The sequence below is a fragment of the Brevundimonas sp. NPDC092305 genome (assembly GCF_044755415.1).
Classification (GTDB): Bacteria; Pseudomonadota; Alphaproteobacteria; order Caulobacterales; family Caulobacteraceae; genus Brevundimonas.
This window is the reverse complement of the sequence record NZ_JBIVQY010000001.1, coordinates 1,845,686-1,900,681: the sequence shown is the minus strand read 5'-3', so window position 1 is coordinate 1,900,681 and position 54,996 is coordinate 1,845,686. Positions and strand designations below refer to the sequence as shown.

General features: G+C 67.1%; 60 protein-coding genes (1 of these 60 running past the window's edge). 35 read left to right on the top strand and 25 right to left on the bottom strand.

From position 1 onward, the window contains the following. From ppdK to ACIQC9_RS09420, 3 genes are all read left to right on the top strand, one after another. Positions 1-1,052: the 3' end of a pyruvate, phosphate dikinase gene (gene ppdK / locus ACIQC9_RS09430; RefSeq protein ID WP_400614834.1), read on the top strand. Its footprint begins 1,639 nt before the window's first position; the window shows 1,052 of its 2,691 coding nt (coding positions 1,640-2,691); the start codon falls outside the window, past its left edge; its stop codon occupies positions 1,050-1,052. A gap of 2 nt (positions 1,053-1,054) precedes the next feature. After that, positions 1,055-1,951, top strand: a complete 897-nt coding sequence (locus ACIQC9_RS09425; RefSeq protein ID WP_400614831.1) for a 2-dehydropantoate 2-reductase — start codon at positions 1,055-1,057, stop codon at positions 1,949-1,951. 154 nt (positions 1,952-2,105) lie between these two features. Then, positions 2,106-2,633, top strand: coding sequence for a porin family protein (locus tag ACIQC9_RS09420; protein WP_400614828.1), 528 nt, complete (start codon positions 2,106-2,108; stop codon positions 2,631-2,633). 69 nt (positions 2,634-2,702) lie between these two features. Here ACIQC9_RS09420 and ACIQC9_RS09415 read toward each other — a convergent pair whose 3' ends face one another. Beyond that, positions 2,703-2,966, bottom strand: coding sequence for a hypothetical protein (locus ACIQC9_RS09415; RefSeq protein WP_400614826.1), 264 nt, complete (start codon positions 2,964-2,966; stop codon positions 2,703-2,705). A 221-nt stretch (positions 2,967-3,187) separates the two neighbouring features. Here ACIQC9_RS09415 and ACIQC9_RS09410 point away from each other — a divergent pair, with 221 nt between their 5' ends. Further along, positions 3,188-3,595, top strand: coding sequence for a hypothetical protein (locus ACIQC9_RS09410; RefSeq protein WP_400614823.1), 408 nt, complete (start codon positions 3,188-3,190; stop codon positions 3,593-3,595). Here the strand turns inward: ACIQC9_RS09410 and ychF are convergent. From ychF to ACIQC9_RS09355, 11 genes are all read right to left on the bottom strand, one after another. Continuing rightward, positions 3,588-4,682, bottom strand: a complete 1,095-nt coding sequence (gene ychF, locus ACIQC9_RS09405) for a redox-regulated ATPase YchF (RefSeq protein WP_400614820.1) — start codon at positions 4,680-4,682, stop codon at positions 3,588-3,590. The two genes, ACIQC9_RS09410 and ychF, sit on opposite strands and share 8 nt — an antisense overlap. Before the next feature lie 55 nt (positions 4,683-4,737). Continuing rightward, positions 4,738-5,193 carry a copper chaperone PCu(A)C gene (locus ACIQC9_RS09400; protein WP_400614817.1) on the bottom strand — a complete coding sequence of 152 codons (456 nt, stop codon included), beginning with the start codon at positions 5,191-5,193 and terminating at the stop codon, positions 4,738-4,740. A 29-nt stretch (positions 5,194-5,222) separates the two neighbouring features. Then, a complete protein-coding gene (locus ACIQC9_RS09395) occupies positions 5,223-5,678 on the bottom strand; it encodes a copper chaperone PCu(A)C (RefSeq protein ID WP_400614815.1) in 456 nt (151 codons plus the stop codon). Beyond that, complete coding sequence (locus tag ACIQC9_RS09390) at positions 5,675-7,018, bottom strand: PepSY-associated TM helix domain-containing protein (RefSeq protein ID WP_400614812.1); 1,344 nt, start codon at positions 7,016-7,018, stop codon at positions 5,675-5,677. The genes ACIQC9_RS09395 and ACIQC9_RS09390 overlap by 4 nt, the downstream gene beginning before the upstream one ends. Positions 7,019-7,065: 47 nt before the next feature. Next, a complete protein-coding gene (locus ACIQC9_RS09385; RefSeq protein WP_400614809.1) occupies positions 7,066-9,114 on the bottom strand; it encodes a TonB-dependent receptor family protein in 2,049 nt (682 codons plus the stop codon). A 59-nt stretch (positions 9,115-9,173) separates the two neighbouring features. Next, positions 9,174-9,563, bottom strand: a complete 390-nt coding sequence (locus tag ACIQC9_RS09380) for a hypothetical protein (RefSeq protein ID WP_400614807.1) — start codon at positions 9,561-9,563, stop codon at positions 9,174-9,176. 41 nt (positions 9,564-9,604) lie between these two features. Continuing rightward, positions 9,605-10,225, bottom strand: coding sequence for an aminoacyl-tRNA hydrolase (pth, locus tag ACIQC9_RS09375; protein WP_400614805.1), 621 nt, complete (start codon positions 10,223-10,225; stop codon positions 9,605-9,607). Positions 10,226-10,302: 77 nt separating this feature from the next. After that, a complete protein-coding gene (locus ACIQC9_RS09370; RefSeq protein WP_400614803.1) occupies positions 10,303-11,010 on the bottom strand; it encodes a 50S ribosomal protein L25/general stress protein Ctc in 708 nt (235 codons plus the stop codon). Between the two features lie 127 nt (positions 11,011-11,137). After that, positions 11,138-12,193 carry a hypothetical protein gene (locus tag ACIQC9_RS09365; protein WP_400614800.1) on the bottom strand — a complete coding sequence of 352 codons (1,056 nt, stop codon included), beginning with the start codon at positions 12,191-12,193 and terminating at the stop codon, positions 11,138-11,140. A 111-nt stretch (positions 12,194-12,304) separates the two neighbouring features. Beyond that, the gene (locus tag ACIQC9_RS09360; protein ID WP_400614797.1) at positions 12,305-13,492 is read right to left on the bottom strand and encodes a hypothetical protein; all 1,188 of its coding nucleotides are present in this window, start codon (positions 13,490-13,492) and stop codon (positions 12,305-12,307) included. Positions 13,493-13,570: 78 nt separating this feature from the next. Next, positions 13,571-14,506 (bottom strand): ribose-phosphate pyrophosphokinase, encoded by a 936-nt coding sequence (locus ACIQC9_RS09355; protein ID WP_400614795.1) that lies wholly within the window; start codon positions 14,504-14,506, stop codon positions 13,571-13,573. A 196-nt stretch (positions 14,507-14,702) separates the two neighbouring features. On the opposite strand from ACIQC9_RS09355, the gene ACIQC9_RS09350 reads away from it, so the two are divergent. Both ACIQC9_RS09350 and recN read left to right on the top strand, forming a co-directional pair. Next, positions 14,703-15,548, top strand: coding sequence for an outer membrane protein assembly factor BamD (locus ACIQC9_RS09350; protein WP_400614792.1), 846 nt, complete (start codon positions 14,703-14,705; stop codon positions 15,546-15,548). Positions 15,549-15,638: 90 nt separating this feature from the next. Then, positions 15,639-17,339 (top strand): DNA repair protein RecN, encoded by a 1,701-nt coding sequence (gene recN / locus ACIQC9_RS09345; protein ID WP_400614790.1) that lies wholly within the window; start codon positions 15,639-15,641, stop codon positions 17,337-17,339. Here the strand turns inward: recN and ACIQC9_RS09340 are convergent. From ACIQC9_RS09340 to ACIQC9_RS09325, 4 genes are all read right to left on the bottom strand, one after another. Continuing rightward, on the bottom strand, positions 17,336-18,241 hold the full coding sequence (locus tag ACIQC9_RS09340; protein WP_400614787.1) for a cobalamin biosynthesis protein CbiG: 906 nt from the start codon (positions 18,239-18,241) through the stop codon (positions 17,336-17,338). The genes recN and ACIQC9_RS09340 overlap by 4 nt on opposite strands. Positions 18,242-18,312: 71 nt before the next feature. Continuing rightward, positions 18,313-18,828 carry a hypothetical protein gene (locus ACIQC9_RS09335; protein ID WP_400614785.1) on the bottom strand — a complete coding sequence of 172 codons (516 nt, stop codon included), beginning with the start codon at positions 18,826-18,828 and terminating at the stop codon, positions 18,313-18,315. A gap of 3 nt (positions 18,829-18,831) precedes the next feature. After that, the gene (gene xth, locus ACIQC9_RS09330; protein WP_400614782.1) at positions 18,832-19,629 is read right to left on the bottom strand and encodes an exodeoxyribonuclease III; all 798 of its coding nucleotides are present in this window, start codon (positions 19,627-19,629) and stop codon (positions 18,832-18,834) included. Positions 19,630-19,733: 104 nt separating this feature from the next. Next, positions 19,734-20,729 (bottom strand): hypothetical protein, encoded by a 996-nt coding sequence (locus ACIQC9_RS09325; protein WP_400614779.1) that lies wholly within the window; start codon positions 20,727-20,729, stop codon positions 19,734-19,736. 129 nt (positions 20,730-20,858) lie between these two features. Between ACIQC9_RS09325 and ACIQC9_RS09320 the strand changes: the two genes are divergently transcribed. From ACIQC9_RS09320 to ACIQC9_RS09295, 6 genes are read left to right on the top strand one after another with little or no spacing between them, the layout of a single operon-like run. Next, positions 20,859-21,938 (top strand): MBL fold metallo-hydrolase, encoded by a 1,080-nt coding sequence (locus tag ACIQC9_RS09320; RefSeq protein ID WP_400614777.1) that lies wholly within the window; start codon positions 20,859-20,861, stop codon positions 21,936-21,938. After that, a complete protein-coding gene (locus ACIQC9_RS09315; RefSeq protein ID WP_400614775.1) occupies positions 21,935-22,708 on the top strand; it encodes an enoyl-CoA hydratase in 774 nt (257 codons plus the stop codon). Before ACIQC9_RS09320 ends, ACIQC9_RS09315 begins: the two co-directional genes overlap by 4 nt. A 43-nt stretch (positions 22,709-22,751) precedes the next feature. Then, a complete protein-coding gene (locus ACIQC9_RS09310) occupies positions 22,752-23,231 on the top strand; it encodes a GNAT family N-acetyltransferase (protein ID WP_400614773.1) in 480 nt (159 codons plus the stop codon). A 38-nt stretch (positions 23,232-23,269) separates the two neighbouring features. Next, positions 23,270-23,836 (top strand): DUF1285 domain-containing protein, encoded by a 567-nt coding sequence (locus tag ACIQC9_RS09305; RefSeq protein ID WP_400614771.1) that lies wholly within the window; start codon positions 23,270-23,272, stop codon positions 23,834-23,836. Next, positions 23,833-24,492: a CoA pyrophosphatase gene (locus ACIQC9_RS09300; RefSeq protein ID WP_400614769.1), complete on the top strand. Its 660-nt coding sequence runs from the start codon at positions 23,833-23,835 to the stop codon at positions 24,490-24,492. Before ACIQC9_RS09305 ends, ACIQC9_RS09300 begins: the two co-directional genes overlap by 4 nt. Further along, positions 24,489-25,706: a CCA tRNA nucleotidyltransferase gene (locus ACIQC9_RS09295; protein ID WP_400614767.1), complete on the top strand. Its 1,218-nt coding sequence runs from the start codon at positions 24,489-24,491 to the stop codon at positions 25,704-25,706. The genes ACIQC9_RS09300 and ACIQC9_RS09295 overlap by 4 nt, the downstream gene beginning before the upstream one ends. On the opposite strand, the gene ACIQC9_RS09290 is transcribed toward ACIQC9_RS09295, so the two are convergent. Beyond that, complete coding sequence (locus ACIQC9_RS09290; protein WP_400614765.1) at positions 25,687-26,637, bottom strand: endonuclease/exonuclease/phosphatase family protein; 951 nt, start codon at positions 26,635-26,637, stop codon at positions 25,687-25,689. The genes ACIQC9_RS09295 and ACIQC9_RS09290 overlap by 20 nt on opposite strands. Before the next feature lie 30 nt (positions 26,638-26,667). On the opposite strand from ACIQC9_RS09290, the gene ACIQC9_RS09285 reads away from it, so the two are divergent. The 18 genes from ACIQC9_RS09285 (at position 26,668) to ACIQC9_RS09200 (ending at position 41,376) form a co-directional block, all read left to right on the top strand. After that, entirely contained in the window at positions 26,668-27,129 is a 462-nt protein-coding gene (locus tag ACIQC9_RS09285) for a DUF4112 domain-containing protein (RefSeq protein WP_400614763.1), read from the top strand. Positions 27,130-27,185: 56 nt separating this feature from the next. Continuing rightward, entirely contained in the window at positions 27,186-27,743 is a 558-nt protein-coding gene (locus tag ACIQC9_RS09280; protein ID WP_400614761.1) for a sigma-70 family RNA polymerase sigma factor, read from the top strand. Next, complete coding sequence (locus tag ACIQC9_RS09275; RefSeq protein ID WP_400614759.1) at positions 27,740-28,453, top strand: anti-sigma factor domain-containing protein; 714 nt, start codon at positions 27,740-27,742, stop codon at positions 28,451-28,453. The genes ACIQC9_RS09280 and ACIQC9_RS09275 overlap by 4 nt, the downstream gene beginning before the upstream one ends. Positions 28,454-28,596: 143 nt before the next feature. Next, entirely contained in the window at positions 28,597-30,099 is a 1,503-nt protein-coding gene (locus ACIQC9_RS09270; RefSeq protein WP_400614757.1) for a DUF2793 domain-containing protein, read from the top strand. A gap of 5 nt (positions 30,100-30,104) precedes the next feature. Then, complete coding sequence (locus ACIQC9_RS09265) at positions 30,105-30,260, top strand: hypothetical protein (RefSeq protein ID WP_400614755.1); 156 nt, start codon at positions 30,105-30,107, stop codon at positions 30,258-30,260. Further along, entirely contained in the window at positions 30,257-30,508 is a 252-nt protein-coding gene (locus ACIQC9_RS09260; protein ID WP_400614753.1) for a hypothetical protein, read from the top strand. Before ACIQC9_RS09265 ends, ACIQC9_RS09260 begins: the two co-directional genes overlap by 4 nt. Then, positions 30,508-30,903 carry a M15 family metallopeptidase gene (locus ACIQC9_RS09255; protein WP_400614750.1) on the top strand — a complete coding sequence of 132 codons (396 nt, stop codon included), beginning with the start codon at positions 30,508-30,510 and terminating at the stop codon, positions 30,901-30,903. The genes ACIQC9_RS09260 and ACIQC9_RS09255 overlap by 1 nt, the downstream gene beginning before the upstream one ends. Positions 30,904-31,142: 239 nt before the next feature. Continuing rightward, positions 31,143-31,862, top strand: coding sequence for a flagellin (locus tag ACIQC9_RS09250; protein WP_400614748.1), 720 nt, complete (start codon positions 31,143-31,145; stop codon positions 31,860-31,862). Between the two features lie 105 nt (positions 31,863-31,967). Next, complete coding sequence (locus ACIQC9_RS09245) at positions 31,968-32,729, top strand: flagellin (protein WP_400614745.1); 762 nt, start codon at positions 31,968-31,970, stop codon at positions 32,727-32,729. Positions 32,730-33,032: 303 nt separating this feature from the next. Continuing rightward, positions 33,033-33,728 (top strand): flagellin, encoded by a 696-nt coding sequence (locus ACIQC9_RS09240; RefSeq protein ID WP_400614742.1) that lies wholly within the window; start codon positions 33,033-33,035, stop codon positions 33,726-33,728. Between the two features lie 108 nt (positions 33,729-33,836). Then, positions 33,837-34,541 carry a flagellin gene (locus ACIQC9_RS09235; RefSeq protein WP_400614739.1) on the top strand — a complete coding sequence of 235 codons (705 nt, stop codon included), beginning with the start codon at positions 33,837-33,839 and terminating at the stop codon, positions 34,539-34,541. An 84-nt stretch (positions 34,542-34,625) separates the two neighbouring features. After that, positions 34,626-34,910, top strand: coding sequence for a hypothetical protein (locus ACIQC9_RS09230; protein WP_400614736.1), 285 nt, complete (start codon positions 34,626-34,628; stop codon positions 34,908-34,910). A gap of 132 nt (positions 34,911-35,042) precedes the next feature. Further along, positions 35,043-35,870 (top strand): flagellin, encoded by an 828-nt coding sequence (locus ACIQC9_RS09225; RefSeq protein WP_400614734.1) that lies wholly within the window; start codon positions 35,043-35,045, stop codon positions 35,868-35,870. 67 nt (positions 35,871-35,937) lie between these two features. Continuing rightward, positions 35,938-38,655 carry a transcriptional regulator gene (locus tag ACIQC9_RS09220; protein ID WP_400614732.1) on the top strand — a complete coding sequence of 906 codons (2,718 nt, stop codon included), beginning with the start codon at positions 35,938-35,940 and terminating at the stop codon, positions 38,653-38,655. Between the two features lie 76 nt (positions 38,656-38,731). Continuing rightward, entirely contained in the window at positions 38,732-39,403 is a 672-nt protein-coding gene (locus ACIQC9_RS09215; protein WP_400614730.1) for a hypothetical protein, read from the top strand. Beyond that, a complete protein-coding gene (locus tag ACIQC9_RS09210; RefSeq protein ID WP_400614728.1) occupies positions 39,403-39,837 on the top strand; it encodes a hypothetical protein in 435 nt (144 codons plus the stop codon). Before ACIQC9_RS09215 ends, ACIQC9_RS09210 begins: the two co-directional genes overlap by 1 nt. Before the next feature lie 98 nt (positions 39,838-39,935). Then, on the top strand, positions 39,936-40,409 hold the full coding sequence (ssb, locus tag ACIQC9_RS09205) for a single-stranded DNA-binding protein (protein ID WP_400614726.1): 474 nt from the start codon (positions 39,936-39,938) through the stop codon (positions 40,407-40,409). 61 nt (positions 40,410-40,470) lie between these two features. After that, the gene (locus ACIQC9_RS09200; RefSeq protein ID WP_400614724.1) at positions 40,471-41,376 is read left to right on the top strand and encodes a DMT family transporter; all 906 of its coding nucleotides are present in this window, start codon (positions 40,471-40,473) and stop codon (positions 41,374-41,376) included. 54 nt (positions 41,377-41,430) lie between these two features. Here the strand turns inward: ACIQC9_RS09200 and ACIQC9_RS09195 are convergent, their stop codons facing one another. Next, a complete protein-coding gene (locus ACIQC9_RS09195; RefSeq protein WP_400614721.1) occupies positions 41,431-41,997 on the bottom strand; it encodes a DUF3035 domain-containing protein in 567 nt (188 codons plus the stop codon). Between the two features lie 58 nt (positions 41,998-42,055). Then, positions 42,056-42,562 carry a signal peptidase II gene (gene lspA, locus ACIQC9_RS09190; protein ID WP_400614719.1) on the bottom strand — a complete coding sequence of 169 codons (507 nt, stop codon included), beginning with the start codon at positions 42,560-42,562 and terminating at the stop codon, positions 42,056-42,058. 166 nt (positions 42,563-42,728) lie between these two features. On the opposite strand from lspA, the gene ACIQC9_RS09185 reads away from it, so the two are divergent. Further along, a complete protein-coding gene (locus ACIQC9_RS09185) occupies positions 42,729-43,985 on the top strand; it encodes a cation:proton antiporter (RefSeq protein ID WP_400614717.1) in 1,257 nt (418 codons plus the stop codon). A 22-nt stretch (positions 43,986-44,007) separates the two neighbouring features. Here the strand turns inward: ACIQC9_RS09185 and ACIQC9_RS09180 are convergent, their stop codons facing one another. Then, on the bottom strand, positions 44,008-44,826 hold the full coding sequence (locus tag ACIQC9_RS09180) for a PhoH family protein (protein WP_400615450.1): 819 nt from the start codon (positions 44,824-44,826) through the stop codon (positions 44,008-44,010). A 285-nt stretch (positions 44,827-45,111) separates the two neighbouring features. Between ACIQC9_RS09180 and ACIQC9_RS09175 the strand changes: the two genes are divergently transcribed. Further along, positions 45,112-45,633: a gamma carbonic anhydrase family protein gene (locus ACIQC9_RS09175; RefSeq protein ID WP_400614715.1), complete on the top strand. Its 522-nt coding sequence runs from the start codon at positions 45,112-45,114 to the stop codon at positions 45,631-45,633. Positions 45,634-45,639: 6 nt separating this feature from the next. Here ACIQC9_RS09175 and ACIQC9_RS09170 read toward each other — a convergent pair whose 3' ends face one another. After that, the gene (locus tag ACIQC9_RS09170) at positions 45,640-46,179 is read right to left on the bottom strand and encodes a PAS domain-containing protein (protein ID WP_400614713.1); all 540 of its coding nucleotides are present in this window, start codon (positions 46,177-46,179) and stop codon (positions 45,640-45,642) included. A 138-nt stretch (positions 46,180-46,317) separates the two neighbouring features. Here ACIQC9_RS09170 and ACIQC9_RS09165 point away from each other — a divergent pair, with 138 nt between their 5' ends. Then, positions 46,318-47,253, top strand: a complete 936-nt coding sequence (locus ACIQC9_RS09165; protein ID WP_400614711.1) for a hypothetical protein — start codon at positions 46,318-46,320, stop codon at positions 47,251-47,253. A gap of 129 nt (positions 47,254-47,382) precedes the next feature. On the opposite strand, the gene ACIQC9_RS09160 is transcribed toward ACIQC9_RS09165, so the two are convergent. The 4 genes from ACIQC9_RS09160 to hfaA form a co-directional block, all read right to left on the bottom strand. After that, positions 47,383-50,247: a M16 family metallopeptidase gene (locus ACIQC9_RS09160; protein WP_400614708.1), complete on the bottom strand. Its 2,865-nt coding sequence runs from the start codon at positions 50,245-50,247 to the stop codon at positions 47,383-47,385. A 126-nt stretch (positions 50,248-50,373) separates the two neighbouring features. Continuing rightward, positions 50,374-51,597, bottom strand: coding sequence for a holdfast anchor protein HfaD (hfaD, locus tag ACIQC9_RS09155; protein ID WP_400614706.1), 1,224 nt, complete (start codon positions 51,595-51,597; stop codon positions 50,374-50,376). Continuing rightward, the gene (gene hfaB / locus ACIQC9_RS09150; RefSeq protein WP_400614703.1) at positions 51,557-52,573 is read right to left on the bottom strand and encodes a holdfast anchoring protein HfaB; all 1,017 of its coding nucleotides are present in this window, start codon (positions 52,571-52,573) and stop codon (positions 51,557-51,559) included. The genes hfaD and hfaB overlap by 41 nt, the downstream gene beginning before the upstream one ends. Continuing rightward, positions 52,570-53,010, bottom strand: coding sequence for a holdfast anchoring protein HfaA (gene hfaA, locus ACIQC9_RS09145; protein ID WP_400614701.1), 441 nt, complete (start codon positions 53,008-53,010; stop codon positions 52,570-52,572). The genes hfaB and hfaA overlap by 4 nt, the downstream gene beginning before the upstream one ends. A 166-nt stretch (positions 53,011-53,176) precedes the next feature. On the opposite strand from hfaA, the gene ACIQC9_RS09140 reads away from it, so the two are divergent. Then, entirely contained in the window at positions 53,177-53,839 is a 663-nt protein-coding gene (locus ACIQC9_RS09140; RefSeq protein ID WP_400614698.1) for a rhomboid family intramembrane serine protease, read from the top strand. Positions 53,840-53,887: 48 nt separating this feature from the next. Beyond that, complete coding sequence (locus ACIQC9_RS09135; protein ID WP_400614696.1) at positions 53,888-54,316, top strand: CBS domain-containing protein; 429 nt, start codon at positions 53,888-53,890, stop codon at positions 54,314-54,316. Positions 54,317-54,996: the final 680 nt, after the last annotated feature.

Below are 54,996 nucleotides of genomic sequence, written 5' to 3'. Positions count from 1 at the left end.
TGGGCGTGCGGGCCAATGCAGAGACGCCCCGGGACGCCGAGACGGCGCGCGGATACGGCGCCGAGGGCATCGGCCTGTGCCGGACCGAGCATATGTTCTTCGACGACACCCGGATCGCCGCGGTGCGCGAGATGATCCTTGCGGACGACGAAGCGGGGCGTCGGGCGGCGCTGGGCAAGATCGCGCCGTTCCAGAAGGCGGACTTCGTTGACCTGTTCAACATCATGGCCGGCCTGCCGGTGACGATCCGGTTGCTGGACCCGCCCTTGCACGAGTTCATCCCCCATACCGAGGCCGAGATGGACGCGCTGGCGGCGAGCTCGGGTCTGGACGCCGCCAAGCTGAAGCGGCGGGCGCGGGAGCTGCACGAGACCAACCCGATGCTGGGGCACCGGGGATGCCGGCTGGGCGTGGCCTATCCCGAAATCTACGAGATGCAGGTGCGCGCCATTCTGGAGGCCGCGCTGGAGGTGAAGACGACCTCTGGCGTCGCACCGATCCCCGAGATCATGCACCCGCTCGTCGCCCTCGGGCTGGAGATGAAATACCTGCGCGAACTCACCGACCGCACGGCGGAGGCCGTGTTCTCGGATGCAGGCGACCGGGTCGAGTATCTGGTCGGCACCATGATCGAGCTGCCGCGCGCGGCGCTGCGGGCAGCCGATTTGGCCGAGCATGCGCAATTCTTCAGCTTCGGCACCAACGACCTGACCCAGACCACCTTCGGGATCAGCCGCGATGACTCCGGCCGATTCCTGCAGGCCTATATGGACAAGGGAATCTTCGAGACCGATCCGTTCGTGCGGCTGGATCAGGACGGCGTGGGCGACCTGATCCGCATTGCGGCCGAGCGCGGCAAGTCGGTGCGGCCGGACGTGAAGATGGGCATCTGCGGCGAGCACGGCGGCGATCCGTCGTCGATCGCCTTCTGTGAAGAGGCCGGGCTGGATTACGTGTCCTGCTCGCCTTATCGGGTGCCGATCGCCCGGCTGGCGGCGGCGCAGGCTGCGCTGCATGCGAGGGCCGGGACCGAACGCGAGAAGGATCGCTGAGCATGGGCGTGTCGGTCGCGGTGGTCGGTCCGGGGGCGATCGGCGGGACGGTGGCGGCGTGGATTGCGCACAGTCCGCTGGTCGACAGCCTGACGCTGTGCGCGCGCACGCCGCTGGACCGGCTGGTGGTCGAGACCCCCGACGGCGCGATCGTCGAGGCTCAGCCGCGCGTCGTGACGGATCCGTCGCAGGTGACCGAACCAGTCGACTGGGTGCTGGTCGCGACCAAGGCCTATGATGTCGATGGCGCCGCGCGCTGGCTGAAGCCACTGGTGGGACCGGACACGAGGGTGGCGGTGCTGCAGAACGGCGTCGAACATGTCGAGCGGTTCGCACCCTTCGTCGATCCTGCGCGGATCGTGCCCGCGGTGGTGGATGTGCCGGCCGAGCGGTCGGCGCCCGGCCGGATCGCGCATCGCCGCAACGGGACGATCGTCACGCCCGTCGGGCCGGACGGCGACGCCTTCGCCGTCCTGTTCGCGGATAGCCCGATCGAGGCCTCGACAACCGACGACTTCCTGACGGTCGCCTGGACCAAGTTATCGCTAAACTGCGCCGGCGCGGCGAATGCCCTGACCGGAGAGCCGGGCGGGGTGGTGCGCGCCGACGGCATGTCGGACCTGATGCGCGAGATGGTGCGTGAGTGCGTGGCCGTGGGTCGTGCAGTCGGGGCGAAACTTGGCGACGAAATTCCGGACTGGGTTATCGAGCGCGCCATGACCTCGCCGGCGGACTCGGTCAACTCGCTGCTGGCCGACCGGTTGGCGGGTAGGCCGATGGAATGGGACGCGCGCAACGGGGTAATCGTCCGCCTCGGCCAACGGCATGGCGTGCCTACGCCGGTGAATGCGATGGCGGTGACGCTGCTGTCCGCCGTTGGCTGGAGCGTGCGAAGCTAGAGTGTTCGCGTAACGCTGTATGTGCTTCCGGGCGCACAGTTAAAAGCAAGTAATCAGAATGCCTTGGAACGGCCTTCATGGCTAACCATTTCAGCTCCCCACCAGGTGGGGCTGGTGACCGCAGCAGTTGCTGCATCCAAAGGTTAAAGAAACAATGCGTAACATTCTTCTCTCCGTCGCCGCCTTGACTGTCATTGCTGCTCCCGCAGCGGCTCAAAGCGTTACATCTCCTCAACTGACCGGTTCGGTTGGTTACACTCACTTCGACAGCGATGAGGGTGACCTTGGCGCGATCTCGGGCCGCCTGAACGCCCGCTTCAACCAGTACTTCGGCGTTGAAGGCGAAGCTTCGGTCGGCGTGAAGGACGAGACCCTCGACATCGCCGGCACGGACGTGCGCATCGAGCACAAGTACGACGCCGCCGTGTATGGCGTCGCGACCCTGCCGATCAACCCGAACTTCGAAGTGTTCGGACGCGTCGGCTACGGCACGACCAAGATCGAAGCCTCGGCCGCCGGCATTAGCGAAGACGACAACGCCGAGAGCTGGAACTACGGCGTCGGCGCCAACTACTTCTTCGACGCCCGCAACGGCATCCGCGCCGACTTCACGCGCCGCGATTTCACCGATGACCGTGGCGAAGCCAATACCTACGGCCTCGGCTACGTGCGTCGCTTCTAAACGAAGCCCGCTGAAAACGACGAAGGCCCGCGGCGCAAACCGCGGGCCTTTTTCGTTATCGGGAAGGGATCAGGCGACGCCGGGTTGAAGGGCCCAGCGCATCGAACCTTCGCCGAACGGGCGGAAGAAGAGGTCGCGGTAGCGTTCAAACACCTCGACGATGCGATTGGCCAGATCCTGGGCGACAGTCTCGCCGCGCTGGCGCTTCATGGCGGCCACGCACTGGACGACGTCCTTCTGATGCGCCGAGCCGCCGAAACGCATGAGCACCGCGGCGATGTCTTGCGCCAGCGGATCGAGTTGAACACCCCAAGGGTTGGTCATCTGCGTCATTCGAACGCTCACTAATCTCACGCCCCGCAACAAGTCGTGACAAAGGATCGGCTTTTATGCAAGCGCGGCCGTACGACAGGAGGGCGAATCTTTGTGCACCCGCAACCGTCTTCGGGCGTTCCTTGTGGATGATGCGCCTGTCGATCCTTTCCGTCCTCGCTCTTGGTCTGACCGCTTGCAGTCAGCCTGCGACTAACGACCCGACTGACCCGGCGGCTGCCGTGACGACCTCGGAAGCCGATGCGCCGCCGCCGCCGCCCGCGCCGGGGATCGGGTCGGTCATGCCGGGCACGGGGCCGCAAAGCTTCGTCGGTCGATGGGCGGCCGACGTGTCGTGGTGCGTGAACACCACCGGGCCGGAACAGCCGATCGAGATCACGCCGGTAAGCTTCAAGGGCTACGAGAACAGCTGCACCATCGCCGAGATCGATCAGGCGGCGGACGGCTATGTCGCGACGCTGAGGTGCGAGAGCGAAGGGACGCGGGCCATCGAGCGCCTGAAAATGTCCGCGGCCGGTCAGGCCTTGCGGCTGATCTGGCTGGATCGGGACAACGCTATGGTCAACCTGACCAAATGCACGACCCTGACTGACACGACGCCGACGGGGCCGTCGCTCAAGATCAACTGAACAGGAAGTTCATCACGTCGCCGTCCTTGACGACGTAGCTCTTGCCTTCGGCCCGCAGCTTGCCGGCCTCGCGCGCCTTGGACTCGCCGCGCAGGGCGACATAGTCGTCGTAAGCGATGGTCTCCGCGCGGATGAAGCCCTTCTCGAAATCCGTGTGGATGACGCCTGCGGCCTGGGGCGCGGTGTCGCCCACGTGGATGGTCCAGGCACGCGCTTCCTTGGGGCCGACGGTGAAGTAGGACTGCAGGCCCAGCAGACTGTAGGCCTCGCGGATCAGGCGGTTCAGGCCCGGCTCCGCCAGACCGAGACTTTCGAGAAACTCCATCTGCTCGGCCTCGTCGAGGACGGCGAGCTCGGAGTCGATCTTGGCGGAGATGACGACCGTATTGGCGCCGTCCGCCTTGGCGCGTTCAGCGACCTGATCGGACAGCGCGTTGCCCTTGTCGGCCGAGTTCTCGTCGACGTTGGCGACATACAGCGCCGGCAGCGAGGTCAGCAACTGGAGCATGTGCCAGGCCTTCTCGTCCTCCTTGGACACTTCGGCGACGCGGGCAGGCTTGCCGGCGCGGAGCGGAACGAGTGCGGCGTTGATCAGGCGCAGGGTCTGCTGGGCGTCCTTGTCCCCGCCCTTGGCCTTCTTCTCGACGTTGACCACGCGCTTCTCGAGGCTTTCGAGGTCGGCCAGCATCAGCTCGGTCTCGATGATCTCGAGGTCGGAAATCGGGTCGATGCGGTTCTCGACGTGGGTGATGTCGTCATCAATGAAGCAGCGGGCGACGAAGGCCACGGCATCGCAGTCGCGGATGTTGGCCAGAAACTGGTTGCCCAGACCCTCGCCCTTGGACGCGCCGCGCACGAGGCCTGCCACATCCACGAAGGTGATGCGGGCCGGGATGATCTCTTTGGAACCCGCGATTTCGGCCAGCACATTCAGGCGCGGCTCGGGTACTGCCACGTCGCCGGTGTTCGGCTCGATGGTGCAGAACGGATAGTTGGCCGCCTGGGCCGCCGCCGTCTTGGTGAGGGCGTTGAACAGGGTGGACTTGCCGACGTTGGGCAGGCCGACGATCGCGACTTTCAGGGCCATGGTCTTGGGGAGCTTTCGAGTGAGCGCGAGCCTTTAACCGGTCGCGCGCGATTTGTCAGGCCGCAGGTTCCGCCTCGACGCGCGCGACGGTCTCGACAGCGGGCGCGAGGTTGAAGGTCAGGGTGATCGGCACGGTCTGGCCAGCGGTCATGGGCGTCTGGACCCCCTGCAGGGCCAGCGCCTGACCGCCGGGGGCCAGACGAACGGCCTGACCGGCCGGAAGACCGATCGGGCCGCTGCGAGGGGTCAGAACGACCATCCCGTTCTCGAACGGCACGTCGTGCAGGGCGACCCGACCGGCCCGGGGGCTGGACGCCTCGATCAGGGCGTCGTTCGTGCTGGCCGTCAGGGTCAGATAGCAGAGCGTCATCCGCCGCCCCGGAGGGGTGGGGCGGCAGACGGCGTCAGCGACCTGAACCACGCTGGCCTGGGCCGGCCGGGCGGCAGGATCAGGCGCGGAGCAGCCGGCGACGATCAGGGCGAGGCCGGCAAGGCAAGGGCGAAGGGTCATGCGGCCTTATGGCCGATGCCGACGGCGGATCAATGGCCGCTGTGTTCGGCGGTCGCGGGCTGGGCGATCCGGAAGGTGACCTGCTGCGCGGGCGCATGCTCGAACGTCAAGGTCACCGGGATCGTCCCCCCGGTCGCCAGCGAACCTGTCGCCCCCAGCAGCATGATGTGATTGCCGCCCGGCGCCAGATGCACCGCCTCGCCCGCAGGCAGGGGCAGGCCGTCCGGCAGTTCGGACATCTGCATCATGCCGTCGGCGCTCTTCATCTCGTGGATCTGGAGCGCGCGGGCGGAGGGGGAGGCGGCGGAGACGAGGCGGTCGTTCCGACTGGCCGTGAGGGTGACGTAGCAGCCGGTGACGTCACGACCAGGTGCGGCCGGCCTGCAGATGGCGTCGGCGACGTCGACGCGGGCGGGCGCGGCCGTCCCGCCGGCGGAGCAGGCGGTCACGAGGGCGAAAGCGGCCAATGACAACAGGCGCTTCATGGCGCTGTCCTTTCAGAAATCGCGAACCGGCGCCGGATCGCTGCGGCCGTCCTGTCGATCAGGATGGCGGCGAGCAGGCTCAGGCCCGTCAGAGGATAGATGATGGAAAAGGGAATCACGATGCCGAGAACCGCGGCGCGGACCCGCGGGCCCGGAGGCGCGGCCGGGGCTCCAAGGCCGCCGGATGGCCTGCGTCGCCACCACATCACCAGTCCGCTGATGGCCAGCAGCCAGACGGCCACGCATCCCGACAGCATGACCCAGCGATTGATCGCGCCGTATTGCGTGCCCTGGTGGGTGGCGATGCCCCATTCGAAGGCCTTTGCGCCCCAGCCAAACTGTCGATAGCGGATGTCGGCTCTCACATCGCCGGTGACGCCATCGACATAGAGGGTGCGCGTATCCTCCACGCGCGTCGGCTGACGGGCGACGGCCCATGCGAGATCAGGCGAGGCCGGAACGGAGATCAGCCACGGTCGGGCGAGGGCCGACCGGTTGGCGGTGTCGACAACGCGTTCGAGACTGGGGGCTGCGTGATGGGCGGGGGTGGCCATGGTGGCGCCCTCCATGGTCCAGCCGACGCCTCCCGGCTCATCCGCCTTATGCTGCGCGTGCTCCCAAGGCGACGCGGCCGGCGGAGTGGCCGGTCGTCCGATGCCGCTGGCCCGCATCTGCCCCAGGATCGCGTCGCCCCAGACGCCGGACCACGGCATGCCGGTGAAGGCGAGGAAGAAAATCACCGCCCCGGCGTAGAGGCCGGTCACGGCATGCAGGTCGCGCCAGAACGGGCGGCCGGCCCTTGCCCGGACGGTGACGACCCCGGCGACGCGCCTCCGCGGCCACCAGAGGAAGACGCCGGTCGCGACGAGGATCATCGCCCATCCGGCGACGACCTCGACCAGCAGATTGCCCCAACGGCCGACGATCTCGAGGCTATGGATGCGCTTGACCGTCTCGGTGACGCCACCCGCGGGAGCGACTCCGGTCGTCTGGGCGTCGGACGGATCGACGAAGACGAAGACCTGACTCTCGTCGGGTCTTCGCACCGTGAACCTCACGGCGCGGTCGGGCCGATCGGGCATGAGCACAGACGCCACCTCGCCGCCCCCGGCGACGCGCGCGGCGGCGGCCCAACGGTCGGGAGATGTGGTCGTGGCCGCCGGTCTGACCTCGGCCAGCGGCCGGTAGACCGCGTCCTCGATCTCCGCCCGGAACAGATAGATGGCGCCGGTCAGCGCCATCAGCATGAGAACGGGCATGACCAGAAGGCCCGCATAGAAATGCCAGCGCCAGACGGCGCGATAGGCGCCGGACACGGGACTGGGGATTGGATCGCGCATGGTGATCTCCGGCTGGCGGGGCGACGCTGACGCCGCCCCGCGCGCGGTCAGAAGCTGTAACGAACGCCGACGTAGGCCGAGCGGCCCTCTCCCGGCGTGAAGACTTCCGCGGCCGTGGTGCGAGCGTCCGTGATCGCATTGGCGTTGGAGACGTACTTCTTGTCGGTGAGATTGCGCAGATCCGCGAACAGGGAAACGCCGTTTGGCAGATCGATCCCGGCGTTCAACGAAATGGTCGCATAGCCGGGATACTTCAGCGTGTTGGCGTAGTCGACATAGATGTCCTGCGGCGTCCACTCGACGGACGGAGCGACAAACCAGCCCTGAGGATGTTCGTACTTCAGTTCAGCGCGATAGGCATGCTCGGGGATTATGGGCAGCCGGTTGTCGCCGTAGACGGCGTCGTCCTTGAAGGAGAAGTCGGACCAGGTCCAGGTTTGCCGCAGGGCCAGGCGGCCCGGCTCGCCTTCAACCAGGCGCCAGTCCAGACCCGCCTCGATTCCCTGGTGGATGGTGTCTTCGGCGTTGAAGCTCAGCGCCGGGACGTTGGGGATCACCACATAGTTCAGCAGTTCGCCATCGATTTTCGCACGGTAGGCGGCGATGTCGTAGCGGAAGGGGCCACGTTGACCGCGCGCGCCGATTTCCGCTGTCCATGCCTCCTGCGCATCCAGGTCGACAAACTGTGGAACGGGGCTCTGCACGAGCTCAAGGAACGTCGGAGGCTCCACCGACTGGGTCAGGTTGGCGTAGATCTGTGAACCGTCGGGCTCTTCCCACAGCAGACCCACGCGCGGCGCGAACCAGTCGTAGTTCCGCCGGGCGCTGTTCGCCGGAACGAGACGATTCTCGACGTCACGTTCGGCCCGGCCCCAGGAGCCGCCAGCGATCAGGGCGAGCCGATCTGTCACAAACAGTCGGCCTTCCGCGAAAGCGTCGATGCCTGTGGCGTTCTGGAGGGTGCTTCCGACCTGAAAGCCCGGATTGCCACCGCCTGTGTTCAGGAACACGAGGCTGTCGTTGTCACCGGTCCGGAAATAGGCGCCTGCGAACGCGTCGGCGCGCAGACCGCCGAGCTTGCCTGTCCAGTCCAGTCGTCCAAAGCCGCCCCAGAACCGGTAATCGTTGTCGAGGACCACGGGGACCGGGTGGAACAGTCGCTTGTCCGCGATGTAGGCGCCGCCCTCGAACACCAGTTCGTCACTCAGGCGCCAGCGGGTCTGTGCGGTCACCCGAACCGACTTGATGTCCCGTCCGAAGTCCATGGCCCGGACGTACGGATCAGGGTTGCGCGGGCGGGTCAGCGCCTTGTCGAGGCTTTGCGTTCCCGAGATGTCGAGATCAAGATCGTTGGCCTGAACGATCACGCGGACTTCACGGTCTTCGCCGAGTTGACGGCCGACGTTAAGGGTCAGGCGTTTGCTGTCGCCGTCCTGATGGTCGAGGAAGCCTTCACTGCCGGCCCAGGTCGCGGCCGCGTAGACGTCCCAGTCGCCCTTCTCCCGTGCGATCGCCGCGTGCGCGCGTCGGGTCTGGAACGAGCCCCCCTCCAGACGGAAGAGGTTTTCGTTCTGCGCGTTGCGCCCGGTCGGCGTCAGCACGTTCACCGCCCCGCCGAGGGCCGCGCCGCCGAACCGCAAGGCGTTGCCGCCCTTGTAGACCTCAAGGTAGCGGGTCACGAGCGGGTCCAGTTCCTGGAAGTCTCCGAACCCGTCCGGCGCGCTGAACGGCACGCCGTCCTGCGCCAGCAGAACGCCTCTGAGATGGAGGCTCTGACCGATGCCCGAGCCCCGGATCGACAGGCGGACTTCCTCGCCCCATCGCCGCTGGGCGAAGACGCCGGGGACCGAGCGCAGCGTGTCGGAGAAGGTGAGGGCGTACCGATCCTCATAGCTTTCGGCGGAAACGACGGCGACGGCTCCGGGGGTGCGGGACAGACGTTCACGCGCTTCGGCGACGACGGCCGGGTCGTCGGGATTACGTTTGCCGGTAACGATGACACTATCCAGTTCGGTAGCATCCTGAGCGAAAGCGGGCGCCGCAGACAGGGCGGCGAGCAGCAGCGCGCAGGGCGCTGCGGTGGTCTTGAGAGACATGAAATCAGATCCTGAAACAGAAAAGGACGCGCGGCCGGCGGCCGGGCGAGCGGTCTGGTTCAGGCGAGGGGTGGCGCGGTGGAGGGCGGCCGGGGAGGCGCACGGGCCGGCGGCGGGGGGCTGACGCTGGCGGGGGTCCAGGTGACCGTTTCGGAGACCGCGACCGGCGCCGCAGGTTGAGGCGCGGGCGGGGTCGGCAACGCCGCCAGCAAGGGCATGACGCAGGCGGCGCATTTGGCCGGATGCGCCTTGCGGGCGGGGCCGTCGAGGTCCGCGCCAACCTGAACCACCTGCGGCCCCTCGGCCGAACAGATGACAAGCGGCTGGCCGGGCTGCGCCGCCGCCATGGCCCCGAACGGCAGCAGGGTTCCGAGCATGATGGCGAACGTCGCGGCCAGGAAGGCCAGCGAGTGTGTCAGAGACCAATTGTCGGCCTGGCTGCGGTTCACGGCAGCGCTCTAGCGCGTCCGGTCGTCGGGAGGAAGCGCGGCTATTCGCCCTTCTGCGCCGCCTGTCGCGGGCTGAACTTGGGCGCGGGGGCCAGACGCATGACCTCGGCCTGATAGCGCTCGTCATCTCCGGCCGCCGCGAAGGGCAGGGCGTCAGCGCAGGCGTTGAGCATGGCCTCGAGCCACGCTTGGTCCGCCCTGGAGAAGTCGCCGAGGACGTGCGGCATCACAAGGTGGCTCTCACCGGGATGGCCCACGCCCATGCGGGCCCGGCGGAATTCCGCGCCCAGATGGCTGATCAGGCTACGCACGCCGTTCTGGCCTGCGGCGCCGCCGCCGGTCTTCATGCGGAACCGGCCGGGCGCCAGATCGATCTCGTCGTGGAAGACTATGACTTCGGAGGGCTTGATCTTGTAGAAGCGCGCCGCCTCGCCGACCGCGCGGCCGCTCTCGTTCATATAGGTCTGTGGCTTCATCAGAAGCACCTTCACGGCGCCGCCTGCGGTGGCGACCTCGCCCTCGCGGATCACCGACTGGAACTTGGCCCGCTCCGGACCGAACGACCAGCGACGCGCGATCTCGTCGGCGGCCATGAAGCCGATGTTGTGGCGGTTCTTCTCGTATTTGGCGCCCGGATTGCCGAGGCCGGCGATGATGATCATGGGACCAGCTTCAGATACGGAAACGGCCCACTCCGCAAGGAATGGGCCGCTCCTGAGACAGTCTTTCGAGAGGCGATCTAGCCTTCCGAGGTTTCCTCGCCTTCGACAGCGGCGTCGCCGTCTTCCGATTGCTCGGTGGCGGGAACTTCGTCCGCGGCGGCTTCGGCGGCGGCGGCTTCTTCCTCGGCGATGGCTTCCTCGATCTCGTCAGCAGCCTTGGCGGCCGAAGAGGTCTTGATGGAGGCGATCACGAAGTCGCGGTCGGTGATGGTCGGCTCGACGTCCGAAGGCACCTTCAGGTCGGTCCAGCGGATGGTGTCGCCCAGCTTGTGGCCGGACAGATCGACGATCAGGTCTTCCGGGATGTGATCGGCGCGGACCGAGATCTCGACCGAGTGACGGACGATTTCCAGCGAACCGCCCTGACGGAAGGCTTCGCACTTGTCTTCGTTGATGAAGTGCACCGGCACTTCGATCTTGATGGTCTGCTTGGCTTCGACGCGCATCAGGTCGAAGTGCAGCGGACGGTCCGACACCGGGTCGAACTGCACGTCGCGGGCGATGACCGGCTGGGTCTCGTCGCCGTACTTCAGCGTCACCAGGTGACCCAGCAGCTTGCCGGTGTACAGGTTCTTGCGGAAGTCCTTCTCGTTCACCGAGATGGCGACGGGGGCCTTGTCGCCGCCGTACAGGATGCCGGGCACCATGCCGGCGCGACGGGCGGCGCGGGCGCCGCCGGTGCCGACGCCATCACGGACGTCCACGTTCAGAATGATCTCGGCCATCTGGCTCGCCTCAACAACAGAAACGCCGCGCTGGCACCGGCTCGCGCGGCGGGGTCATGAACCCGGGAATTCAAGAGCGCGGGCTAATACACGGATGACGGCGAGGACGCAACCGTCCGACGACGCGTCAGGTCGCCGGGGTCTGCACGGGCGTGGCGGCTGTCTGCACCGGTTCCGACGACGGCTGGGGCGTCGAGGGCACCACAACGCCGCCGGGGCTCAGATTCTGGCTGGAGCAGGTGGCCAGATCGCGGGCGACGTGCCGACCGAGGCAGAACATATCTTCATAGCTGGGGCGGGCCGCAGCGAGGCACTGGAACAGCATCAGCTTGGACATCTGCAGGCAGAACTCGCTGGCCTGATCGTGGGTCAGGGCCTCGGTGCCGACGCGGTTGTCGTCGCCACCAGCGCCAAGAGCCGCCAGCGCGGCGATGGCGAGGGCCTGGGCCACCGGACGCGTATAGGGGCCGTTGATCGCATCGCCGGCGACGCCGAGGCCCGAGCCGGCATGGGCGGCGGCGAACAGGCGGGCGGAGTCTTCGGCGGAGGGCAGCAGCGATTGGCCGGACAGCGACTTGGCGCTTTCAAGTCGGACCTCGCGGTTCTGGATGTGCACCGTAGACCAGCGCCGACGCGGATCGCGACGTTCCTGAATGGTATAGGCGTCGGCTTCCACGGCGTTGGCGATGTTCAGCATCGCCGTCGAATCGCGGCCGATGGCGTCGATCATCAGGCCGGCGGCCTTGTCCGCGCCCGGCAGCGTGGTCGCTACGAAAGGATCGGCGCTGATGCGGGCGATCATGTCCTGACGGGTTGTCGCGTCGTTGGCGTAGGCGCGGACGCCCTGCACAAACTCCGGCGACTGCAGGGCCAGGATCGAGCCGTAGGCGATCATGCCACGCGACAGCTGTCCGGGCTCATAGGCGGCGCCCTTGCGGATGGCGGCCTGAATCGATTCGGCGTCCTGGAAACCGCCGGGAGGGATCGAGGCCACTTCCCGCATGAAGGCGACGTAGACGGAGGCCGCCTGCGCCACGCCGTCGTTCAGACTCAGGGCTGGCGGGGGAGGCGGCGGCGGGGGAGGCGGCGGCGGAGCCGGCTCGTCAGTTGCGCAGCTGGCCACCGCGAAGGCGGCGGCGATCACGGCGGCGGACAGGCCGCGACGCTTCAGACCCTTGAGCATGTCTCTATCCCGGATACGCGCGAGGCGTACTGCGACGCCTTTGACTACAAGCGCTTATACCGCGTCTGAAATGGTTCTCCGATGGTTAATGACCAGATAACGAGGTTGCGATCAGGGCGTGGTGTTCAGCCGTTCGGTGGCGCTGACAGCCGGGCGGGACTGTTGAAGGGGAGGCTGCACAGGAGCCGGGATTGGCGCGGGCGCCGGTGCGGCGGATGGCGCCGCAGTCGGCATGAGGGATGTCGTGGGGATGGTCAGCCTTTGTGGCGCGACGGACACGGGGTCGGAGACCTGGATAATCGCGCCCGGCATCGCCGAGTTTCGGGTGCAGGTCGCGAGGTCGCGCATGATGTGTCGACCGACGCAGAACATATCCTCGTAGCTTGGGCGGGATGCGGCGAGGCATTGGTAGAGGTTGAGCTTCGACATGCTGAGGCAGAACTGGTTGGCGGGCTCCTCCTGCAGCGCATCCGTGTTGGCCTTTGCACTGTCTCCGGCGGCGCCGAGTGCGGCGAGAGCCGCGAGCGACAGGGCGCGGTTGACCGCAGGCGGGTAGGGCGGCGTCCGCATATCGCCATTGACGACGGTCAGGCCGCTGCGGGTGTGGGCTGCGGCGAACAGACGGGCGGACTCCTCCGCCGATGGCAGCATAGTCTGGCCAGAGACGGTCTTGGCGGCCTCAAGCCGGGCTGCGCGATCGGCGACATGTGCGGTCGCCCAGCTACGGCGAGGGTCTGAGCGTCCCTGAATGGTGTAGGCGTCGTTCTCGATGGAGTTGGCGGAGGCGCTGAGGGCGTCGATCTCGATCTTCATATTGGCCATGATCAGGGTCGCGGCGGCCTGCGAACCGGGCAGGAGGGTCACGTATTCGTTGTCGGCCATGATGTCGGAGATGACCTTCTGGCGAACGACCGGGTCGGCGCCGTATTGGCGTACGCCCGCCAGAAACTCGGGCGACTGCAGGGCGATGATGGAGGCGTAGGCGATCATGCCGCGCGACAGCTGGGCCGGGTCGTAGGCCGAACCCCGCCGTAGGGCCGCCTGGATCGATTCGGCGTCGGCGAACCCGCCCTGAATGGTCTGCACATCACGGGTGAAGGCGAGATAGGTTGCGGCCGACTGGGCGATGCTGTCACTGAGGGCGATCGGCGGCGGCTGGCGAGCTGCAAGGGCAGCGGCTTCCGCGGCGAGGCGGGCGGCCTCGGCCTTGGCCGCCGCGTCGGGCGAGGCGCAGCTGGCCAGAAGCGAGGCCGCCACGGCGACAAGCGCAAGGGCGCGGGAAAGGGAACCGGTACGCATGTGACAAACCCCGAAAGTACGGACGGCCAACAGACCCGCCGCTTCCGGCGTCAATGTGGCGAACCGGCTACTGAGGGGTCAGTCGAACAGCTTCGACACCGACTCCTCATTGGCGATCCGGCGGATCGCCTCGCCGATCAGCGGGGCCACAGAGACGCTACGGATCTTCGGACAGGTCAGGACTTCATGAGGCTGTTCAATGGAATCGGTAATGACGAGTTCCTTCAACGGGCCGTCGGCGACGCGTTTCACCGCCGGGCCCGAAAGCACGCCGTGGCTGATGTAGGCCGAGACCTCGACTGCGCCCTTGTCGATCAGGGCCTGCGCCGCGTTTACAAGGGTGCCGCCGGAATCGACGATGTCGTCGAACAGGATGCAGCGGCGTCCCTCGACGTCGCCGATGATGTTCATGACTTCACTCTCGCCCGCCTTGGGCCGGCGTTTATCGACAATGGCCAGGTCCGCATCCAGCCGCTTGGCCAGCGAGCGCGCGCGCACCACGCCGCCGACATCCGGCGAGACGATCATCAGGCCAGGATCCCGGCCATAAGACTGCTTGATGTCCTGAACGAGGACCGGCGTAGCCACCAGATTGTCCGTCGGGATGTCGAAGAAGCCCTGAATCTGGCCCGCGTGCAGGTCCATGGTCAGAACCCGGTCTGCGCCGGCGCGGGTGATCAGGTTGGCGACGAGCTTGGCTGAAATGGGGGTTCGCCCGTCCGTCTTGCGGTCCTGTCGGGCGTAGCCGAAGTAGGGCACGACCGCCGTGATCCGCCTTGCCGAGGCCCGCACGAGGGCGTCGGTGAGGATCAGCAGCTCCATCAGATTGTCGTTGGCCGGATAGCTGGTCGACTGGATGATGAAGACGTCCTCGCCGCGGACGTTCTCCTCGATCATGGCGAAGACCTCGTTGTCGGCGAATCGTTTCACCTGCGCCTTTGTCAGCGGCATATCGAGGTGGGTGGCGATCGCTTGGGACAGCGTCCGGTTGGAGTTGCCGGAAAGCAGCTTCATGGCCGGTCATCCTTTCGCCGTCATCGCCGGGCTGAGAATGGTCCCGAGCGCTGGCGCGCTTCATATCAGGGGTTGGCGGCTCCACAAGGTAAAAGCCGCGCATTGGCTTGGCTGTCTTCGCTGGTGTAGAGATCGCGTCACGTTTCCGGGGGCGCCGAGGGTTCGCGCCCGCCGGCCTGACTTTTGAGGTTTGTCCTTGCCTGCATCGAAGTTTCGTTCCGCCCTGGTGCTGACGGCGGCTGTTGTCGCAGCGCTGACCGTCTCCGCGTGCGCCGGTCGTTCAAACCGTCCCCGTCTCGCCTACGAAGAGCGGCCGGTCGAGGCGCTGTACAACACCGGCTATCAGCGCCTGCAAAGCCGTCGCTGGGGGGATGCGGTCGACTACTTCCAGGAAGTCGAACGCCAGCACCCGTATTCGGAATGGTCGCGCCGCGCGATCCTGATGCAGATCTACGCCTACTATCAGGCCAATGATTATCAGGAGTCGATCGCAGCCGCCGATCGTTTCATCGCCCTGTTCCCCGGCAATCCGAGCGCGCCGTACGCCTTCTACATGAAGGCGCTGTGTAACTTCGAACAGATCACCGACGTAGGCCGCGACCAAGGCTACGCCCAGCAGGCGCTGGACGGGCTGCGCGATGTGGCGCGCCGCTATCCGGGCACCAGCTACGCCATCGACGCCACGGTCAAGATCGACATGGTCAACGACCAGCTGGCGGGCAAGGAAATGGCCATCGGCCGGTACTACCAGCGGGCGGGCCAGCCTCTGGCCGCGCTGAACCGCTACAAGGCCGTGATCAACAATCCGGCCTACCAGCGCACATCGCATACGCCGGAAGCGCTGTACCGTCTGGTCGAGGTCAACCTGATCCTCGGTCTGAAGGAAGAGGCGACCCGCAACGGCGCCGTGCTGGGCTTCAACTATCCGGGCAGCCCCTGGTATGCGGAAGCCTATGCCTTGCTGACCGAAGAGGGCGCGAAGCCGGACGTGTCACCGACCGGCGAGCGTGAAAGCTGGCTGCGTCGGCTGATCCCGGGCTGACGACCGAAACTGACGCAACGGACAGGCAGATCTGCGGATGACCGTTAGACTGCCGCTCATGGCGAATCAGACACGGAAGACGGCGCGCCCATGCTGACCGCCCTTTCCATTCGCGACATCGTGCTGGTGGACGTGCTCGACCTCGAGGTCGAGGGCGGCCTCACCGTGCTGACTGGCGAGACCGGGGCGGGGAAGTCGATCATTCTCGACGCCCTGGGTCTGGCGCTGGGCGCGCGGGGCGACGCCGGACTGGTGCGGGCGGGCGCCAAGCAGGCATCGGCGACGGCGGTCTTCACGGCCCCCGACGATGCGGAGCTGCTGGCCATGATCGCGGAGAAGGGCTTCGACGTCGCGCCGGGCGAGGATCTGATCCTGCGCCGCACGGTGGGTGCCGACGGCCGGGGCCGGGCGTTCGTCAACGATCAGCCCGCCAGCGTCGCCGCGCTGCGCGAGATCGGACAGGCGCTGGTCGAGGTGCATGGTCAGCACGAGACCGTCGGCCTGCTGGACTGGAAGACCCATCGCAGCCTGCTGGACGCCTATGGCAGTCTGGCGCCTCAGCTGGGGGGCGTGGCCGGTGCGGCGGAGCGGCTTAAGGCGGCTGAACACCGGGTGGCGGATCTGAAGGCCGAGGCGGCGGACGCGGCTGCGCGCACCGAAGAACTGACCGACGCTCTGGCCGAACTGGACGAGTTGAACCCCGGAGCGGACGAGGAAACCGATCTGGCGGGAGAGCGCGCCCTGCTGGGCGCCGCTGAAAAGGCCATCGCCGATCTGGCGGACGCCCGCAGCCAGCTGGGCGGGGACAAGCTGACCCGGTCTCTGGCCGCCGCCCTGCGCGCTGTCGAACACGCCCGGCAAAGGGCGGGGCAGGCGGGGGCGGACCCGGACCACCCCGTGATCGCCCGCCTGACCGGGGCGTCAGAAGCTATCGACCGCACCTTGGTCGAAGCTCAGGAGGCCATCGCCGCCGTCGACGCCGCGGCCAACGCCTTCGACTTCGAGCCCGGACGCCTGGACAAGGCCGAAGAGCGGCTGTTCGCCCTGCGCGCCGCGGCCCGCAAGCTGAACACCTCGGTCGACATGCTGCCGACATTGAGGGTGCGGTTCCGCGAGCAGCTGCGGCTGATCGAGACCGGCGCCGATGCGATCGCTGCCGCCGAGCGGGATGCGGTGACGGCGCGCGAGGCCTATGATGTCGCCGCGATCCTGCTGACCTCCGCACGTGAGGCTGCGGCCGACCGGCTGACCGCCGCCGTCATGGAGGAGCTGCCGCCGCTGAAGCTGGAGCGGGCGCGGTTTCGCGTGGCGTTCGAGCCGGTGGCCGAAGGCCGACGCGGGCCGCTGGGCGTGGAGACCGTGCGGTTCGAGATCGCCACCAACGCCGGGACCGGCTTCGGCCCGCTTGACACCATCGCGTCCGGCGGCGAGCTGGCCCGTTTCGCCCTGGCCATGAAGGCGGCGCTGGCGGGACGGGAAGATCAGCGCCAGCCGGTCATGATCTTCGACGAGGTGGATCAGGGCGTGGGCGGCGCCGTCGCCGAGGCCGTGGGGACCCGGCTGCAGAAGCTGTCTCGCGGCGCACAGGTGCTTGTCGTGACCCACAGTCCTCAGGTCGCCGCGCGCGGTCATGCCCACTGGAAGGTCCGCAAGGCGGATCGCGACGGTCAGACGACGACCACTGTGGACGCCCTGGACGAGACGGCGCGGCGTGAGGAAATCGCGCGGATGCTGTCGGGGGCGACGATCACCGATGAGGCGAGAGCGGCGGCGCGGGCGTTGATCGGCTAGGCGCCGAGGATCCAGCCTTCTTCCTGCTCCACCTGCTGGACCAGAGCTTCGCTCGCGCCATTGGGCGGGCCGAAGGCTTTCGCCAGATCGCCGGCCTCGTCCATCTTCGCCAGCGCTTCGGCGGTGGTGCGGACCTGGGCCTGATCCTTGAACTCGCCGGCTTCGGGCTTGCCCTCGAACATCGAAGGCCAGACCTCGACCACGAGGGTCGACAGCGGTTCGACATCGGCGGCGTCCAGAGTGCGCCAGCCCGTGCCAAAGGGCCAGACCGCGCCGGACGGGCCGAGCGCTTCGAGCAGGCGACGCACCACCGGGATGCCGGTCATGGTCTGGCCCCCGACAGCGCCGGCGCCGTGCATCTGCCAGACCGACTTGGGCTGGAGCTTGCCCTTGCGAACGGCGTCCTCGGTCGCGCGAAACTCGGGGATGTCGGCGCCGGCGCCCGCGGGCGGCTTGGTGGTCGTCAGCCAGCGCTGGGCCTGTTTGGCTGGCGCCCCCCAGAAGGGCCAGGCCTCGTCAGTCATCAGCCGGTTCATCTTGGCGGCGACCTGATAGCGGTTGTTGGTGTTGTCAGGCTTGTCGACGAGGTTCGAAGCCATGAACTTCCACATCGCCTGCCACGGCGCGCCGTCCAGCTTGAGCCGCGCGGCCGTGCCGGCCGGGTAGCCGAAGTTGAAGTCGAAGCCGACAAGGACGCGGTCGCCACGCTTGCGGTGGTCGGCCAGCAGGGAGTTGAGCAGCTTCTCGCCTTCGGCCCGCGTCGCGGCGTTGTGGGTCTCGGTGTAGAGGCGGAAGCGCACGTCGCGCTTGGCCACTCCGATCCACACCGAGCCGTCGCCCAGCTTCTTCGTCTCGGCGGCAGTCCAGTCCACGATGATGTAGGCGTCAAACAGACGGGCCACGGGGGCGCTCCGGGAACTCGAAAAACAGGATGGGGGCTTCTAGCCTCCCGCGCTGCGGATCGGAAGGCCGATCAGCCTTTCAGCAGGGCGTCAAGGTGGGACAGCCAGCGCCGCCCGAGGCGCAGTGCCTCCGCCGCCGACGTCGTCTGCACGCGCTCGGCGGCGTCCCAGAGCGCCAATTCGAACTCCGGGTGGCGCGGGTCTGCGAACATCAGCCGCAGGATGACCTGCTCGGCGTCCGGGGCCATCACGTCCAGCGCCTTGCGTTGCTCGCCCCGTCGAACGCGGGCGACCACATGGCCGTCGACGATGACCTCGCCGCCCTCGATTTCGTCGAAGGCGTAGACAAGCCCCGTGGCGCCCCGGTTCCACAGGACGGCGACCTGTCCGCCGTCGAAGTCCAGCCCGGCCGCGCGACCCTCGGCCGGCGACCAGGCCTCGGCCTCCGCGGGCGCGCCCAGCGACTTGGCCATGGCGCGCTTCATGCGTCGCAGCGGTTCCATCCACCATGTGAGCAGAAGGGTCGCGGTGGTCAGGAGCGCCGCCGCCAGCGCCAGGAGCAGGATGACCCGAAGCGCGTCGGCCAAGCGTCAGTCCTCCAGTTCGACGACGACGGGGACGTGATCGGAGGGCTTCTCCATGTCGCGGGCGTCGCGATGCGTTTCGACGCCCCGGAACCGGTCCGCCGCCTGCGGCGACAGCAGGTGGAAGTCGATGCGGATGCCGTGATCCCGCTGCCAGGCGCCGGCCTGATAGTCCCAGAAGGTGTAGGTTCCGGGGGGCTGCTTGCCCAGTTCGCCCGCCTCGGACAGGCCGAGGTTGTTGAGGGCGCGGAAGGCGGCCCGGCTTTCGGGCTGGAACAGGGCGTCGTTGACCCAGGCGGAGGGGTTTTTGGCGTCGTCCGGCGTCGGGATGACGTTGTAGTCGCCCATCAAGGTGAAGGCCTCTTCCTGCGCCAGCAGGGTTTTGGCGTGGCCCCGTAGCCGGTCGAACCACGCCAGCTTGTAGGCGAACTTCTCGGTGCCGATCGGATTGCCGTTGGGCAGATACAGGCAGCCGACCCGCACGGGCCGGGGCGCCTCGATCAGCGCCTCGATATAGCGCGCCTGCTCGAACTCGGCCTCGAAGCCGGAGGCGTCTACGCCGGGCAGGCCGCGCCGGATGTCCGACAGCGGAAACTTCGAAAGCAGGGCGACGCCGTTATAGGTCTTCTGGCCGTTGGTCTCGACATTGTAGCCGAGGCTCTCGAAGGCCTCGCGCGGGAACTTTTCGTCCAGGCATTTGATCTCCTGGAAGCCGACGACGTCAGGCTGCGCGGCTTCCAGCCACGCCAGTACGGTCGGCAGGCGGGCGTTGACGGAGTTCACGTTCCAGGTGGCGATGCGCATGCGCCATGCTTACGGCGCATCGGCGGTGTCTGTGAAGCCATCGCAGAACGCAGAAGCGCCCCGGAGCGGGGCTCCGGGGCGCTTTGGTCAGGTGAGTCGCGGGTCTACTGTTGCGACGCTGTCGGTGCGGCAGGTGCGGGCGCAGCGGCCGGGGCGACCGTCGTGAGCGTGCAGCCGCCGGCGACGTTGGCGGCCTCGACGCACGTCTGGGCGCGTTGAGCCTTGCGGGTCGCGGCGTCGACGCGAGCGAAGTAGCCGTCGCCCGAAGCGCATTTCACTTCATAGACATTGAGGCCCTGGGCGTCGCGACCGACGCGACGCGCCTGCTGAACGTCACAGGCAGCGGCGGTGGTGCCTTCGAGAACGCCTTTCCAGCCCATGGCGTTTTCAGCCGTCGTCGTGAAGCGGCAGCGGCCGTTGGCCTGCAGCGCCAGGTCGTAGCAAGGCTGGAGGCTCCAGCCGGTCGCTTCCTTCTCCAGCCAGAATCCGTCGGCATCGGCGCAGCCGACTTCGTAGATCAGTTCATTCGTGGTGCTGTTCTTGCCGATGGCGGCGCCCTGATCGACGGTGCAAGTGATGCCGGCTTCAGCGGCGTAGGCCGCGACGACCGGGGTGGGGTTCTGGTTGGCCGGCAGGGTGCACTGCTGACCGACGTCGGCGGCTGGATCACGCTCGCGGGTGGTCATGGCCTGGCTGGCCAGTTCGATGCAGTTGAAGGTCTTGGGCGGGTTGGAGGCGATCAGCAGATAGCCGGGGCCGGTGGCGCAGATGACTTCATAGGTGTCGCTCTTGGCCTCATCGGTAGTCACGCCCAAGCGTGCGGCCTCGGTCGCCTGACAGGAAAGGCCGGCAGCGGTCACGATGGCCTGCGCGGCCGCGAGGTTCTGGGCCGGGGTGGGCTCCGCGCGGCGGCGCGGCCCGCTGCGGGTGCGGGAGGCGCTGCTGCTGTCGTTATTGGCGGTTTCGCCGTCGCCACCGTTATCAACTACCGGCCGTTGAGGGTTGGTGTTGTCGGGTTGGCGGTTGGAGGTCTGGGCGGCGGCCGGGACAGCGGTGAGCACGGCGGCCACGCCGCAAATCGCGGCAAAGAGGGTTTTCAACGACACGATCTGGCTCCGAAATGATGTCGGCGTGAGCCATGACGGGCCGATGTGGCGCGGTCAAGGCGGCACGCTGGACGCCAGTGGCGGCTTCAGCGTATGACGATAAGGTTGCGATTGGAGACGGACTTGGCGGACGGTGATACGGGAGTTCCAAGGCAGGGCGGCCGAGGGCTGACCTATCCCTTTCCCGGCCTCCCGGCGCCGGGCGAGGCGATCGCGGTCGCAGAGGGTATCCTCTGGATGCGGCTGTCGATGCCGATCGCACTGGACCATATCAATGTCTATGCGGTCGAGGACGGCGACGGCTGGGCCATCGTGGATGCCGGGCTTAACATCGCCTCGTCGCGCGAGGGCTGGGACGCGCTCTTGACCGGCCCCTTGGGTGGGCGGCCCGTCACCCGGGTGATCTGCACACACCTGCATCCGGATCACATCGGGCTGGCCGGCTGGCTGTGCGAGCGGTTCGACGCTCCGCTGGTTATGACGCGCACCGAATATGTGATGGCGCGGATGCTGACGGCCGACACCGGCCAGACCGCGCCTGAAGCCGGAGCGGTCCACCACCGTGCAGCGGGTTGGAACGACGGCCAGATCGAGGGCTGGCGGTCCGGCTTTGGTCAGTTCGGCAAGGCGGTCTGGCCACTGCCCGCAGGTTATGTGCGGATGCGCGAAGGCGACCGGCTGTCCATCGGCGGGCACGACTGGCGGGTGGTCGTAGGCGAGGGGCACAGCCCCGAACACGCCTGCCTGTGGCGAGAGGACGACGATGTCGTGCTGGGCGGCGACCAAATCCTGCCGAAGATATCCTCGAACGTATCGGTCTGGTGGACGGAGCCGACGGCGGACCCGCTGGGCGACTGGCTGGCGTCGCTCGAGCGCATGAAGACAGTTCTGCCGGCCGACGCGCTGATTCTGCCCTCGCATGGAGAGCCGTTCACGGGCGTGCATGTCCGGCTCGACGCCCTGATCCGGGGCCATCAGGTGGCGCTGAAGCGGCTGGAGCGGGCGTTGCAGACGCCGCGCCGAGCGGTGGATGTCTTTCCCGCCCTGTTCGCTCGTCCCGTAGGCGACGGCGTGCGTGGCATGGCGACGGGCGAGAGCCTGGCGCACCTCAACTATCTGCTCCACCGGGGGCGTGTTCATCGCGAACGGGATGAACAGGGCGTCGACTGGTGGACGGCTATCCAAACGGAGACAGTAGCATGAGTGATCACATCAAGACGGAACAGGCCGGGGGCGTCCTGACCGTCACCTTCGCGCGGGCGGACAAGAAGAACGCCATCACCCAGGACATGTACGCCGCTCTCGCCGAGGCGACCGAGCGCGCGCGCAACGACGACGCCGTGCGTGTGTTGCTGTTCCGGGCCGAAGGCGACGCCTTCTCGGCGGGCAACGACATCGGCGACTTCATCGCTCTGGCTTCTCAGGGGCAGGGCGCGATGGATATGCCGGTCTTCCGGTTCCTGAAGTCGCTGGCCGACCTCGACAAGCCTGCGGTGGCGGCGGTGCGGGGACGCGCGGTCGGCATCGGTCTGACCCTGCTGTTGAACTGCGACATGGTGGTGGTGGCCGAGGACGCCCTGCTGTCGGCGCCCTTCATCAATCTGGCGCTGGCGCCGGAGGCCGCGTCCTCCCTGCTGCTGCCGGCGGCGCTGGGCCATCAGCGGGCGTTCGAAATCTTCGCGCTTGGAGAGCCGATCGACGGTCGTACCGCTCTGGCGTGGGGCATCGCCAACCGGGCCGTTTCGGCTGATCAGGTCGAAACAACCGCAATGGAACTGGCGACAAAGCTGGCGGCGCGGGCGCCCAACTCGCTGCGCAAGACCAAGCGCCTGATGCGGGATGGTGAGCGGCTGTGGGCCTTGATGCAGAAGGAAGGCGAGGCCTTCGGCAGCCAGATGACCAGCCCCGAGGCAATGGAAGCCTTCATGGCCTTCACCCAGAAGCGGGCGCCCGATTTCTCGAAAGTCGGCTGACGCGATTGATTCGGCGGGCCGCGGGCCTTAGGTGCGCGGCCCAATGTACGACGCTCCCGCCCCAGCCCTGCGCATAGACGCCGAGACGCCCGCCGATGCGGCCGCGATCGATCGCCTCGTCATGGCCGCCTTCGGTCCGGGCCGCTTTGCCAAGACTGCAGAGAGGCTGCGCGAACGGGCGATGATCGCGGCTGGCTTCGTGGCGCGACAGGACGCCAGCGTTCTGGGCAGCGTCCGCCTCTGGTTGATCACGGTCGGCGGAACGCGGGCGCTGTTTCTCGGACCGGTCGCCGTGGCGGCCGATGCGCGTCGCGGCGGTCTGGGCGCCGATCTCGTACAGGCCTGCCTCGATTTTGCGGACGAGGCCGGTCTCGGCGTGCTGCTGGTCGGCGACGTTCCGTATTTTGGCCGGTTCGGGTTCGAGACCGCGCCGGATGTGACCCTGCCCGGCCCGGTTGATCGACAGCGCGTGCTTTGGCGGGGCCCATCACCGGCACTCGGCGCAGTGATCGGCGCGCGATAGAGGTTGGCCGGATCGCCGGCGACGCCTAAGTCTGGCGCATGGTCGGCGCCACTGACATCGCTTCCGGACTGAACGCGGTCGCAAAGGCGGCACAGCAGGCCCCGGGGCGCGGCCTGCCGCCCGTTCACCTGTGGAACCCGGCCCATTGCGGCGCCATCGACATCGTTATTCGCCGCGACGGCGTCTGGATGCACGAAGGCTCGCCGATCGGCCGACCCGAAATGGTCCGGCTTTTTTCGACGATCCTGCGCAAGGATCCGGACAGCTATTACCTTGTGACACCGGTCGAGAAGCTGTCGATCACGGTCGAGGACCTGCCGTTCCGCGCGGTCGCGGTCAGGCGAGAGGGCGACCAGCTCATCTTTACTACAGACCGGGGCGATGAGGTCGTGGCGGGCGCGGACCATGCGCTGGAGGTCGAGACCGACCCCGCGACCGGCGAACCGGCGCCGCGGGTCCATGTGCGCGGCGATCTGTGGGCGAGGCTGACCCGGCCGGTGTTCTACGAGCTGGTCGAGATGGCGTCGCCCGCCGATGGAGCGCTGGTGGTCATGTCCGGTGGACAGACCTTCGCGCTGGGGCCGGTCGGGGAGGGCGTCGGGTGAGTCTGGACGGCCTGCGTGCGCGCCTGATCGAAAATCTCGACCCGGTTGCAGACTGGACGCCGCAACGTGGGCCGGCCCGATCGGACTACGATCTGAACCCCGGGTGGAGACCCGCGGGAGCGACACTAAGGGCCGCGGCCGTTCTGGTCCCGATCATTGCGACAAATGAAGGCGTCTCCGTCCTGATGACCCGTCGCGCGGATACGCTGGCCAGCCATACCGGCCAGATCGCCTTTCCGGGGGGGCGTCTTGATCCGGGCGAGACCGCCCTGGATGCGGCGCTGCGTGAGGCGTGGGAAGAAGTCGCGCTGAACCGTGCAGACGTTGAGGTGCTGGGTCTGGGCGACGCCTATCAGAGCGGCACGGGTTTTCTGATCACCCCCGTCATCGGCTGGCTGACACAACGGCCCGAGACCACGCCGTCGCCGGACGAGGTGGCGGAAGTCTTCGAGATCCCGTGGGAGTTCCTTATGGACCTTTCGAACCATCGGCGGGACTCGCTGGAGCGCGATGGCCTTCAGCGCTGGTTCTGGGCCGTGCCGTACGGCGAACGCTATGTGTGGGGCGTCACGGCGGGCATCATCAGGGGACTGCGCGCGCGCCTTTATGGCGATGACTCCGATATCGAAGCCGCCGCTTCGGAGGACGCCGCGTGACGCGGCTCTCGGATCAGGTCTGGCTGAGGGCGTCCTCGACCCGCGCTGTCATGGCGGCGCTCGAGGCGACCGGCGGGCCCGGCTCCGCGCGGTTCGTGGGGGGCTGTGTGCGCAACGCCCTGATGGGCCAGCCGGTGGACGACATCGACATCGCGACGACCCTGAAGCCGGAAGAGACCGAGCGCGCCATTCGGGCAGCGGGTCTGAAGGCCGTCCCGACCGGGATCGCGCACGGCACGGTCACCGCCGTGGCGGACGGCGCTCCGTTCGAGATCACCACCCTGCGACGGGACGTCAGCACGGATGGGCGCAAGGCCGTCGTCGCCTTCACGGACGACTGGGCCGAGGACGCGGCGCGGCGGGACTTCCGCCTCAACGCCCTTTATGCGGACGCCGACGGCGAGGTCTTCGATCCCACCGGTCAGGGTCTGGCCGATGCCGCCGCAGGACGGATCGTCTTCGTGGGCGATGCCGGGACCCGCATCCGCGAGGACTATCTGCGCATCCTGCGCTTCTTCCGCTTCTTCGCCTGGTACGGGCAGGGCGAGCCGGATGCGGAGGGGCTGGCGGCCTGTCAGGCGCTGGCGTCGGGAATGGGACGGCTGTCGGCCGAGCGCGTGTCGAAGGAACTGCTCAAACTGCTGGCCGCGCCGGACCCGCGGGCGGCAGTGCAGGCGATGGCCCGGACCGGGGTCCTGACGCAGATCCTGCCTGAAGCTGAGCCGGGGCCGGCGTTCGACGCGGGAATCGAGCAGACCGCTGACGCCGCCTTGCGGTTGTCGCTTCTGCTGCCCGCAGAGGCATCCCTGCTGAGCGATGTCGCGCGTCGGCTGCGGCTTTCCAACGGCGTGAGGGACCGGCTGACCGCCGCGGCCTCTGCTCGCAGGGACGTGGATCTGGACATAACGGATGCGGCGCTGCGTCGGGCGATCTATCGCCATGGGCGCCAAGCGGTGCTGGACGGTCTCGCCCGCCGCTCCGCAGAGGCGCCCGGTCGGCGCATGGACGCGGAGCGGCTGTCAGGTCTGGCTCAAAGCTGGTCGCCGCCGAGATTGCCCGTCGGCGGAAAGGACCTCGCCCGACTGGGGGTGCCGCCCGGACCGGAGACCGGCCGCCTGCTGAAGGCGTTCGAGGACAGCTGGCTCGCGGACGGCTTCCCGACAGAGGGTCACGCTGGACGGCTCCAAGCCCTGATCAACGCGCGGCGCGGGTAACCTCGACGACCACCGGACGGTGGTCGGAGCCGTTCTTCAGACCGAGACGTCGCGACACGAACGCCAGATCGTCCGAGGCGTAAACCTGATCAATGGTGATCCCGGCCACGGCGGGCGCCTCGGTCGGCCATGTGCCCGGAAAGCCGGGCGCCGGATGCAGGCCGATGTCGTTTCGGATCTGGTCGCCGATGCGGGCGCTGGAAACGCTGTTGAAATCGCCGGCGACCAGCTTTGGTCCGGGATGACCGGCCAGTCGCGCCTGCAAGGCCATGGTCTGGCTGATCTGGCCCCATGATTCCGTGAAAGGCCAGGGACGGGTCAGGTGGGCCCCGACGATGGTCATCTTTCCAAGCGGAGTCTGCACCTGCGCGACTGAGGCATCGAGGCCATCGGCTGGCGACTCGAACGGCTCCAGCGGCCAGCGTGACGCGACGATCGTCGGGCCGACTTGCGCCCGGTTCGGCCAAGCGAGGAGCACCCGATCCAGAGCCGCAGTGGTCTCGGGGCCGAGTTCGGTAAGGACCACCACATCCGGCTTCGCTTCGGCGATCGAGGCCGTGATCGCCGCCACGTCAGCGTTCAGGACATGTGTGTTCGAGAAATACAGCCGGATCACCGGCGCACCGGTCTCAGCCCGCGGTCCGGAAGGCGCCCACTGGGGCCAGACGGCGATGCCGAGCAGCAAGGTCGCGACACCGCCAAGAATGGCTGAGTGCTTCAGTCGCGCCACAGCGAGCACGGCGGTGAGCGCGGCGGCGCCCAGCAGCGCGGGCCCGGCGAACTGGGCCAGAAAATCCGCGTACTGGTTCTTCATCCCGCTGAGGATGATGACCGCAAGCCCCAGCGGGACGAGCATCACCGTCAGGAAGGCGCCGTCGATCAGCAGGCGCGCGATCGTGCGTCGTGAAGGGGGTTGAACAGGGCCGCTCATCGCGCGTTATGGTCTCGCTTCGGAGGCGGCATGGCCAAAAGAACGGTCCGCGATATCGAGAAAATCTGGGGGCATGTCGAGGGGGTGAAGAAACTCTCGGACAGAGTCGTTGGCGTCGGCCCGTTCGGGGTCGGTCTGGACGGTCTCGTCACCTGGGTCCCCATTCTTGGAACCGCCTACAGCGTCGGGGCCGGCGGGTGGTTGCTGTATCTGGCGACCCAGGCAAAGGCGACGCCCGGGACATTGGCCCGCATGGCCGGCTATCTGGGCCTCGATGTGGCGACCAGTGAAATCCCGATCGCAGGCGACATCGTCGACTTCCTGTTTCCGGGTCACCTGATGGCGGCCAAGGCCCTGCAAAAGGAAATGGAGGCGACTCACTGGGTCGAGGACAGCGAGGCCGCCGCCCTGACCTCAGGCAGGCACGCCGAAAATCTCGCCCACGTTCAGTCCCAGCCTCATCTGCGCCGGCTGGTCTACCTGCATGACTGAGCCGCTTGACGGGAGCGCCCGCGACCCGGCAACTCCCGTGCATAACGGAGGGTGTAATGGCTGCGATTCTGACGCGTGAGGAGCTTGCAGCGGCGCTTGGTCAGGCGGCCGATGGCGACCGCGCGGCCTTCAAACGCGTTTATGAGGCCACCTCGGCGAAACTGCTTGGCGTCACGCTCCGTATCTTGGCTGATCGCCAAGCCGCCGAGGATGTTTTGCAGGACACCTATCTGACTGTCTGGAGGAAGGCCGGGAGCTTCGATCCCGCGCGCGCCAGCCCGATCACCTGGCTGGTGACGATCGCGCGCAATCGGGCGATCGATCGTCTGCGCTCGACCGGACATCAGCGGACCTCGGCCAATCTGGATGCGGCGATGGACGTCGCGGACGGCGGTCTCTCGCCGGCCCAGGCCACGGAGGCGAACCAGGAGGCGCAGCGTCTGAACGCCTGTCTGGACCAGCTCGACGATCGCACCGGTTCGGCTATCCGCACCGCCTTCATGGACGGTGTGACCTATGATGCTCTGGCGCAGCGCGAGGACGTGCCGCTGGGCACGATGAAGAGCTGGATCCGCAGGGGTCTGATGCGACTGAAGGCGTGTCTCGACGCATGACCGATTCCACCGAACACGATGATGTCTCGGCCGGCGAGCTGGCGCTGCGGGTCCTGTCTCCTGCCGAGGAAGCCGCCGCCCGGGCCCGCGTCGAAGTCGACGCCGCGTTCGCGCGTGATGTGGATATCTGGAACGATCGGATTGCGAGCTTTGCCGACGAAATCGCCCCGGTCGCGCCCTCACCTGGCCTGTGGCCCCGGATCGAGCGGGCGCTCGGCGGTTCCGCCGCGAATGACAACGGGCAGGTGACATTCTGGCGGCGCTGGGCCGTGGGCTCCACCGCCCTTCTCGCCGCCAGCCTCGCGGCCGTCGTGATGCTGGCTACCCGTGACGTTTCAACGCCTGTCGCAACGCCTCCGGGCCCCGAACTCGTTCGTGTGGCCACCCTGACCCTTCAGCAGGGCGGCGAGCCCGCGATGACGCTGGTGTACGATCCCAACACCCGGAACCTGTACCTGTCGCCGACAGAGGCCATGGCGGGTGACGAACGGGTTCCACACCTGTGGCTGGTGGCCCCGGAGGGCGGCGTTCAACTGGTCGGGGCCATCGATGGCTCGGAAGCGTCGCGCCATCACCTTGCGGCGATCTTCACCGCTCCCGCCGGCCGAGCCCAGGCCGTGGCCGTTTCGATGGAGGCCCCGGGCCATACCCCCGCCGCAGACCGTCCCGATGGTCCCGTCGTGGCCACCGGCGCGCTCGAACAGCTTTGATCACGATCCCTGAGAGGGCTCAGGGATCGTGGCTAAACCGGTCAAGACATTGATCCATAAGTGGATCGCCTGACGCTCAGGCGCTCCAAGGCCCCATACGTGAGCCCGGCCGCAGACTGTCTCCGTCATCAACGGAGATTGTCATGAGCGACGACGCCACCGCGAGGCTGGGACTGCCCTACCTCGCCGCCGGTCAGATGCAGAAGCATGTGACCCTGAACGAAGCCCTCACCCGGCTGGACGCCCTGGTCCAGCCCGGCGTGACCAGCCGCACGGTTGCGGTCCAGCCGGCCGTCCCGACTGACGGGGCGCTGTACATTTTGCCCGCCGGCGCGACCGGATCAGTGTGGGCGGGCAGACCTGTAGGCGCCCTGATGCGGGCGGAAGCCGGCGGCTGGGCGGAGATAGAAACCATTGAGGGCCTGATCGCTCTCCTTCTGGATGAGGCGTGCTTCGTGGTTCGTCAGGGCGACGACTGGGTCGCGCTGGGAGAATGTCTCGGCGTGGCGCAGGACCTGTCACGGCTGGGTCTCGGCGCCCGGGCCGACGCGGCCAATCCCTTCCTCGCCAAGCTGAACACCGCGCTCTGGACGGCGCTGGACGCCACCTCCGGGGGCGACGGCGATCTGCGGCTGAAGCTCAACAAGGAAACGGCGGGCGATGTGCTGTCGCTGCTGTTCCAGAGCGGTTACGGCGGCCGGGCCGAACTGGGTCTAATCGGCAATGACGATCTGACGCTGAAGGTCAGTCCGGACGGGTCGACCTGGCGGCAGGCGCTGTCCGTCGATCGAAACACCGGCCGTATCTGGTTCGCGAACGGGGCGTCCCGGCGGGAAACCACCATCCTGATGGCCTCCGGATCGTACGTCGTGCCTGCATGGGCCCGCTCGATCGAAGCGGTCGCCGTGGGCAGCGGGGGTGGCGGCGGAGCAGGCGCGTTCGGCGCCAGCGGGGCGCGCTTCGGCGGCGGGGGCGGGGGCGCGGGCGGTGTCAGCACCGCCGTCTGGCCAGCCGACCATCTCTGGACGGACCTGACGGTCACCGTGGGTGCAGGCGGCTCCGGAGGCGTCGCCTCAGCAGGCGGGGCGGGGGCGGACACCATCATCCTGTGCGGAACCAGCCTGCTGCTCACCGGGGCGGGCGGCCGTGGCGGAGCGAGGGGTGACGCCACCTCCGGCCTTGGGGGCGCTGGCGGATACGGCTCCCCGGAAGCCAACCGCGGCGGCCAATCGGTGTTGTCGGCGTCTGGCGAGGCCGGCCTAGCGGTGGACCGCCCCGACGGCGCGGGCGGCGGCGGAGCGGGCGGCGCGTTGGACGCGGCCGGGACTGCGCGTGCCGGCGGCGCGGGAGGCGACGGCGGACTGCTGACGTCGAGATCATATGGCGGTGGAGGCGGAGGCGGAGGCGGAGGCGGAGGCGGCTCAGGCGCGGCGGGCGGATCGGGCGGAGCGGCCTCATGGCCGCAGATGGGTTGGGCGGGCGCTGGTGGCGGAGGCGGCGGCGCCAACGGGTCCGGAGCCGGTCATGCTGGCGGTTCCGCGGGTCAGTCCGGTGCGGGCGGCGGCGGAGGCGGGGCCGGTGTCGGATCGGGCGGGGCAGGCGGTTCCGGCGCAACCGGCGTGGTCTGGCTGACGGCGGTGGGGTGATCGGAATGCGACGCTCTACCGAACACCTCGAACGCGTCCTTCCTGATCCCGACCTGTGGGACGCGCCCGTACGTCTGATCGAGAACGACCTGTATCTTCAGGACGGCCTGATCGCCCGGTCATGGCTCGCCGAGGCCGATGACGAGGGAGGCGAACCATGACCCGCCGCACTCCCGCTTCGCTGGCCGAGGGACGCTGGCTGTGGCGTCGGCTCTATGTCTTCGCCAACAGCGCACTGGCGTGGCTGATCCTCGACCGGTTGATCGCCGTCGTGCCCGCACGGGACGCTCTCAGGCTTGCCGAGATCGTCATCATGCTGCTGGCCCTGATGCTGGTGGTCTATCTGGTGGCCCCGACGGCGCAGCAGCTTCTGACCGGTCTCGCCACCCTCAGACGGGGAGGGCGCTGATGGGCTGGAAACTGTCGGAACGATCACTCCGTCGTCTGGAGGGCGTGCACCCGAAGCTGGTCGCGGTGGTGAAGGAGGCGGCGACCCTCTCGCCGGTGGACTTCATGGTGACCGAAGGGCTGCGCACGCTCGCCCGCCAGACAGCGCTGGTCCGTGCTGGGGCCAGCCGGACGCTGAAGTCACGGCACCTCACCGGTCATGCGGTCGATGTCGCGGCCATGGTGGACGGGCAGGTGCGATGGGACTGGCCGCTCTATCCCCGCATCGCCGCCGCCTTCAAGGCCGCGGCGACCCGGCAGGGCGTGCGGCTGGTCTGGGGCGGCGACTGGGCGAGCCTGCGCGATGGGCCGCACTTCGAACTGGATCGGAAGGCCTATCCGGAAGCGCGGAAGTAACAAGGGCGGGAGTGGCGTCAGCGTCGCTCCCGCTTCGTCCGCCCGGCATATTCTGCCGTGTCGGCAAGAATTGCCTACCCTCTAGGAATTACCCCAACGTAATAATAATTAGATTTCCGACGCTTCTAACCTCTGAAATTCCTTGGTTTTCAGGCCCGACCCTTGCGACGCGATGATCGAGCAAAACGCTCTCGTCGCCAAAAAGGCGGCGGACATGTCGAAGACCAAGGAGGGCCAGAATGGCCAGCATCAATACGAACTACGGCGCCATGGTCGCCGCCCAGAGCTTCGCCGCCACCGGTCGCGAGCTCGACAAGGTCCAGAACCGTGTCACCACGGGTCTGAAGATCTCGTCCGCCAAGGACAACGGCGCTGTGTGGGCTATCGCCACGACGCAGCGTGCGAACTCCAAGGCGCTGGACGCCAAGATCAACACTCTTCAGCGCCAACAATCGATCGCTGACGTCGGTCTCGCCGCCGGCGAGACCATCATGGCGGCGCTGACCGAGATGAAGACCCTCGCTGCCGCGATCGTGGCGAACGGCGGCGGCGCTGCGGCCGGCACGCTGGCTTACCGCAATGACTACACGGCGCTGGCGGCGGAGATAACGGCTGCCTTCGATGCGGCGACCTTCGACGGAACGGCGGCTTTCGCCGTGGCCGGAACGGCGCCGCCTGCGGCAGCGACCACGACCGAGGCCGACGTGCAGACGTCGATCAATTCGTGGGCAGGCATCCTTCAGACCCTTGGCACCAGCGCCAAGTCTTACGAACGCCAGTTGTCCTTCAACACCAAGCTTCAGGACGCCCTTGAAGCCGGTGCAGGCAATCTGGTGGACGCGGATCTGGCCAAGGAAAGCGCCCGTCTGACCGCCCTGCAAACCAAGCAGCAGCTCGGTGTTCAGGCGCTGTCGATCGCCAACAGCGCCAGCAGCACCCTGCTGGGCCTGTTCCGCTAACCGAATGTCCCGGCCTCGGCCTTCGGGCCGTCGCCGGGTTGAGCCCGAGCAAAATGCTCACGGCCGCCAAAATGGCGTCCGGTCACTGAATGAGAGGAGGCCAGAATGGCCAGCATCAATACGAACTACGGCGCCATGGTCGCCGCCCAGAGCTTCGCGGCCACCGGCCGTGAGCTCGACAAGGTCCAGAACCGGGTCACCACCGGCTTGAAGATCTCGTCCGCCAGGGACAACGGCGCCGTCTGGGCCATCGCCACGACCCAGAAAGCCAACTCCAAGGCGCTGGACGCCAAGATCAACACCCTGCAACGCCAGCAATCTATCGCTGACGTGGGTCTGGCTGCTGGTGAAACCATCATGTCGGCCCTGACCGAGATGAAGACACTCGCAGCGGCGATCAAGGCAGGCAATGGTGATGCGTCGACGGCCGCCTACAAGGCCGACTACGCCGCTCTGGTCGGCGAGGCCCGCACCGCCATCGACGCGGCGGTCTTTGACGGGACCAACCCGTTTGGAGCCGCCGCCGCCGACCTGACCGCGCTGAAGGACGCCTTGGTCATTCCGGCCGACCAAGGGGCCTGGACCGCGGCGGCCCCGACGATCGACGCGACGGTCACCGGCTATATGTCGGACTGGTCGACGCGTCTGCAGGCGCTGGGCACCAGCGCCAAGTCGCTGGAGCGCCAAGTGAGCTTCAACACCAAGCTCCAGGACGCCCTGGAAGCGGGTGCGGGCAATCTGGTGGATGCGGATCTGGCCAAGGAGTCGGCCCGACTGACCGCCCTGCAGACCAAGCAACAGCTGGGCGTGCAGGCGCTGTCGATCGCCAACAGCGCGAGCAGCACCCTGCTGGGTCTGTTCCGCTAAAATATGAATCGGCCGCCCGGTAACCCGACGCTCGAGCCTGACTTCAAGGCGCCCTCCGGGGCGCCTTTTTCTTTAGGTCGGCAATTTCGGCGCTGTGGGGCGGCAGGTTTTGCCCAGCCATGGCCGAAGCTGCAGCGCAGCCGTCGCCGCGCCAAAGATGCATTCCTCAATGATTCCAATGTGGTCGCCCCTGCGACCTGTCGCGTAACTTCGTGGCCCATCCCTTGCGTAGGTCGATCCGAGCAAAACGCTCCCGGCAGCCAAAATGGCGTCGGACATGTCGAAGACAGCAAGGAGGCCAAAATGGCCAGCATCAACACCAACTATGGCGCGATGGTCGCCGCCCAGAGCTTCGCCGCGACCGGCCGTGAGCTCGATCGGGTCCAGAACCGCGTTACGACGGGTCTGAAGATTTCCTCAGCCAAGGATAACGGCGCCGTCTGGGCCATCGCCACGACGCAGCGCGCCAACTCCAAGGCGCTGGACGCCAAGATCAACACCCTGCAGCGCCAACAGTCGATCGCCGATGTCGGCCTGGCCGCCGGTGAGACCGTGATGGCCGCCCTGACCGAAATGAAGTCGCTGGCCGCCGCGATCGAAGCGGGCGGCTCGGTCACCGCCTATCAGAACGACTTCCTCGCCCTCGCCGCCGAAATCGGCGCCGCTGTCACCGCGGCTTCGTTCGACGGCACCGCCGCTCTGCCGGGCGCCCCGGCCGCCCCGACGACCCAGACCGCCGCTGCGGTCCAGACCTCGATCGACGCCTGGGCCTCGACCCTGCAGGCGCTGGGCACCAACGCCAAGTCATATGAGCGCCAACTGACCTTCAACACCAAGCTGCAAGACGCGCTGGAAGCCGGCGCCGGCAACCTGGTGGATGCGGATCTGGCCAAGGAGTCGGCCCGACTGACCGCCCTGCAGACCAAGCAACAGCTGGGCGTGCAGGCGCTGTCGATCGCCAACAGCGCGAGCAGCACCCTGCTGGGTCTGTTCCGCTAACCGAACTTCCCGGCGGCGGACCACACCCCGCCGCCGGGTCGACCCCCGAGCAAAATGCTCACCGGCGTCAAAATGACGACCGGCCATTGAGAACCAAAGGAGGCCAGAATGGCCAGCATCAATACGAACTACGGCGCGATGGTCGCCGCCCAGAGCTTCGCCGCCACCGGTCGCGAGCTCGACAAGGTCCAGAACCGCGTCACCACCGGTTTGAAGATCTCGTCCGCCAAGGACAACGGCGCCGTCTGGGCTATCGCCACGACGCAACGTGCGAACTCCAAGGCGCTGGACGCCAAGATCAACACCCTGCAACGCGACCAGTCGATCGCGGACGTCAAGCTGGCGGCCGGTGAAACCATCATGGCCGCCCTGACCGAGATGAAGTCGCTTGCGGCCGCCATCGAGGCCGGTGGCACCACGACCGCCTACCAGTCGGACTACACCGCCCTGTCGACCGAAATCACGTCCGCCATCGCGGCTGGCGTGTTTGACGGCTCGACCGCCATGACCGCTCCCGCCACCGCCCTTGCGGCGGCTGGCAGCGCCACGGCGGCCAACGTCCAGGCCGTCATCGACGGCTGGGCCGGCATCCTTCAAGGCGTCGGCACCAGCGCCAAGTCCTACGAACGCCAGCTGGCCTTCACCTCCAAGCTTCAGGACGCTCTTGAAGCCGGTGCAGGCAACCTGGTGGACGCGGATCTGGCCAAGGAGTCGGCCCGACTGACCGCCCTGCAGACCAAGCAGCAGCTCGGCGTGCAGGCGCTGTCGATCGCCAACAGTGCGAGCAGCACCCTGCTGGGTCTGTTCCGCTAACCGGATGGAAGGGCGGGGCTCCGGCTCCGCCCGACCGTTCTGATTTAACCAGGAGTCGTCGACAGAGCGTCGGCGAATGGAGACATGCAAAACAATGTGAGTGTAACCCCGGTTAGTACCAGCGTCGTTTCCTCTGTCTCGGCCGCTCCGGCGCCGAACGGATCGAAGAACAACCAGCAGAGCGAAACCGGGCATGAGGCCGGCCGCTACCGACTGGTGATCGAAGAGGGCCCTTCCGGGGCGTTTGTATACAAGACCATGGATCGCCTGACCGGCGAGGTCGTCCGCCAGTTCCCGCGCGAGCGGGTTATGGCGATGCACGCCTCGGCTGACTACGGCGCGGGGTCGGTCATCGACACCGCGGTCTGACGACCGTTCCAGTTACGATCCTTACGCCGCGCAGGAGCGATCCGCGCGGTAAACGCACATGGTTAGCCGCTGTTAACACTCTGGCTACCGTTGACGCACTAGGTTCGACCAAACCTCAAAGGGTCGAGTCGGATGACGAACAGCGTCCATACGAATACCGGTGCAGCGATCGCGCTGCAGAACCTGAACAGCACCACTTCGCGTCTGGACCTGACCCAGAACCGGGTCTCGACCGGCCTGAAGGTGCAGGGCGCCAAGGACAACGCCGCCGTCTGGGCCATCGCCCAGAACCAGCGGGCGGACTTCTCGGCCCTCGACTCGGTCAAGAACAGCATGAACCGCGCGACGTCGATCGCCGACGTTTCGCTGGCGGCCGGGGCGCAAATCTCTGACATCCTTGTCGAAATTCGCGAGAAGGCGGTCGCCGCAGCCGATCCTGGAGCGTCGCAGGCCAGCCGCGACGCCTATAATGATGAATTCCAGTCCCTGCTGACCTCGCTGCAGTCGTTCGCTGACAACGCCATCTTTGACGGCGAGAACATCCTGAACGGCGCGTCGGCCACTGCGCTGACCTTCATCGCCAGCGCTGACGCCAGTGAGACGATCACGCTCAACCGCCAGGACCTCTCGCGGACGGGGCTCGCGTTGCCGAACACCCTCGACCTCACGTCGACGGCCAACGCGGGCACGGCGCTGACCGCTGTGAAGGCTGCGCTGGATACCGCCAACAGCCGTCTCGCCACTCTCGGCGCCGAGGCCAAGCAGATCGAGCGGCACAACGTCTATGTGTCCAAGCTGATGGACTCTGTGGAAGCCGGCATCGGCAACCTTGTCGACGCTGATCTGGCCAAGGAAAGCGCGCGTCTGCAGGCCTTGCAGGTTCAGCAGCAGCTTGGCGTGCAGGCGCTCTCGATCGCGAACCAGTCGCCGCAGGTCATCCTGTCGCTGTTCAGAAACTGACGTTTCGACGTTCGACTTAACAGTCTGTTACGGCTGAGCCGCGATACTCCCGGACAGGAGGCTTGCGGTGATCGACAACAGCTATCTCGTCGGTCTGTTCGGAGGGACCGTCTCGACAGGATCGGGCGGCTTCACGCCCGTGCCTGCCAAGCGCCAGCCGACCGCTCCGTGGAGCGCGGCCGCCATCAAGGACGCGCCCAAGCCGGATGCACTAGTGCGCGCCGCGCTGGCCGGTCGGAAGCTGATCAACGAGAGCGCCGCGAAGCTGGACTTGTCCAACGCCTCGGCCGACTATCGCAAGATGTTCGCCCTGTTCCAGTCGTTCCAGTCGCTGGGCGCGCTGACGGATCGGGCCGGGGTCAAGAACGTCACTGCCGCCGAACAGGCCAAACTGGTCACCGCCTTCAACCGAGGTCTGGCCGAGATCGGCGACTATATGACCGGCCTCGATATGGAGGATGTCCGTCTGGTGCAGGGCACGACGGCCACCACCAGCAAGACGACAGCCGGCGTCGCCCGCGACACCACCCGCGCGGTGACCGCGCCGATCCACCAAGGTGACTTGCTTGCTCCGGTCGCCGCCTTTGCCGGCGATACTAAGTTCAACGTCTCGACGAAAAACGACATCACGGGCGTGGTGAAGACCGTCGCGATGGACCTGTCCGAGATGGGCTCGACGCCCCGCACGATGGACAATGTCGTCGCCTATATGAACGGCAAGCTCGAGGCCGCCGGTATCGACAGCCGGATGGGCCGCGAAAAGGTGGCCACGCCGCCGCGAACGGTCACTAACAACGGCAAGACAGTCACGCTTCCGTCCACCGGCGATCGCTGGGCCCTGACGGTTCGCAGTGCGTCGACAGAGACGGTGTCGTTCTCGGCCGACGAAACTTCCGACGCCGTCTACGTCGCCCAGGGCGCAGGCGCGGGGTATCAGCTGCTCAAGTTCCAGAGCGACGGCGGGTCCGCCGCGGCGCCGGAGGGCGCGCGGGTGGGCGAGACCTGGTGGGTCGACGGTCGCGCTTCCCAGAGCAGTTTGCCCGACGGTGTGAAGGCTGTCCGCGCCAGCGCCACCGGGCCGGACGGCTCGATCTGGCTGGTCGCCGATCTGGACGCCGGACCCGACAATCAGCCGATCAAGGGGCAGCAGGACGTCGCCCTGATGAAGTTCGATTCAGCGGGCCGGCTGTTGACGACGCGTTCGCTGGGCGCGGCCTCGACCGCCAGCGGCTACGCCATTGCTGTCGATGACAGCGGGCGCGTCGCCATCGCGGGCTCGGTAACCGGGGCTCTCGAACCCGGCCAGTCGGGCACGGTCGCCGATGTGGCGGACAGCTTCGTGACCATGTTCGACGCCGAGGGGCAGGAGCTCTGGACCCACCGCCGCGGTGCGCGGGCGGCGGACGAGGCCACCTCGGTCAGCTTTGGTCCCGACGGCATGGTCTATGTGGCCGGTCGCGCCAAGTCGGGCATGCCGGGCGCCGCGGGCGTGGGCGGCTGGGACGGCTATCTGCAGGCCTTCAGCGAAACTCGCGCCCACGATCTGGCCCCCATCGTCCCGCGTGCGGTCGGCGGCGCGCTTCAGTTCGGCACAGCCGGCGAAGATGGCGTCAGCGCCGTGACCGTCGACGGCGACAACCTCTATTCGGCCGGCGTCGAAAACGGTCGCGCCGTGGTTCGTCGTTTCACCCTCGACGCCCAGGGCGTTCCGACCCTCGCGGAAACGCGGGATCTGGGCACGCTGTCGGGCCAGATCTCGGACGTCGCCGTCTCGAACGGCCGGGTCATCGTCACGGGTTCGAGCCGCAACGCCGGGATGAACATCGACACGGTGAACGCCGCCCATTCCGGCGGTCTGGACGCCTTTGTCGCGGTGCTGAACCCCGATCTCGCCGCATCAGGCGACGACCGGCTGACCTATTACGGCTCCGCGGGCGACGACACGGTGGCGGACGCCAAGATCCATGACGGCAAGGTCTGGCTGACCGGCGTCAAGGATCGTCCAGCCAACGCCGACGACAAGGTTCCGTCCAACGGCTACCTGACCCGCATCGACCCGATGACGGGCGCGGTCGAGTACAGCAAGACCTGGCAGGGCGACGGCCAGAAGGCGATGCCGACGACCCTGACCGTCGCGTCAGGCGGCGCCACCGTGCTGGACCGACTGGGCCTGCCCGCCGGCGAGATCGACAAGAAGGATTCCAAGCTGCTGACCGCCGCGACCTCGCTGCGGGTCGGCGACCGGTTCTCGATCAGTCCGATGGACGGGGGCCGTCCGATGATGGTGACCATCGCCGCCAATGACACGCTGCAGACCTTGGCCCGCAAGATCGAACAGGCCTCGAAGAACCAGCTGAAGGTCACGATCATGAACCGGGGCGACAGCGTCACGGGCAAGGATGCGGGCGTCTCGACCACGACTGGCGGCTTCCAGTACCTTTCGATCACGACCCGCAGCGGTCGGGACGGCGCGATCCTTAACTCGGGCGAGGTCGGCCGCGACGCGCTGGCCGGTCTGGGTCTGTCGCCGGGGTTGATCAGCATCGGCAAGAACGAGGACGTGAAGACCTTCGGCCTCAATCTGCCACGCGTGATGAGCATCGCCACCGAGGCGGACCGCAAGGCGGCGAACGAGCGGATCGCCGGCGCCATCGGGGCGCTGCGCAAGGCCTACGCCGCGCTGGACCCGCAAGCCGCCAGGCCGGCGGTGACCGGTCAGGCGCCGGAATACATCATGTCCCAGATCGCCAACTATCAGGCGGCGCTGCTCCGGCTCGGCGGATAACGCCGATACGCCGTGAAGGGCGTTGACGGGGTCCCCCCCGCCCGCCTTACTGGGCGCTCAGTCACCCGAGCGCCGAATGCCCAAGGACAACCGCATCATCATCGCCATCGGAGCCGGCCTCGCCGTCCTCGCGGCGCTGATCGTCTTCCTCGTCTTCGGCGGCGGAGGCCGTGACCGCCCGGCGCCGGCGGCATCTGACGGGGAGGGCGGTCAACTGACGATCGACCTCGCTGATGCGCCGGGCCCGGGCGGCTCCACCGAGCTGGACTGCTATGTGGACGGCCAGTCGGTGGGCAAGGCGACCCTGTCGGATTGCGCCCGCCGCAATGGCGTCGCCACCGGCGCGCTGGATGTGGGCGTGGATCAGAGCGGCGCCGCCGTCGCCTTCCGCCCGCCGCCCGGTCCGCCCGCGCTGGAGGAACCGGTCGCGGGCTACTCGCCGATCGATGGCGAGGACAATGCGGATCAGACTTACGACGACGGCGGACCTGCCCCGGAGTCGGGCGCGACCTGTCTACGATACGCCGGGTCGGAATGGCGAACGGTGTCGAACGGCATCAGCCTGCAGGGCTGTGTCCAGGCGCTGTATTCCGGCGTTTGCGTGCGCCCGGGCGAAGCCCAATATGGTCGCTGGGGCGAGACCACCCTTCGGCTCGTGCCCCGTCGTGTCGAGCAGTCGAGCGACAACACCCGTTTCCGCGTCCTCACCGAACAGGATCGCGGCTGTCAGTTCCCGGAGCTCCGCTGATGACCCTGCGACCCGCCCTGCTTCTGGCCGCTGTGGCCGCCGCGCTGTCCGCCTGTAGCGGCGCCATCGAGGCCCCCTATGAACCCGGCGTCTGCTTCGTCGTCGAGATGAGCGAGGACGGCAAGACGCCGACCTTCAACAAGCTCGCGGAAGGCCAGCCCCAGATCGAACAATGCGCCGCGCGGCTGGAAGAGATGCGGCTGCGCTTCCTGCGTCTGGGCGGAACCCGGCGTGATGTGATCGGCGCCTATCAGGGCCAGTACATCTTCCTCGATCAGGAGGGGGTGAAGCTGGGCAAGACGCTGACCGGTACGCGTTTCATGGCTCTGGCCCGTACCGGCGACGGCCGACTCGCCGTACCGGGAGCGATCTCGCGCGATGAGACGGGGCGGCCCGTCGGCGTCGCGGCGCCGCCTCCCGCTCCGGGGCAGTGAAGAACAAAACTGGAACACGTGTCCGGGATCGACTAGGGTTCCGGGACCAAACAAACGGCCGACCATCCAGCGACGGCCTACGAAAAAGGATTTGAGCGATGGCGGGCAGCGTCAACAAGGTCATTCTGGTCGGCAACCTGGGCAAGGACCCGGAGATCCGCACCCTGAACTCGGGCGAGCGGGTGGCGAACCTGTCGCTGGCGACGTCGGAAACCTGGCGCGACAAGTCGAGCGGCGAGCGCAAGGAGAAGACCGAGTGGCATCGCGTGGTCATCTTCAACGAGAACATCGTCAAGGTGGCCGAGAACTATCTGAAAAAGGGATCCACGGTTTACATCGAGGGCTCGCTGCAGACCCGCAAATACGAGCAGGGCGGTGTCGAGAAATACACCACCGAGATCGTGCTGCAGAAGTTCCGCGGCGAGCTGACCATGCTGGGCGGTCGTGACGGCGGCGGCGCCTCGCGCAGCGGCGGCGACGACGACTATTCCTCGGGCTTCTCCACCGGCGGCGCCAACAAGCCGTCGGGGCCGAAGGAAAGCTACGACCTGAACGACGACATTCCGTTCTGACGAAACACCCGGTTACGGGCTTTGACGGGCGACGGTCGCGCGTACGTGCGATAGCCGGGGCGTGATCACGCCCGACAAGCCGAATACCCCGCTCTCATGGATCGAGATCGCCGCCATTGTGGCGGTGGTCGTAATCTGGGGCGTCAACAACGCCGCCGCCAAGCTGGCGACCGAAACCCTGCCGCCGCTGCTTATGGCGACGCTGCGGTTCGGTCTCGCCGCCGCCTGTCTGATCCCGTTCGTCCGGCCCCCGTTCCCGAACTGGAAAAGCCTGCTGATCATCGTCGGGGTCGGCGGACCCTTGCATTACGGCCTCGTCTATTTCGCCTTCTGGCTGGCGCAGGACGTCAGTCCGGTGTCGGTTGCGACCCAGCTATGGGTGCCGTTCACGACCCTGTTCGCCTTCCTGTTGCTGGGCGAGCGGCTGGGCAAGGCGGCGATGGCCGGAATGGGCGTGGCCTTCCTCGGCGTCGCGTGGATGACGCTGGATCCCCATGCGATCGAGGACTGGAAGGCCATACTCGTCGGCGTCGCCGCCGCCTCGGCCTGGGCGATTACGACCGTCGTCGCCCGTCGTACGACTTCTATCCCGCCGCTCAAGATGCAGGGCCTGCTGGCGCTGGTGGCGTTTCCGACTCTGGCGTTCGGCTCGGCCCTGTTCGAGCACGGTCAGATGGAAGCGATCGCCCTGTCCGACGGATGGGTCTGGGCCTGTGTGATCTGGGCGGGGCTGGTGTCGTCGGTGCTGGCGACCACCCTCGTTTTCTGGCTGGTTCAGAAGCGCGAGGCGGGTCGGGTGACGCCCTATCTGCTGGCCACGCCCGTCGTGTCGATCCTGATCGGCTGGGCTTTCATGGGCGATGTGCTGACGCCGCAGATCCTGAGCGGCGCCGCTTTAACCATGGGCGGGGTCGCCATCGTCGCCCTTGCCGAGCGAGGCCTGCGCGCGGGCGCGGCCAAGAGCTGAAACGAAAAAGGCCCGGGCGAACCCGGGCCTTCGTCATCTGATTGTCAGCGCGTCCTAGAGGCCCGGCAGTTTGAAGCCGGTGTCGCGGCGCGGCGCGATGGTGATGCCGGCGCGACCGCCGGTCAGGGCCTGAACCCGGGCCTGCTCGCTGGCGGCGTCGATGGTTACGTCGCCGCTGGCTGATTGGGTGACGGTCGGAGCCTGGGTCGCGGCGTCGTCGCGGCGCCAGAACATGATGCGATCGGCCCAGCTTTTTTCCTTGTGAGCCAGATCGCCGAACTCGTCGTCGACGACGTAGCGAGCCAGCGGATCGGCACGGTCACCGCCGGCCTGGGCGACCAGAATCTGTTCGCCGGCCGAACGGGTCACCGACTGGCGCTGACCCAGCAGTATCTGACGAGCGGCGGATTCAGGCGCCAGTTCCTGCGGCCGCGGCTGGCCGGGGGCAGGCGGGGTCAGGCCGTACTCGGGCGGCACAGTCAGCGGTGCGGTGGAGACGGTCAGGAACTCGTCCGGCGTCACCTTGGTCAGCCCGATGCCCTGACGGATGCTGCTGCAGGCGCCCAGCGCGAGGGTCGAGGCGACGACGACAGTCAGAACGGCGGTAGTGCGAAGACGCATGATCATTTCCGGTGAGCGCGCCACGCCGGCGCGCATATGCCCTAGAGGAAGCGGGTGATTACGACTTTTCGGCGGCGAGGCCAACCTTGGCGGCCCGTTCAGACAGCAGGCTGTCCAGGACCAGCAGGACGATACCCACAGTGATGGCGCTGTCGGCGACGTTGAACACCCACGGGAATACGCCGGTACCCGAGAAATCCAGAAAGTCGACGACATAGCCGAAGCGGATCCGGTCGATGACGTTGCCGATCGCCCCGCCCATGATCAGGCCGATGGCGGTGATCAACAGGCGCCGATCCGCCTTCGTCGCCCACCAGAACAGGAAGCCGGAGACCAGAACGGAGAACACGCTGAGCATCCAACGGGCCGAGCCGTCGCCGAACAGGCCGAAGCTGACGCCGCGGTTCTCGACCCAGCTGAGGTTGAAGATCGGGTCGGCGACGAACACCCGCCCGACCTCGCGCAGATCAAGCCCGGTCAGAACCCAGGCCTTGGTCAGCTGGTCCAGTACGATGATGAGGAGAGCGAAGGCGTAGGCCGCCCAGGCGATGCGCGGAATTGTCATGTGGAGTCGCTACAACGAAACGGACGCTCGGGTTAACAGCCCCGGCCTCGCGCGCGAAGAGGCAATCGGTCGCGCATGTCGCATCCGCGGTTGCTCAAATGCGTTTCAGACCCCAAGTGTGAAGCTTCCAACCGAAGGATTCACCGCCCGCTTTCAAGGAGCGCCGATGCCGCATGCCGACAGCCTGATTCTCACCCTCGTCGGCGGCTTCGTGCTGGCGTTCGTGTTCGGCATGTTGGCGAACCGGCTGAAGTTGTCGCCCCTGGTCGGATATCTGGTCGCGGGCGTCGCGGTCGGGCCCTACACGGGCGGCTTCGTCGCGGACACCACCCTCGCGCCCCAGTTGGCGGAGATTGGCGTCATCCTGCTGATGTTCGGGGTCGGGCTGCACTTTTCGCTCGCCGATTTGATGAAGGTCCGAAAAATCGCCATCCCGGGGGCGCTGGTACAGATCGCGGCAGCGACCGGACTGGGTTGGGCGCTGGGACGGCTGATGGGAATGGGCGACCTTGAAGCGGTTCTCACCGGCTTCGCCCTTTCCGTCGCCTCGACAGTGGTGCTGTTGCGGGCCCTTGAGGAACGCAAACAGGTGAAAGGGCCGGCCGGACGCATCGCCATGGGCTGGCTGATCGTCGAGGATCTGGTGATCGTCATCGCGCTGGTCCTGTTGCCGCTTCTGGTGATCAAGCCGGGCCAGTCCGTGAACCCTGCTGAACTGGCGACCTCGATCGGCTGGACCCTGTTCAAGGTGGCCGGCTTCGTTGGCGTGATGCTGGTGATCGGGGCCAAGGTGCTGCCGTGGGTGCTGGTCCGTATCGCTCACACGCGGTCGCGCGAGCTGTTCACCCTTGGCGTGCTGGCTATCGCACTGGGCATCGCCTGGATCGCCTACTGGCTGTTCCACTCGTTCGCGCTGGGCGCCTTCCTCGCCGGTCTGGTGCTGAACAGCTCGCCGCTGGGTCACAATGCGGCGGAGCGGTCGCTGCCGCTGCGCGACGCTTTCGCCGTGCTGTTCTTCGTATCGGTCGGCATGCTGTTCGACCCGTCGATCCTGATCCGCGAGCCGCTGGCCGTCGTCGGCGTGCTGGCCATTGTCATCATCGGCAAGTCGATCGCGGCGCTGGCTATCACCACCGCCTTCAAGCTCGACAAGGCGACCAGCCTGACCGTCGCTGCGGCGCTGGCGCAGATCGGCGAGTTCTCGTTCATTCTGGCGGCGTTGAGCGTCCAGCTGGGTGGCATGACGCGCGAGACCCATGACCTGATCCTCGCTGCGGCCCTGTTGTCGATTTCGCTGAACCCGTTCGTCTTCGCCCTGATCGATCGGATGGGCGCCCGGCCGAAACCCCCGGCCAGCGGCTCGATCGAAGGCCGCGCGCTGGCAAAGGAAGAGGCCGCCGCCGGCAATCCGGCGACGGCCTGATCTCACTCTCCGGCTTTTAAGCTCAGAGCACCCCGATCATGCTCGCCACCAGCGGGTGGCGGACGATGTCCTGCTCGGCCAGCTTGACCACGGCGATGTCGGGCACCGAGACCAGACGTTCGGCGATGTCCGACAGGCCCGAGATGCCCGGCAGCAGATCCGACTGCTGCGGGTCGCCCGTGACCACCATGGTCGAATGCCAGCCCAGCCGGGTCAGCAGCATCTTCAGCTGAACGTAGGTGCAGTTCTGGGCCTCATCCACGACGATGAAGGCGTTGTTCAGCGTGCGGCCGCGCATGTAGCCAATGGGGGCGATCTCGATGAGACCCTCGGCCATCAGCGCCTTGACCCGCTTCATGCTCAGCCGATCCGACAGGGCGTCGTAGAGGGGCCGCAGATAGGGGGCCAGCTTGTCCTCCATATCGCCGGGCAGGAAGCCGATCGACTCGCCCGCCTCGACCGCGGGGCGGGACAGGACGATGCGGCCGACCTTGCCGGCTTCCAGCGCCTCGACCGCCTTGGCGACGGCCAGATAGGTCTTGCCCGTGCCCGCCGGCCCCAGCGCCAGAACCAGATTGTGATGATCGATCATCGTCATCAGCTCGGCCTGGCCGTCCGACTTGGGCTTCAGCGTCTTCAGATAGGCCTGGTCGCGGTCGTCGTTCGAAGGATAGGGCGACCAGCCCCGCTGGCTCTGGTTCGTGGCCTGACCGGCGTGGGGCGGCAAACGGCGAACCTTTGCGTCCTCTATGAACTGGGTCGAGTTGAGCACGCCGAATTCACGCGACATCTCGCGGGTCTGACGCTTCAGAGCTGAACGTTTGGTCATGGACGCCTCCAGGGCATGAAAAAAGGCGATGCCGCAAAAGCATCGCCTCGAACGATCGTGGGGAGGAGGAAAGAGGATGCCGCGCATCCGCCCGGGTCGGAGGAAGGATCAACTTCCAGCGGATATGCCCGCCGAACCGAACGCGCCACGCACGCCCCCTGATTGACCGGACCGGGGTTGATCCGGCTTCCGATCCGGGGCCGAAATGGCGGCCTCGAATCGTTTGAACAAGATGATGCTAACGTGGTTTCCAAAGGCTTAAAGCCAAGAAACCACTCAAGATAAGGTGATGTTTTGATGACGATTTATGCGTTGGCTGACAAGAAACCGCAGTGTCCGCCAGAGGGCGAATACTGGGTGGCGCCGAACGCTGTGGTGATAGGAGACGTGATTCTCAAACCGGGCGCCAGCGTCTGGTTCGGCGCTGTCATTCGCGGCGACAATGATCCCATCACCATAGGCCGCGACACGAACATCCAGGACGGCAGCGTGCTTCACTCCGACCCCGGAGAGCCGCTGACCATCGGCGACGGCGTCACCGTGGGCCACATGGTCATGCTCCACAGCTGCGAGATCGGCGACAACAGCCTGATCGGCATCGGTTCGGTGGTGCTGGGCCGGGTGAAGATTGGAAAGAACTGCCTGATCGGCGCCAACTCCCTGATCACCGAGGGCAAGGTCATTCCCGACAATTCGCTGGTCATGGGCCAGCCGGGCAGGGTGGTGCGTGAGCTTGAGCCCGGACAGATCGAGGCGCTGAAGGCCTCGGCGGCTCACTATGTGCAGAACTGGAAGCGGTACGCGTCGGAGATGAGCTGACGGTCGTCAGGCCACGCGCTGACCATGGACCGCGGCAAGGCTGAGCGGCGGGCGGCCCGGGCGGCCGACGCCGAGAGCGAGACGGGCGGTCAGCAAACGCGATTCGTCCCGCGCGAAGCTGAGCGTGGCCGACGGCGCATAGAGGCCCAGAACGCGATCCACTGTCCCGTCAGGCCCTCTCAGCGGGGTCAGGATGATTTCGATCGCGGTGCGCGCCTCACCGGCCGAGGCGGCCAGCACAACGGGACGCCCTTCACGGATCGCCTGGGACAGGGCGTTGGAGGCGAGCCCTGCGGTGTGGGGTGACCACAGGCTCTCGAACACCTGACCCTTCAGTTCGCGATCGTGGAAGGCCTCGATCCAGCCACCGACCAATTTCAGGACCGCGCCGCTCTCGTCCTGTTGCGCGATGAAGGTCCGGGGAAGACGCAGGCCCAGTTCGTCGGGACGCAGGGTGGATCGATCCGGCACGCCCGCGCGAACGCCGGCGCGCTGCGACAGCGAAATCCAGTGGTCGATCAGGAACTGCGTATCAGGATGAAACATGGGCGGGTCCGTTGCCGGACGCGCCGCAAGCCCTGTTCCATGAGAAGGCAACGGAAATGCAAGGGTTTGCTGTTCAGATGCAATCTGGAGCGACCCGCGTTCGGCGCGGTCGCAATCAGATTTGCTGGAGGTCGGCCCATGGGGGTGCGGATCAAGACATGGTTGCCGGCGGCAGCCGGAGCGCTGGCCCTGACCGCCATCGCCACCGACGCCGCGGCCCAGTGCGGCGGCGGATGTGAACCGCCGCCCCCTCCGCCGCCTCCGCCGCCGCCTCCGGTCTGCTGCCAGCAGCCGAACCCGCCACCCTTCCCGCCGGGCGGTGGTGCGGGCGGAAACTTCAATCTCAACGTCAACGTCAACAACGTGTACGGCGCAGCCGGAGCGATTTCGGGCGCGAACGCGAATGCCGGCGCCTATGGCGCGGGTAATGCCCGTGCAGGCGGCAGCTCGTGGCTGTACGGCGGCGGGGGCGGTGGATCGGCCTATGTTACGGTCGAGCAGCCCTATCCGACCACCATCAACGGCCTGAAGGTCGAGGGCGGCGTGGCCCGGGCCAACCGGGTCGCCTACGACGCCTGGCGGCGGACCGAGAAGCGCGTCGTCATCCGCGCGCTCTGCATCGACGACCGCAACGTGCCGCACCCGGCCTCGCAGGTTCGTCCGGACCGCGATGTCGGTCTGGACTACGAGGGCGAGCTGTATCGCTGCCTGGCCGGCACGTCCCTGCAATTCACCTGGGCCGAGTACGTGGGCGAAGAGAACTTCGACCACGGCGAGACGGTCACCTGCCGCAAGGGCGAGGCTCTCTGGTACGGCCGTCGTCGCATGGAAGGTCGCGAAGGCGGGCCGGGCGAGGGCTTCGCGCCCGGTCTGGAATGCCGCGTCCAGAAGGCCGAGCGTGACTGTAACGAACGATCCCTGCTGCGTCGCTACGGGGCCGGTATCAAGATCCTGACCTGGGTCCGCGAGGAAATGTACACCGAGTACCGCGAGGAATACGCCGAGGAGACGGGCGTAGTCGTCAGCGGCGCGTCGTTCGTTATGGACGGCGGCGTGGGCGGCCGGGTTTTCTGACGCGGATATGAACACGTCCGTCCGTCCGGGGTCACCCCGGCGGGCCTAGATTTACGAACGTCGACTCTCCGTCGACGATCCTGAGAAGCGACTGGCCCCGATCCGCAAGGACCGGGGCCTTTTTCTCGCTTACTGCGCGGCCGGAGCGGCGGCGGCCTGCGACGAGGTCACGCTGGCGCGCCAGGCGGTCTCGGGACGCAGATACTTCTGCGCCAGAGCCTGAATGTCCGCCGGCGTCACGGCCTCCATGTCCGAGATCACCGTCAGCGTCTGTTCGATGTCAGCGGGCTTTTCGGCCACGTCAGCCAGTTGGCCCAGCCAGTACTCGTTGGTCGCCTGACTGCGGCGGGTCGCCTCGATGACCGGCAAGCGGGCGCGGTTCAGCTCGTCTTCGGTCGGAGGCGCGTCGCGCAGTGACGCGGCGATCGACTCAACGGCGGCATAGAAGGCCGGCAGCTTGTCGGGTGCGGTCTGGGCTGACACCGACAGCGAACCGTAGCCACGATAGTCGCTGGAGGCGCTGGCGCCCGTGCCTGGCGAATAGGCGATGGCCAGCTTCTCGCGGACTTCGTCGAGCACCCGAAGCTTCATGACCTCGGCCAGCATCGAAACCCTACGGGCCTCGGTGCGATCCTCGACCTGATCGGTGGTCGGCCATGCGATGTAGCCCATGGCCTGATCGGCGGGTCCCGTGTGGGTCAGCTGGATCGGCTCCGCCACACCGGCCGGGAAGCGCAGCTGATCGGAGCCGGGCAGGGGCTGGGCGTCGGGGCCACGAGGCGCAAGGGCGCCGAAGGTCGAGGCGACGGAGGCGATGGCGTCGTCGACCGTCACATCGCCGACCATGACAACGTCGATCGGACCTGAAGCGAGGCCGTCAATGATCTGGGCCTTCAGCTGGTCGTTGGTCCAGCCGGCGACATCCTCGGCCGTCGGGGGCGATTCGCGCTTGTCGCCACTGGCCAGCAGGCCGGTGGCCTGCAGACCGAAGGCGCCGCCCGGCGTGGCCATCGCCTGGGCCACGATCTGCGGGAACAGGCCCTTGATCTGGTTGAACGGCGCGGGCCGGACGCCCGGGTCGGTCAGATAGGCGGCCAGAACCTGCATCTCGAGCTGGAGGTCTTCGGGCCGGGTCGCGCCGTTCAGGGCGTAGGTCTCGCCTCCGACCGACAGACCCGCGGAATAGATGCGGCCGTTCAGGACGCGGCTCATCTCGTCGACGCTCAGCTTGCCGAGGCCGCCTTGCGAGAACACGCCGCCGCCGAGGGCGAGCGGGGTGGTCCGATCGCTGGGCAGGCCGCGCTCGCCGATGCCCGTGCGAACGCTGACAAGGATCTGCTCGTCGCGGAAATCGGTCGGCTTGACGGTCAGGCGGACACCGTTGGCGAAGGTGACGACAGTCGCGCCCACTTCGGCGATCTCGCGGCGATCCGTGACGGTTCCGGCGGCGCCGAACTCCGAATAGGGCCACTGAAGCTCGGCCTGCACAGCGGGAGCCGCAACCGGAACTTCACGAGACGCTTCCAGCGCGGCGGTCACTGCGGCCTCGCCGCCCTCGACCTCGACCGGCGTGATGAACAGGACCAGAGGGCCTTCGCCACGGAAGACGGTTTTCAGTGATTCATTGACCTGGGCGGCGGTCAGCCCCTCCACCGAGGCGTTGAACAGGTCGAGGCTGGTCTGGGGCGAATTGAACACCGTATCGCTGTTCGCGGCCTGAACCAGTCCGTTGGCCAGGGCGGGCGTGCGACGTGTGGCGGCGGCGGCGACGCCGTTCTGCAACGCCGTGCGGGCGTCTGTGATCTCACGCTCCAGTTCGGCGTCCGAGACGCCGTACTGAACGATGCGGCGCTGCTCCTGCTCGATCGTCTCGAGCGCACGCTTCCATTCGCCCGGATTGAACGACGCACTGACCGAGGCGATGTGCAGGCTGTCGACCAGATCGGACGCGCCGCCGCTTGCGCCGATGAAGGGCGGGTTGTCCGAACGGGCCAGTTCACCGAGACGGCGGTTCAGCACGGCGGTGCCGAGGCTCTGGATCAGGTTCTTGCGACGCTCGGCGACATTGTCCGGGTCGTTGTCGGGATTGCGGATCCAGTTCAGCTGGATGTTCGACTGGATGCCCGGCTCGACGAGGATCTTGGTCTCGGGCTGCCGCGGCGCGACCGTCCCCAGATCAGGCTCCGGGCCGTCCGCCGCCTTGGGCTGCCAGCTTTCGAAAGCGCCGCGGACCTTGGCCTCCATCACGTCGACGTCGAAGTCGCCGACGGCCACGAAGGTTGCGCGCGAGGGGCGGTAATAGGCGTTATAGAACTCGACGAACCGGTCGCGCGGGGCGTTGCGGATGATGTTCAGGTCGCCGATCGGCATCCGCTGCGAGATGCGCTGGCCGGGAGCCAGCAAGGCCAGCTGCGCCTTGATAGAGCGCAGACCGGGCGTGTTGCGCAGGCGCTCCTCGCCCTCGATCACGCCCCGTTCGGCGTCGACGGCGTCGGCGGCCATCAGAGCTTCGGAGACCTGTTCCCGCATCACGCGCAGGGCGTCGTTGACGATGGCTTCGTCGGCGCGCGGCAGCTCCAGCATATAGATGGTCTGGTCGAAGCCGGTAGAGGCGTTGGTGTCAGCGCCGAAGGCCAGACCGTGACGCTCCAGCAGGCGCAGTAGCTCATTCTCGGGGATGTTGGTCGTCCCGTTGAACGCCATGTGCTCCATGAAGTGAGCCAGACCCAGCTGGTCCTCGTTCTCCATTAGCGAGCCGGCGTCGATGCGCAGGCGGAAGGACGCCTGTCCCGGAGGGGTGGCGTTGCGCATGATGGCGTACTGCATGCCGTTCGGCAGGACGCCGAAGCGGACGTTGGAATCAGCGGGGATATCGCTGGTCGCCTGAGCCCAGGCGTCGGTGGGCGTGGCGGGGGCCTGCGCCAGAGCCGGCGAGGCGGCCGCGAGGGCGACGGCGGAGGCTGCGAGAAGAAGCAGGCGGCGGGCAGCGAGCATGCGCGGTTATCTTTCCGAAAGGCGCAAGGCTCAGGCCGCGCCGGTCAAATGACGGGAGAGCGGCGATATTCGACGACCCCGTGCAACCCTTCGGTGACGGATGGGCCGGCCTCAAGTTACAGAAGATTAATTTCCGGGTCGGCTGACGTAGAAGGTCGCCGAGTTGCCCGTGGCATTGGCGCCGGTGATGACAGCGCGATTGCTGCCCGCCACCACGACCTGCGAGGTCGCCTGAACGTTGCCGGTGTTGGTCTGGACGTTCGTGGCGTTCATCGTCGCGTGGCATTCGGCGCAGGCGTAGCCGACGACGCTGTTCCCCACGGCGTCTGCGCCCACGTAGACGTCATAGCCGTTCGTGCCCGAGAAGGTTGAGCTGACCTCGACCCCGCCCGAGTTGATCTGGGTGTTGTCGATCTCGACGAAGATGTCGTTGTTGCCGACCGACACGTCGTTGGCGGCGCCCCGGGCGTAGGATTCCATCCGGCCGAAGTCATAGCTGGTGGATTCGGCGGCGGCGCGGACGAAGGCGGTGTTGTTCTGGACGCCTTCCACCACGACCGAACCGCCTTCGTTGGCGATCACGGCATGGTTGGCGGTGGCGCGGGCGCGGGACGCGAGGTTCCAGGCGTTTCCGGAGTTGGCGCTGGATTCGCCCTGCACATAGGCGCCGGTCGACTCCTGGCTGAAGCTCAGGTTCTGGCCGCTGGTCTGTTCGCCGCTCGAAGCGATCGAGTTGACGATCGCCGTGCCGGTCACCTCGGCGTCGCCGGGGACGTACTGGCTCTCAAGGCGGGAATAGCTCTGGACAGTGCTGTAGGACGTCTGGTCGATCGTGCCGCGAACGAACGAGCCTTCGGCGTAGAGGTCGACTGTATTGGACACAGACGCGGCGTTGATCGAACCGCCGTCCAGCAGGCGCGCATCCTCGCCGCCCACATAGGCGCGCGAGCCGACAAGGCCGCCGGAGTTGGTCTGGGTCGCGTCGACCGACATCTCTGAATTGTAGGCCGCGCCCTGGGCATAGTTGCCGCGCGCCTGCACGGCGACGCTGACGACGGCCTGCGTGTCTCCGTCCAGATCGACGTCCGTGGTGGCCAAGGCGTCGCCACGCGTGTCCTGATTGGAGGTCACCTGCGCCGGCACGTCCTGCGCGGCCACGGTGGCATAGTTGCCCTGGGCGGTGGTGGCGACGGTGACCTGTTCCTCGGCATCGACGACATTGATCGTCTGGTGCGAGAAGACGTCGCCCAGCTGCAGCTGTTCGTTCAGGACGATCTGGCCGCCCGAAGGCGGGGTCTGTGCGGCAGCCTCAGTAGCGGCTAGCGCGCACAGCCCCGTCGCGACGGTCATGCCAGCGAGACGGATCCGCACGGGTTGCACCATTGTTCGTGTCCGTATTGGGGTAAGCGGGGTAATAGCCGCCCGTCGGGCCGACGGTGCCGCCCAGCGGATCGGGGCCGGCGTTCAGGCAGACCTCCGGACCGGGAGCGCCATAGAGGTTGGCCATGAACTCGACCGTGGCGCGTTCGATCAGCGCGCGGACGGCAAGCTGGACCGGCTCCAGCCCGCCTTCACCGGCCGAGATGTCGAAGACGTTGCCGTTCAGGAAGTCGAACACGCCGGCCGAGATCTCACGGCCGATGATCTGCTTCTGATAGGAGACGACGTCGACGACCTCCATCGTGGTCGTCTGGACCAGACGCAGGTCGATGGCGATGTTCATCACATAGGACTTGCCGGCGAAGGCGGTCGACAGGGGCGTGTCGGTCGACGCCTGACCCGCGGCCATGTCGAAACCGCCCGAGCGGATGTTGTAGTTCACCTCGGTGATGCCGCCGACGACGTAGAAGTCCGAGCCGGGCACCTGACCAGCGAGGATGCGGCGGTACTGGACGTCTTCCGGGCCGCCGGGGCCTTCATCGCCGATCAGGCGGTTGTTGGCGTAGCGCAGCTCCAGCTCCGACACCGAGGTGTCATAGCGCTCCACGATGTGGGCGCCCGACTTGGCCAGCGCGGTGTTCATCATCAGCGAGGCGCCGCCGGTGATCTGGCGGCCGCCGTCAGCCGAGACGGTGCCGGTGTAGTCGCTGATCCGGCCCACGGCGATCCGCGGCGAGGGAAGGTCGTAACGGCGTGCGTACTCGGCCATGCAATAGAGAGCGGCGGAGTAGGGGGTCGGGTTGGCCGTCACCGGTGCGTTGCCGATCGGGCTGGCGTACTGACCCGCCTGATTGGCTGTCGCCGAAATACAGCCGCCCAGCAGGGCCGCGACCGCGCACGCGACGCCCGCCGGGCGGATGCGACGCGAAATTTTGCCAGCGCTCATGGAAGCCTCAGCGTGCCGTTCAGCGACGTCCCGGCGTTGATGTCGCCGGTGTTTGTCTGACGGGAGTTGACGATGACGGTGTTGTGGTTGCCCTGAACGACGACGTTCAGATTGTTGCCGATGGCTGTCGACCCGCCGACGGTCAGGCCGTTCGAGCCGTTGCCGCCCGCGCCCGAGTAGGACGAGGAGACGCCGCCGGACTGCTGCGAATAGGAGTTGGCGCCGGCCTGGATGATGCCGTTGACGATCAGCCGGTTGCCGTTGGCGTCGCGGGTCGAGCCCGACTGGGCCTGCGAGGTGCTGTAGCGCGAACCGCCGTAGCCGGCCTGCAGATTGCCCATGCCGGTCGAACCGGCGGACTGGGCCTGCGCCACGGCCGGCAGCGTGAGGGCGGCGACAGCGATGAGGGCTGAAAGACCCGTCGTCCTGGCGTTCATGGCGGCGCTCCACGCATAACTAGAGTCAACGGGCGCGAAAGCACCCTTCGTCCCACAATGGATCATGGTTATTAAGAACCGCTTGCCAGACTGCGGCGCTGTAATCATTTCCGTCCGCAGCCCTTTGACCGAGAGCGACTTTCTGTCTGATTCCCCATCACAGCCGGTGTTCAACGCCCCTTTCGTCGCGATCGCGCTGACGGCGTCGATTCCGATTCTGTATTGGGTGCAGACCCGGGTCGCGGCGATCGATCCGATCGTCATCCAGCTGCTGGCCTTCCAGCCGTCGGGTCTGATTCTGGGTGGATGGTGGCCGGGCGTGGTGACGTCCATGTTCCTGCACGCGGGATGGGCGCATGCGCTCTTTAATATGACGGGCGCGCTCGCCTTCGCTCCGCCGGTGGCGCGGGCGATGAAGGGGGCCAAGGGCGCCGCGGGCTTTCTGCTCTTCTATATGGCGTGCGGCGTGCTGGCCGCGCTCGGCTATGCGGTCCTGCATCTTAATCAGGAAGGCTGGCTCGTCGGGGCGTCGGGCGCGGTCTTCGGTCTGATCGGCGCCGCGCTGAGGCTTCTGCGCGTAAAGGAGGGCAGGCTGCGCCGTCTGACAGACCGCCGCTTTCTCGTGCCCGCCGCCGTGTTGATGGTGGTCAACGCCGCCACAGGGCTGACAGGGCTGCTGCCGGGCGCCTCGGGACTGCAGGTCGCTTGGGAAGCGCATGCGGCCGGGTTCGTCGCCGGCGCCCTGCTGATCGGTCCCTGGCTGAAGATATTCGGCGTCCGTCCGACCGCGTTTGATTCGACGACCGATCTGCGCGACCCTTCGATCTGAAAGCGGTCCATCCGCGGCCGCTCTCTATAAGAAGAGGGAGGAGCCGCGATGCTTGTCGCCGAGATTCTCAAGGGCAAGGGAGACGCCGTCTACGCGATCAGGCCGGATCTGCGCCTGTCAGACGCCTGTGCCGAACTGGACCGGAGGCGCGTCGGCGCGCTGATCGTCTGTGACGGAGACAAGGTCGTGGGCGTTCTGTCGGAACGGGATGTCGTGCGGGCGGTGGCGGCGGAGGGGGCGGACGCGCTTTCACGGCCGATCGCGGACTTCATGACCCGGGAAGTGCTGTTCGCCGCTCCGGCCGAGACCGTCGCCATACTTATGGAGCGGATGACCGACAGACGGATTCGCCATCTTCCGGTGCTGACGGACGGCCGGCTGGCGGGCGTGGTCTCGATCGGCGACGTGGTCAAACATCAGATCGCGGCGGCCCGGCATGAGGCCGAGTCCCTGCGCACCTATATAACGACGGGCTAGAGCGCGGTTCGCAGACTCCGGTTCCGTGAGAAAGTTCGCAAAACCTTCGGAATCGGGTTGCGCCTCAAATGGCCGCTGCGTATATCGCCGCCTCGCTCGGAAACGGGCCGGACGCCGGGGCCGCCGGGGACGAAGGTCTCCAAGGGTCCCAACGAAAAAGACGCCAAGTGTTGTTGCTTTCGTAAGGGTCTTCGGTTAGGTTCCGCGCCTTCGATCGAATCGTCGGATCGCCCCACGGGGAGACCACAAGTCTCCCTGAGGCGGTTTTTGCGGCCTGAAGAACCCCGGTTCTACGGCCTCGAAAAAAGTCCGAAAGGTTCGGTTGACACGGAGAACGGCCTTCCTTAGAGAGCCGCCTCCGCCGCCCTCCGGGGCGGTTCTGAAGAGAGAGGTTCTTCTTTAAAAAGAACCGCTTGACGCAGGAAAATGAGGCGGTAGACACCCGCCTCCCCGACCTCCGGGCCGGGCCGCTGAAAAGGGATTTTTCTTCGGAAGGATCGCTTGACACGGGAAAGGGAGGCGACTAAATCGCCGCCTCCGCCGCAGCCGGGCGTTAAACGGTGGATCGGAAACTCTCCGGTCCGGGTCTTTGAAATCGTTGATCTGGAAAGAGAAACGCAGGCGGCGGTGTCCTAGCGACAATCCTAGAGATTGTCTCGACACTGACAACTGCGGTCTTT

Excerpts from the sequence above, each read along its gene's own strand:
- xth (WP_400614782.1), bottom strand. The coding sequence starts at position 19,629 with ATGCGCATCGCCACCTGGAACGTGAACTCCGTCAACGCCCGCCTGCCG.
- ACIQC9_RS09280 (WP_400614761.1), top strand. The coding sequence starts at position 27,186 with ATGGCTGCGATTCTGACGCGTGAGGAGCTTGCAGCGGCGCTTGGTCAG.
- ACIQC9_RS09170 (WP_400614713.1), bottom strand. The coding sequence starts at position 46,179 with ATGTTTCATCCTGATACGCAGTTCCTGATCGACCACTGGATTTCGCTG.
- ACIQC9_RS09160 (WP_400614708.1), bottom strand. The coding sequence starts at position 50,247 with ATGCTCGCTGCCCGCCGCCTGCTTCTTCTCGCAGCCTCCGCCGTCGCC.
- ACIQC9_RS09310 (WP_400614773.1), top strand. The coding sequence starts at position 22,752 with ATGTACGACGCTCCCGCCCCAGCCCTGCGCATAGACGCCGAGACGCCC.
- ssb (WP_400614726.1), top strand. The coding sequence starts at position 39,936 with ATGGCGGGCAGCGTCAACAAGGTCATTCTGGTCGGCAACCTGGGCAAG.
- ACIQC9_RS09275 (WP_400614759.1), top strand. The coding sequence starts at position 27,740 with ATGACCGATTCCACCGAACACGATGATGTCTCGGCCGGCGAGCTGGCG.
- ACIQC9_RS09360 (WP_400614797.1), bottom strand. The coding sequence starts at position 13,492 with ATGCGTACCGGTTCCCTTTCCCGCGCCCTTGCGCTTGTCGCCGTGGCG.
- ACIQC9_RS09290 (WP_400614765.1), bottom strand. The coding sequence starts at position 26,637 with ATGAGCGGCCCTGTTCAACCCCCTTCACGACGCACGATCGCGCGCCTG.
- ACIQC9_RS09425 (WP_400614831.1), top strand. The coding sequence starts at position 1,055 with ATGGGCGTGTCGGTCGCGGTGGTCGGTCCGGGGGCGATCGGCGGGACG.
- ACIQC9_RS09270 (WP_400614757.1), top strand. The coding sequence starts at position 28,597 with ATGAGCGACGACGCCACCGCGAGGCTGGGACTGCCCTACCTCGCCGCC.
- ACIQC9_RS09215 (WP_400614730.1), top strand. The coding sequence starts at position 38,732 with ATGCCCAAGGACAACCGCATCATCATCGCCATCGGAGCCGGCCTCGCC.
- hfaD (WP_400614706.1), bottom strand. The coding sequence starts at position 51,597 with ATGACCGTCGCGACGGGGCTGTGCGCGCTAGCCGCTACTGAGGCTGCC.
- hfaA (WP_400614701.1), bottom strand. The coding sequence starts at position 53,010 with ATGAACGCCAGGACGACGGGTCTTTCAGCCCTCATCGCTGTCGCCGCC.
- ACIQC9_RS09195 (WP_400614721.1), bottom strand. The coding sequence starts at position 41,997 with ATGCGTCTTCGCACTACCGCCGTTCTGACTGTCGTCGTCGCCTCGACC.
- ACIQC9_RS09420 (WP_400614828.1), top strand. The coding sequence starts at position 2,106 with ATGCGTAACATTCTTCTCTCCGTCGCCGCCTTGACTGTCATTGCTGCT.
- ychF (WP_400614820.1), bottom strand. The coding sequence starts at position 4,682 with ATGGCCCTGAAAGTCGCGATCGTCGGCCTGCCCAACGTCGGCAAGTCC.
- ACIQC9_RS09260 (WP_400614753.1), top strand. The coding sequence starts at position 30,257 with ATGACCCGCCGCACTCCCGCTTCGCTGGCCGAGGGACGCTGGCTGTGG.
- ACIQC9_RS09210 (WP_400614728.1), top strand. The coding sequence starts at position 39,403 with ATGACCCTGCGACCCGCCCTGCTTCTGGCCGCTGTGGCCGCCGCGCTG.
- ACIQC9_RS09305 (WP_400614771.1), top strand. The coding sequence starts at position 23,270 with ATGGTCGGCGCCACTGACATCGCTTCCGGACTGAACGCGGTCGCAAAG.
- ACIQC9_RS09355 (WP_400614795.1), bottom strand. The coding sequence starts at position 14,506 with ATGAAGCTGCTTTCCGGCAACTCCAACCGGACGCTGTCCCAAGCGATC.
- pth (WP_400614805.1), bottom strand. The coding sequence starts at position 10,225 with ATGATCATCATCGCCGGCCTCGGCAATCCGGGCGCCAAATACGAGAAG.
- ACIQC9_RS09395 (WP_400614815.1), bottom strand. The coding sequence starts at position 5,678 with ATGAAGCGCCTGTTGTCATTGGCCGCTTTCGCCCTCGTGACCGCCTGC.
- ACIQC9_RS09230 (WP_400614736.1), top strand. The coding sequence starts at position 34,626 with ATGCAAAACAATGTGAGTGTAACCCCGGTTAGTACCAGCGTCGTTTCC.
- ACIQC9_RS09165 (WP_400614711.1), top strand. The coding sequence starts at position 46,318 with ATGGGGGTGCGGATCAAGACATGGTTGCCGGCGGCAGCCGGAGCGCTG.
- recN (WP_400614790.1), top strand. The coding sequence starts at position 15,639 with ATGCTGACCGCCCTTTCCATTCGCGACATCGTGCTGGTGGACGTGCTC.
- ACIQC9_RS09250 (WP_400614748.1), top strand. The coding sequence starts at position 31,143 with ATGGCCAGCATCAATACGAACTACGGCGCCATGGTCGCCGCCCAGAGC.
- ACIQC9_RS09235 (WP_400614739.1), top strand. The coding sequence starts at position 33,837 with ATGGCCAGCATCAATACGAACTACGGCGCGATGGTCGCCGCCCAGAGC.
- hfaB (WP_400614703.1), bottom strand. The coding sequence starts at position 52,573 with ATGAGCGCTGGCAAAATTTCGCGTCGCATCCGCCCGGCGGGCGTCGCG.
- ACIQC9_RS09185 (WP_400614717.1), top strand. The coding sequence starts at position 42,729 with ATGCCGCATGCCGACAGCCTGATTCTCACCCTCGTCGGCGGCTTCGTG.
- ACIQC9_RS09175 (WP_400614715.1), top strand. The coding sequence starts at position 45,112 with ATGACGATTTATGCGTTGGCTGACAAGAAACCGCAGTGTCCGCCAGAG.
- ACIQC9_RS09365 (WP_400614800.1), bottom strand. The coding sequence starts at position 12,193 with ATGCTCAAGGGTCTGAAGCGTCGCGGCCTGTCCGCCGCCGTGATCGCC.
- ACIQC9_RS09255 (WP_400614750.1), top strand. The coding sequence starts at position 30,508 with ATGGGCTGGAAACTGTCGGAACGATCACTCCGTCGTCTGGAGGGCGTG.
- ACIQC9_RS09415 (WP_400614826.1), bottom strand. The coding sequence starts at position 2,966 with ATGACGCAGATGACCAACCCTTGGGGTGTTCAACTCGATCCGCTGGCG.
- ACIQC9_RS09400 (WP_400614817.1), bottom strand. The coding sequence starts at position 5,193 with ATGACCCTTCGCCCTTGCCTTGCCGGCCTCGCCCTGATCGTCGCCGGC.
- ACIQC9_RS09265 (WP_400614755.1), top strand. The coding sequence starts at position 30,105 with ATGCGACGCTCTACCGAACACCTCGAACGCGTCCTTCCTGATCCCGAC.
- lspA (WP_400614719.1), bottom strand. The coding sequence starts at position 42,562 with ATGACAATTCCGCGCATCGCCTGGGCGGCCTACGCCTTCGCTCTCCTC.
- ACIQC9_RS09135 (WP_400614696.1), top strand. The coding sequence starts at position 53,888 with ATGCTTGTCGCCGAGATTCTCAAGGGCAAGGGAGACGCCGTCTACGCG.
- ACIQC9_RS09390 (WP_400614812.1), bottom strand. The coding sequence starts at position 7,018 with ATGCGCGATCCAATCCCCAGTCCCGTGTCCGGCGCCTATCGCGCCGTC.
- ACIQC9_RS09315 (WP_400614775.1), top strand. The coding sequence starts at position 21,935 with ATGAGTGATCACATCAAGACGGAACAGGCCGGGGGCGTCCTGACCGTC.
- ACIQC9_RS09240 (WP_400614742.1), top strand. The coding sequence starts at position 33,033 with ATGGCCAGCATCAACACCAACTATGGCGCGATGGTCGCCGCCCAGAGC.
- ACIQC9_RS09225 (WP_400614734.1), top strand. The coding sequence starts at position 35,043 with ATGACGAACAGCGTCCATACGAATACCGGTGCAGCGATCGCGCTGCAG.
- ACIQC9_RS09285 (WP_400614763.1), top strand. The coding sequence starts at position 26,668 with ATGGCCAAAAGAACGGTCCGCGATATCGAGAAAATCTGGGGGCATGTC.
- ACIQC9_RS09385 (WP_400614809.1), bottom strand. The coding sequence starts at position 9,114 with ATGTCTCTCAAGACCACCGCAGCGCCCTGCGCGCTGCTGCTCGCCGCC.
- ACIQC9_RS09370 (WP_400614803.1), bottom strand. The coding sequence starts at position 11,010 with ATGGCCGAGATCATTCTGAACGTGGACGTCCGTGATGGCGTCGGCACC.
- ACIQC9_RS09245 (WP_400614745.1), top strand. The coding sequence starts at position 31,968 with ATGGCCAGCATCAATACGAACTACGGCGCCATGGTCGCCGCCCAGAGC.